The sequence below is a fragment of the Deinococcus planocerae genome (genome assembly GCF_002869765.1).
Classification (GTDB): domain Bacteria; phylum Deinococcota; class Deinococci; order Deinococcales; family Deinococcaceae; genus Deinococcus; species Deinococcus planocerae.
Genome location: NZ_PNOR01000013.1, coordinates 1 through 53,360 on the forward strand (window position 1 = coordinate 1; position 53,360 = coordinate 53,360).

Genomic DNA, 53,360 nt, shown 5'->3' on the forward strand with positions numbered 1-53,360 from the left:
TCAATCGGCTCAAGGATTTTCGGGCCATCGCCACCCGATACGAGAAGCGCGGACACCAGTTTTTAGCCGGTGTCCACGTCGCTTGCATCCTCCTCTGGCTCTGAAATTTCAGCCAGACAGACCCTAGCGCCCCATCTCCCCGCCGGGGTCCGCCGCGTACGCCTCCCGGTACGCCTGCTGGAGGTGCGGCAGCCCCGGCGCGAGGGCCAGGGCCCGCAGCAGGCCGCCCCCGATGCGCATCCGCCCCGACGCCATCGCCGCGACCGGGTTCAGCTCGCCCATCCAGAAGGCGTGCGCGGTGTCGCCGTCCATCTGAAAGGTGAGGTCGGCGGGCCCGGCGGCGTCCTCCCCGAAGGTGACGTGGGCCTCCTGACCGTCGCGGCCATCCACCCGGGCGCGCAGGTCGGGAGCCGTGAGCACAAAGGCCAGGGCGAGGCGCTGGCGCAGGATCAGGCCCGCCTCCGGGGCCGCGTACCCCTGCCTGAGCACCCGGTCGAGGAGGGCCTGGAGGTGCGCGGCGTCGCGGTAGGGGCTCATGGGGGCAGTATCTCCGGGCCCAGGGGGCGGAGCTTTGTGTCCTGCGTCCCAGTGCCCTGCCGCCCCGGGTGAGGATGGTACGCCCCTGTACACATCGGCGCCCCGGGCGGGGGTCTGATGGCCGGGCAAGACCAGTTCAAAGGAGGTAGGGCATGAATCAGCAGCTTCAACAGACCTTGCAGGCTCTTCAGGGCGGAATCACGGACGTGGACCCCAGCGCCGCCGCGAGCGTCGTGACGGACTGGCACCAGACCCTGAGTGGGGTTCCGGGCGCCGAGACCTTGGTGGACCAACTCGCCGAACTGCAAGGCGCCCTGTCCTCGGGTGACCTGGAGCAGGCCGCCAGTCTGCTGCCGGGCCTGGGCCGCGAGACCGAGCGGCTCGTGGACGTCGCCCCCGCCGAGGACCAGGACGGCCTGCGCCAGCTCGCCTCCGCGCTTCAGGGCTGAGCCCTCCTCCCCCCCCGCCCCCGCCCGGTTCACCCCCGGCGGGGGCTTCTCGCTGCCGGGCCGCCCTACCCTGCTGGGCGTGCCTCCCGCCGACCTCACCTTCACCCACGAGCCCATGTCCGTCCTCCTGCCCGCCGTGCGCGCGGCCCTCTCGGAGCGGGGAGAGGTCGCGCTGACCGTGCCCGACCCGGACGCGGGCGTGGGCCGGTACGCGGGGGAGACGACGCCGTACGGTCTGCACCGTCCCTGGCAGGTCTGGGCCGACCTCGCCGATCTCCTCGGCGCGCACCTGCTCACCCCCGACCGGGCGGGGGAGGGGCGGGTCCGGGTGCGGCTGAGGACCTACGCCAGCGTGCCCGCCCCCGACGCGGGGGGCTACGGCGCGGGCGGCGAGTGGGCGCGGGTGGACAAGCTCGAAGACCCCGTGTTCCTCTTCACGCTGGTGGAAGCCCTGCGGCGGGTCAATCCATCGGACGGCGGACGGGTGCTCGCCCTCGGGGTGAACGGGGGGCGGGAGCTGGACGCGCTGCCCCTCGCCTTCCCGGGGCGGAGCCTCGACGTGCTCGGGGTGGACCTCGACGAGACGGCCCTCGCGCTCGCCCGCGTCCTGCATCCTGGCGCGACCTTCCGGACGCTCGACGTGAACACGCTTCCCGACCCCGCCCAGCACCGTCCGGAACTGGGCCGCTTCGACCTCGTGCTGGCGCTGAGTCTGCTCCAGAGTCCGGGGGTGGGACTGGAGAACGTGCTGCGGGCCCTGCGCCGGGAACACCTGACGCCTACCGGGGGCCTGGTCCTCGGCTTCCCGAATGCCCGTTACCGGGACGGCTTCCTCAGCTACGGCGCCCGCACGCGCAACTTCACCCGGCCCGACCTCAGCCTCCTCCTCGCCGATGTGGCCGCCGCCCGGCGCCAGCTTCAGAAACACGGCTTCAAGGTCTTCGTGACCGGGAAGTACGAACTTCTCGTGACGGCGATCCCGGCGGGCATGCCGACGCCGCGCGGGCTGGAACTTTAGGAGGGCAAAGAGAGAAGGGCGGCCCTGGCCCCACCCGGAACCCGTGCCGCCCCGCGACTTTCTGTGCCGCCTACTCGGTGTCGCTCGGCCCCGGCAGGCCGCCCCCGCCCGCTCCCGTGAGGCCCTGGAGGTTCTGCTCGAGCTCTTCGAGCTTCTGCTCGGAGTCCACCCCGCCCTCCAGCCCGTTCGCGTTCATGTCGCCGGAGGCACCCTGCATCCCCTCGTCGATGGTGTCTTGCAGGTCGATGTCGCTGGGGTCGTTGAGCTCCCGGCTCTTGTAGTCGGTCATGCCGTCCATGCTCCCGGCCCTTCGTGAGCCCGGCGGGGGCGGCGGCCCAAGCCGCCTTTACCCAAGGGAAGAGGCCCCCACCGGGAGCCTCGGCGCCGACCGTTTCCCTACCTCCGGCTGCCCACCGCGAGCAGCGCCCCGAAGAGGGCGAGGTTCTTCATGAAGTGGGTCTGCTGGTGAAACCGCTCCGCGCCGCTCTTGTCCCAGAAGGGGTGGCCGATCACGGTGGTGGGAATCAGGCTGGCGGCGAGGGCCGTGCTCGCGGCGCGGGGGGTGATGCCCAGGGCGAGGAGGGCGCCCGCGCCGAGCATGACGGCGCTGTTGGCCTTGACGGCGAGTTCGGGCTGGGGAATCTCGGCGCCCCGGGCCGCGCGCACGATGGGGCCGGGGTTTTGCAAGTGGTCCAGGCCGTTTTTGATGAAGATGCTCGCCAGCAGCGCCCGTCCGATGAATCCAGTCACACCCATGCCCCATCCTCCTTTGGTCTCGCGCGGAGTCTAGCGCACCCCGGTCCCGGGGGCCCGGAACAGCGAACTCACAACTGCCGGTGCAACTCGCGCAGGAGCCCCCCGACCGCCTCCACCCCGGCCCTCAGCAGCCGCACGTACTCCTCGGACGTGATCGGCCCCTCCTCCGCCCCGCCCTGCGCCTCGATCAACAGCCCCGCGTCGGTGGCGACCACGTTCAGGTCGGCGCGGGCCACCTTGTCCTCGGCGTAGTCGAGGTCCACCCGCAACTCCTCCCCGACCAGGCCCACGCTCGCCGCCCCGACGACGTGGGTGAGCGGCCACTCGGACAGCTTGCCGGAGTGGATCAGCCGGTCGGCGAGGTCGTGCAGCGCCGCGTACCCGGCGAGCACGCTGGCGACCCGGGTGCCGCCGTCGGCCACGAGCACGTCGCAGTCCACGTAAAGGGTCTGACCCCGGAAGTGCCGCAGGTCCACCGAGGCGCGCAGGGCCCGCCCGAGCAGCCGCTGAATCTCGTGCCGCCGCCCGTTCTGGAGGTTGCGCTCGCGGGCCTGACGGTCGGTGGTCGCGCGCGGCAGCATGGCGTACTCGGCGGTCAGCCAGCCTTCTTTCTTGCCGCGCATGTGCGGGGCGGGTTTGTCGTCCACGCTGACGGTGGCGAGAATCTCGGTCCGGCCCAGTTTGAGGTGGGCGCTGCCGGGGGCGTGCGGGTTCACCCCGCGCTCGACGCTCAGCGGGCGGGGGGTCAGGGCGTCACGGCCCACGCGGGCGGGAAGGGCCAGGGTCAAGTGCTCACCTGCATCACCCGGCTATTGTGCCCGCCTTCGCCCGTCAGCGTGGTGATCACGGCCCGCGCCCGCTCCGGGTTCCCCGTCACGAGGTAGGTGACGCTCCCGGCCCGCGTCCCCTCCCGCCGCAAGCCGGAGCCGCACAGCACGTTGCGGGTGTGCCGCGCGACCGCCGCCCCGCTGTCCACCAGGGCGAAGGTGTCCCCGAACTCCGCCCGGATGCTGCCCGCCAGAAAGGGGTAATGGGTGCAGCCCAGGACGAGCTGATCGGCCCCGGCGTCCCGCAGCGGGGTCAGGACCTCCCGCAGCACCGCCCGCACCTCGCCGCTCTGCGCCCGACCCGATTCCACCAGCGGCACGAGGTCGGCGCTCACAGCGGTCAGGACCCGCACCCCGGCGGGCTCGGCCCACTGCCGGATCACGCCTTGCAGCAGCGAGCCCCGCAGGGTGCCGGGGGTCGCCAGCACGCCCACCACGCCCGACTGTGTGGCCGCGACCGCGGGCTTGACGGCGGGCACGAGGCCGATCACCGGGAAGGGCCCCTCGCCCGACCCGTACCGCTCCCGCAGGTGCGTCAGGCTGAAGGCCGAGGCCGTGTTGCACGCGACGACGACGCCCTTGGCGCCCCGTTCGTGCAGCGCCGCCACCGCCCGCGCCGTGAGGTCGCGGATGTCCTCGTCCGTCCGCTCGCCGTAGGGCACATGTTCGGTGTCCGCGAGGTACAGGAAGTCCTCGCCCGGCAGCGCCCGCCGCAACTCGGCGAGGACGCTCAGGCCGCCGACGCCGCTGTCGAAGACTCCGAGGGGGGCATCACGGCTCATCGGGGAGGATGATAGTGCGCGGGACGCGGGGAAAGAACGAACCTCCCGCGTCCCGCGCCCCGCTCTGTGCCTCCCCTCAGTCCAGCGCCTCCCGGATCGTCTCCCCCAGTGCTTTCAACCCGGTGTCGATCTGTTGCGGTGTCGCGCTCGAATAGCTCAGGCGCATGGTGTTGTGCCCGCCGCCCAGCGCGAAGAAGGGGTTGCCCGGCACGTAGGCCACCTTGCGCGCCACCGCCCGCGCGAGCATGGGCTGGGTATCGGTCCCCTCCGGCAGCGTGACCCACAGGAACATCCCGCCCTCGGGCGTGGTGTGGTGGATGCCCGCCGGGAGGTGCTCGCCGATCTTCGCCACCATGTTCCGCGCCCGCTCCCCGTAGGCCCGCTTGACGAGCTCGATCTGGCGCGGCATCACGTCGTCCACGAGTTCGGTGACGATCATCTGGTTGAGGGTCGGCGTGTGGAGGTCCGCCCCCTGCTTCGCCTGCACCACCTTGCCGATGATGGGCGTGGCGGCCTGGAGCCAGGCGTCGCGCAGCCCCGGCACGAGCGTCTTGGAAAAGGAACTGGAGTAGATGACATGGCTGCGCTCGGGGTCGCCCGCCAGCTCCAGCGCCAGTTCGTAGAGGCTCGGCAACTCCTCGCCCGTGAAGCGCAGCTTGCCGTAGGGGTCGTCCTCGATCACGAGCACCCCGTACCGCGCCGTCAGCTCGACCAATCGGCGGCGGCGCTCCAGGCTGAGCGTGCGGCCCGTCGGGTTCTGGAAATTGGGGATGGCGTAGAGCAGCTTGGCGGGCTGGGCCCTCAGCACGGCCTCCAGCGCGTCCACGTCGATGCCGTGGTCGTCGGTGGGAAGCTGCACGTAGCGCGGCCCGTACGGCTGGAAGGACTGCAAGGCCCCCAGGTACGTCGGCGACTCGACGAGCACCACGTCCCCCTCGTCGATCAGGACCTTGCCCAGGAGGTCGAGCCCCTGCTGGCTTCCGGTCACGATCTGGACGTTGTGGGGCTGGATTCCGGCCCGGTCCGCGATCCAGCGGCGCAGCGGCGGGTGGCCCTCGGTGGTGGAGTATTGCAGCGCCGCCGCCCCGTAGCGGGTGAGCACGGCGTCCGTCGCCCGGCGCACGTCCTCGATGGGGAAGAGTTCGGGGGCGGGAAGGCCGCCCGCAAAGCTGATGACGTCGGGTTCCTGGGTGATCTTGAGGATCTCGCGGATGGCGCTCGCGTTCATGCGCCGGGCCCGCTCGGCCATCCGCGCCGTGAAGTCGGGCACGGGGAGGGTAGGGGTCGTCATGGCCCCATCCTACCGTCCGGGGGAGCCGGGTTCATTCCGCCTCCCACCCCCGGCGGGTAGAGTGGAACCCGCCAAAGGAGGCCCCACCATGCTCGTGACCGGAAACGACATCCTGGTTCCTGCCCGCGCCGGAAAGTACGGCGTCGGCGCGTTCAACACCAACAACATGGAGATCACCCAGGCGATCATCCACACCGCCGAGAAGTTGCGCTCCCCCGTCATCGTGCAGATGTCGGAAGGCGCGATCAAGTACGGCGGCCAGGACCTCGCCAACATCGTCAAGGACCTCGCCACCCGCGCGACCGTGCCCGTCGCCCTGCACCTCGACCACGGCTCCTCGTACGAGAACGCCCTGAAGGCAATCAAGATGGGCTTCACCTCGGTGATGATCGACGCCTCGCACCACGCCTTCGAGGAGAACGTGCGCGAGACCCGCCGGGTGGTCGAGGCCGCGCACGCGATGGGCATCTCGGTCGAGTCCGAACTCGGGCGGCTCGGCGGCATCGAGGAGCACGTCGTCGTGGACGAGAAAGACGCCTTCCTCACCGACCCCGAGGAGGCCGTGCAGTTCGTGGAGGAGACGGGCACCGACTACCTCGCCATCGCCATCGGCACCTCGCACGGGGCGTACAAGGGCAAGGGCCGCCCCTTCATCGACCAGGCGCGCATCGAGCGGATCGGCGGCCTGCTGGGCATCCCCCTCGTCGCCCACGGGTCGAGCGGGGTGCCCGCCGAGATCGTGGGGCGCTTCCGCGACTCCGGGGGCGAGATCGGCGACGCCGCCGGGATCGCGGACGAAGACCTGCGCCTCGCCTGTCAGCACGGCATTGCCAAGGTGAACGTCGACACCGACCTCCGGCTCGCCATGACGGTCGGCGTGCGCGAGGTGCTGAAGAAAAACCCCAAGGAGTTCGACCCCCGCAAGGTCTTCGGGCCCGCCCGCGAGGTGATGGCGGGGATCGTCGAGCACAAGATGGGCGTGCTCGGGAGTGTCGGCAAGGCGTAAGCTCGCCTCTGCCCGCCCTATCAGATGCCCGCCGCGAAGGTGACGGGCACCTGACGCCCCCGTGAGGTGGAATGAGTCTGGGAGCGCTGAATTCTCACCCGGGCGCCGTATCCTCACCTTCGGCATGGTCGCCCCCCGTCTTCTTCTCCAGCCGCTGCTTGCCCTCGCCGTCACGGTGACGGGCACGCTCGCGCTGGCGGGCACGGCCTCGCTGCCCGCGCCGGGCACGTGGGCGGCCAAACTCGGGGCGCTGTTGCCGCAGCCGGGACAGGCGGTGCAGCTTATGGAGCAGCGGCCCCGGCTGACGCTGGTGGAGTTGCAGCAGCGGGTGACGCGGGTAGGCGGCAGCCCCGACGCCCTGCGCGCGGTGATGATGAGCGCCGCCAAGGGCCAGAAACCCACCTACGACGAGCGCCTGGGCCTGACCCGCGAGGAGTTCGAGCGTTACCTCGTCTTCCAGCCGGTCCTCGCCACCACGGGCAAGGTGCTCAAGCTGCCCCTGACCCGCGAGGGCAACCGGTTGCGCTTCGGGGACGCTCCCGGTCTCGGGGGGGTCCTGCGCGGCCTGGTGCTCGACCTGACCACCGGGGAGCTGCGCACGCCCGAGGGCTTTGCCACCAAGCCCCGCGCCATCCTGGCGAACACCGCCCCCGACCGCATCCTCGACATCCGCGGCGGCTACGAGTGGGTGGTCAAGGGCAACAGCCCGGTCACGCAAAACGGGGTGAACGGGCAACTGCAACTCCTGCAACTCACGGGCGGGCAGGTCATCTTCAGCTACTACCGCCTGAGCATGTTGCACGGCACGATCCAGGAAGGCGGCGTGGTCTTCGGCTACACGCGCTGAGCCTCGCGGCCCGGGCCAAGATGACGCGCCCCTGACCCCACTTCAAGGATTCCTCACCCGGGCTTCAGGGCGCGTCACCGGGCCCCCGCTAGGCTGCCCGGTATGAGGAACAAGAAAGCCATTCTCCTGCTCGGGGCGGCCCTCACCCTGGGGGGCGCGAGCACGGCGGGCGCGGGGTCGCTCTCGCCGACCCTGCTGGAGCGGGCCAAGCGCGGCGACCAGAGCACGGTCGGCGTGATCGTGCGCTTCAAGGTCAGCAACGACGTGCGGGGCCGGGGCCTGTTCAAGAACGCCCGCGCGCAGCTCCAAAACCGCCTCAAGCAGCTCGGGCCCGCCGCCGGGTTCGTCTCGCAGGCCCTGAACTCGGGCCGGGCCACCCAACTGTGGCTCGACGAGAGTGTCTACCTCCCCATGACGCCCGTGCAGGCGCGCGTGCTCGCCACGCTGCCCTTCGTGGACGCCGTGTTCGAGAACTTCCGGGTGCAGGTGCCGCGCGCGGTGGCCCTCAGCCAGGCCTCGGCGCCGAGCGGCACCCCCTGGCACCTCCAGAGTATCGGGGCGCCCCAGGCGTGGGCGGCGGGCCTGCGCGGCCAGAACGTCCGCATCGGGCACCTCGACACCGGCATCGATCCGAATCACCCCGAGCTGGCGGGCAAGCTCGCCGCCTTCGCGGAATTCGACGCCAACGGCGACCGCACGGGCGGCGGCCCGCGCGACTCCAGCAACCACGGCACCCACACGGCGGGCCTCCTCGTCGGCAAGGGCGTGGGCGTGGCCCCCGACGCGCGGCTCATCAGCGCGCTGGTGCTCCCGAACGGGGAAGGCACCTTCGCGCAGGTCATCGCCGGGATGCAGTACGTCCTCGACCCCGACAACAACGCGGACACCGACGACGGCGCCGACGTGGTGAACATGAGCCTGGGCATCCCCGGCACCTACGACGAGTTCATCACCCCCGTCCAGAACATGCTCAAGGCGGGCGTGGTCCCCGTCTTCGCCATCGGCAACTTCGGCCCGGGCAGCTCGACGACCGGCAGCCCCGGCAACCTCCCCGACGCCATCGGCGTGGGCGCGGTGGACCGAAACGGGCAGGTTGCCAGCTTCAGCAGCCGCGGCCCGGTCGCGTGGCAGGGCCAGATCAACGGCGTCTTCGTGAAGCCCGACATCGCCGCCCCGGGGGTGGAGATCACGAGTGCTTTCCCGAATGGGCAATACGGTGCGCTGAGCGGCAGCAGCCAGGCCAGCCCCATCGCGGCGGGTGCGGTGGCCCTGATGCTGGGCGCCAAGCCCGGCACGGGCGTGGACGCGGTGAAGCAGGCGCTCTTCGGCAGCGCGAGCAATGCGGGGAGCAAGAACAACAACGTCGGCTACGGTCTGATCAACGTGCCCGGCGCCCTCGGCAGGCTCGGGGTGAACCTGGAGGGGAACCGGCCCGCGCCGCAACCCCAGCCCCAACCTCAGCCGCAGCCTCAACCCCAGCCGCAGCCCGCGCCCTCGGCGGGGCGGCCCGCGGGTCCGGCGGGCTTCGAGTTCTGCTCAATGGAGTTCGAGGACTGCAAGTTCCAGGGCCAGAGGGAGGCCGCCTTCGGCGCGCAGGGCAAGTTCGCCACCGGCATCGGCACGGACGGCTTCAAGTGCACGGTCGAGGAGTGGGGCGTGGACCCCATCGTCAACGTGAAGAAGGCGTGCTTTATCCGTAACGTGCAACAGGGGGGCTCGGCGCCGGCGCCCGCGCCCACCCCGGCCCCGGCCCCCGCGCCCACGCCCTCCCCGAGCGCGGGCAAGAAGCCCTCGGTCCTCCTCGTCGACGACGACGCGGGGCAGGGCGCGGACGTGACGAGCGCGCTGCGCGAGGCGATCAAGGCGAACGCCGCGTCCGGCGGGGCCTTCGTGTGGAATGTGCAGGCGCAGGGTGCCGTGCCCCTGAGCGAGCTGCGGCAGGCCGACATCGTGGTCTGGGCGACGGGCGAGCAGTACCAGAACACGATCACCGCCCAGGACCAGAACACGCTGCGCCAGTACCTCGCGGGCGGGGGTCGCCTCCTCGTGACCGGGCAGGACATCGGCTACGACATCGGCACGGGCGACTTCTACCAGGGCACGCTGAAGACCCGCTTCGTGGCCGACAGCAGCGGCAATCCCCGGTTCGTCACGCGCCGGGCGTTCGGCACCGCGACCTACACCCTCAACGGGCAGGGCAGCGCCGGAAATCAGTACTACCCGGACGTGATCGCCGACCTCAGCGGCAGCGAGACCGTCGCGGGCTGGGGGAGTGCCGACGCCCGCGCGAGCACGGTCAACGCCCAGAGCATCCGGGTGGACCCCAACCGCAACCGCGCCGCGCAGAAGGTGCAAGACCCGCGCGGCCTCGTCGAGCGCCTCGCCGCCAATGTGGTCGGCAGCATCCTGCGCCAGGTGTTCCAGGGCCAGCAACCTTCGGCGCGCCCCCGCGTCACCGCCCAGAACGCGGGCGAGAACGCCGGAGCCATCGTGGTGAACGACGCGGGCAAATACCGCACGGTGAACATGGGCTTCGGTCTGGAGGGGCTCTCGCCGCAAAACCGCAGCGCCCTGATGAAGACGAGCTTCGACTGGCTGATGAGGTAGGCGGTCAGCCGCCAGCCGAGAGCGGGGGGAGGCGACCACCTGGCGCCTCCCCTTCGCCTTTTCCTGGCCTTCTTTAGCAAGTTCCCACGGCAAGGGGGCCCTGCGGGGATTACGGTTCACCTATGCCGACACTTCGAGACATCATGACGCCCAACCCCGTCACCGTAGACCCGCAGGCGACGCTCAAGGAGGTCGCCACGCTGATGCTGGAGCAAGACATCGGCGCGGTGCTGGTCATGGAGGGCGACCGACCGACGGGCATCATCACCGACCGCGACATCGTGATCCGGGCGGTCGCCTACGGCCACGACTACGGCACGGCGGTCACCGACTACACGACGGGCGACGTGGTGACGATGGACGCCGACACCTCCGTCGAGCAGGCCGCCGGAGAGATGGCCCGGCTGCAACTGCGCCGCCTGCCCGTCACCGAGAATGGCCGCGTGGTGGGCATGGTCAGCCTCGGCGACCTCGCCGTGCGCGCCGAGGGCAACGCCGACGAGCAGGCCCTCCAGGGCGTGAGCGTGCCGAGCGACCAGAACAACAGCTAAGGCGGACCGCAGAACAGGGCCGTCCCCGGGTTTCGGAGGCGGCCCTTTCCACAGGCCCTCAGCGGCGGCGCGGCAGGCTCAGGAGGCCCGGGGATGAGTGCGGCGGGTAAAAGCTCGCGCCGAAGCCCTCTCCATCACCGGGTACCCGACCTGCCGGCTCAGAAAGCTCCACGTCGGGCGCAGGGGGCAGCGTGATCCTCCCCGCCGCGAGCAGGATCAGACCGCCGACCTGCCGGTTCGCTTCCTGACCTGCTCGCGTGGTCTCATTCTTGGGAGCCGCGTGCAGCCTTCGTCTTCCGCGCTCCAGTGCAGAGCGGCGGGTGCCGGGGGAACATCTGGCACGCCAAAGGAGAGAGACCGTCTCCGTAGCCAGGAAACGGTCCCTTTTCGCTCCTCGTTCATTTCCGCAGGTCACCTAACCGGCGGTACAGCTCCCTCTCCTCGTCGCCCAGGTCCCTCGGGACCGTGAGGTTGAGCCGCACATACAGGTCGCCGCGCGTGCCGTCCTTCTTCGGCCAGCCCTGCCCGCGCAGCCGCATCCGGCGCCCGCCGCTGCTGCCCGGCGGCACCTTGAGGTTGCCGCTGCCGCCCAGCGTCTGCACCGTCACCTCGCCGCCCAGCGCCGCCACGGGCGCGGGCACGTCCACCGTGGTGATCAGGTCGTCGCCGTCGAGGTCGTAGCGGGCGTCTTCGAGCACCCGGATGGTGAGCAGCACGTCGCCGCCCCCCGGCGCCTGTCCGGCGAGGCGCAGGCGGCTGCCGTCCCGTGTTCCGGCGGGCACCCGCAGCGAGAGGCGCTTGCCGTCCACGTTGATCACCTCGTCCGAGCCTGTGAAGGCCTCCTCCAGCGTGACCTGGAGTTCACCCTCCACGTTCTGCACGAATCTGCGCCCCTGGGTGCCGCCGATTCCGCCGAGCAAGTCTTCGAGGTTCACCTGCCCGCCCGAGAAGCCGCCCCCGCCACCCTGAAAGCCACCGCCGCGCCGTCCTCCCATGCCGAATAAGCCCTGGAAGAAGTCGCTGAACTGGGAAGGGTCGAAGCCCGCGAAGTCGCCGCCCTGGAAGCCTCCGCCCGCCCCGCCGTAGCCCGGCGGCACCTGCCCGGTGTGGCCGAACTGGTCGTAGACCTTGCGCTTTTCCGGGTCGGAGAGCACCGCGTACGCCTCGCCGACCTCCTTGAAGCGTTCGGCGGCCTTCTCGTCGCCCTGATTCTTGTCGGGGTGGAACGTCTTGGCGAGCTTGCGGTACGCGCTCTTGATGTCCGCGTCCGAGGCGCCGCGCGAGACCCCCAAGACGTCGTAGTAGTCCTTGTAGGCCATCGCTCCTCCTTTGAGGGTTGAGGAGTGAGGGGTCAGGGATGAGGTGCCTGCCTAACTCCTCACCCCTTTGCCCCACCCCCTTATCCTTTCCTGCTCACCACCACCCGCGCGGGCCGCACCAGGCGGTCCCCCATCCGGAAGCCGAGCTGGTAGACCTGCACGATCACGTCGTCCTCGTCGCCGGGCACGACTTGCAGCGCCTCGTGCCACTGCGGGTCGAAGGGCTCGCCTTCCCGGCCCGTCGCCTCCAGCCCGAGGGTGCCGAAAACGCGCAGCACGGTCGCCTGGACGGCCTGCACGCCGGGGATCAGCTTGGAGGCGTCACTGCCCCCCATGCTCACCGCGCGGTCAAGGTCGTCGTAGACAGGCATCAGGGCCCCGGCGGCCTTGGCGACCCCCTGGCTCTGGGCGGCGTCCACGTCCCCCTGGGTGCGGCGGCGGTAGCTCTCGAAGTCGGCGGCGAGGCGGCCCAGGCGACCCCGCAGGTCGGCGTTCTCCTGCTCCAACTCGCCCACGCGCTCCAGCCGCGCCATCATCTCCTGCACCTGCCCGAACATGTTCTCGTCCATGTCGGGAAAGGCCCCCAGTTCGGCGTCCTCGTCCATGTTGTCGGTCTCGGTCTCGGGGAGGTCGGCGTCGATGGTCTTCGTCTCGGCGCGGGCGTCCTGCTTGCCCTGGGTCGTCTGCTCGTTCGTGCTTTTCGTGTCGTCGTTACCGGTCATGGTGGGGCCTCGCCTTCTGAACATGCCTTTGAAGATAGGGGCTAGAGGAGAGGGGAGAGGGGCACGCTGGCCGTCCTCTCCCCCTGAAGTCTGTGTCTGGAGCGGACGTTACTCGGCGGGCTTGAAATCCGCGTCGATCACGTCGTCGTCCTGGGTCCGTCCCGCGCCGCCCTGGGGGCCGTCCTGCCCGCCCCCCTGACCGCCCCCGTTCTGGCCCGCGGTCATGAAGGTGCGGAGCTCTTCCTCCAGCCGCTTCTGGGCCGCTTCGATGCGGGCGTCGTCATCGCTGCGCACGGCTTCCTCGGCCTCGGTGGCGGCGGCTTGCAGGCGGTCTTTGGCCTCTTGCGGGGCGCCCGCCTGCTCCTCAATCTGCCCGAGGGCCTGCACCCGCAGCGAGTCGAGGTTGTTGCGCTTCTCGACCCGTTCGCGGCGCTTGCGGTCGGCCTCGGCGTTCTGCTCGGCCTCGCGCACCATCCGGTCCACGTCGCCCTTGTCGAGGGTGGTCGTGTTCTCGATGCGGATCGAGGCTTCCTTGCCGCTCGTCTTCTCCTTGGCGTTGACGTGCAGGATGCCGTTCGCGTCGATGTCGAAGGTCACCTCGATCTGCGGGCGACCGGCGGGCATGGGCGGGATCCCTTCGAGCTTGAAGCGGCCCAGGCTCTTGTTGTCGGCGGCCATCGGGCGCTCGCCCTGAAGCACCACGACCTCCACGCCGGGCTGGTTGTTCTCGGCGGTGGTGTAGATCTCGGTCTTCTTGGCGGGAATCGTCGTGTTGCGGGTGATCATCGGCGCGACCATGCCGCCCTTGACCTCCACGCCGAGGGTCAGCGGCGTCACGTCCACGAGCACGATATCGCCCAGACTGGAGTCGCCCTGGATGATGCCCGCCTGCACGGCGGCCCCGAGCGCCACGGCCTCGTCGGGATTGACCGACTCGTTGGGCGTCTTGCCCACCAGGTCCTGCACGATGCGCTTGACGGCGGGGATGCGGGTCGAGCCGCCGACCAGGATCACCTCGTCGATCTGGTTCGCGCCCAGCTTGGCGTCACTCAGGGCCTGCTCGACGGGCTGGCGCACGCGCCGCAGGAGGTCGGCGGTCAGCTCCTCGAACCGCGCGCGGGTCAGGTTGCGCTCCAGGTGCTGCGGGGTACGCGTCTCGGGGTCGAAGGTGATGAAGGGGAGGCTGATGGTCGTCTCGGAGGCGTTGCTCAGCTCGATCTTGGCCTTCTCGGCGGCCTCGATCAGGCGCTGGAGGGCCTGGGGGTCCTTGCGCAGGTCGAAGTTGTGCTCCTTCTGGAACTCGCCGGCGAGCCAATTCACGATCCGCTGGTCGAAGTCGGCGCCGCCGAGGTGCGTGTCGCCGGAGGTGGATTTGACCTCGAACACGCCGTCGCCCAGCTCCAGAATCGTCACGTCGAAGGTGCCGCCGCCGAGGTCGAAGACGAGGACCGTCTCGTTGCCCTTGCGCTCCAGCCCGTAGGCGAGCGCGGCGGCGGTGGGCTCGTTGATCACGCGCAGCACGTTCAGGCCCGCGATCTCGCCCGCCTGCTTGGTGGCCTCGCGCTGCGAGTTGTCGAAGTACGCGGGAACGGTGATCACCACGTCGCGGATCTTCTCGCCGAGCTTGGCGGAGGCGTCCTGCACGAGCTTGCGCAGCACTTCGGCGCTGACCTGCTCGGGGGCGTAGTCCTTATCCGCGACCTCGATGCGCACCGAGCCGCCCGGGCCTTCCTTCACCTTGAAAGGAGCGCGGGAGGCTTCTTCCTTCACCTCGTCCCAGCGGCGCCCGATGAAGCGCTTGACCTCGAAGAGGGTGGCCTGCGGGTTGAGCGCGGCCTGGCGGCGGGCGATCTGGCCCACGAGCCTCTCGTCGCCCTTGAAGGCCACGACGGACGGGGTGGTGCGCGCGCCCTCCGCATTCACGATGACTTCGGGGCGCCCGCCCTCCATCACGGCGATGACGCTGTTGGTGGTCCCGAGGTCGATTCCTACGGCTTTCGGCATGTTTGACTCCTTGGCTATGGGGGATGCTGCGCCCTGTGCGGGAACAGTCCTAAACTGACCACAGCATAAGCCCACAGTTACCAAGAGTCAATAGAGTTGAGTGCGGTACGCTCAAGATTCAAGGTTGAGTCAACGGGAGCGGAGTCCGGTCAGGCTGGACCCGACCTTCACACATCGCCATTTCGGTTCCAGAGTTTTTCTTCATCCGCGGCCTACACTGAGGCATGATGCCCGGACAAAGCAGCGAGGGGAGCAGGGCCAGCGGATGAAACGAGCCTCCTGGGGGTGGGGACTGGCCGCCGCCGTGATCGCGCTGCTCCTCCTGATCAGCCTGGTTGCCCCGCGCGGGCGTCCCGGCGAACTGCCACTCGAAGACTTCACCGCCGCCCTGCGCGCCGGGCAGGTGGCGACCGCCAACGTGCAGTACCAGAACAACACCGCCCTGCTCACGGGCCGACTCGAAGACGGCCAGGACTACCGCACCCGCACCCTGGCCGCCGACCCGGCCATCAGCCTCGCCCAGTTGCAGGCCGCCGGGGTCAACGTCTCCCTCGCTTCCAACACCCGCCTGAGCCCCATCGCCGTGCTCAGCGGGCTGCTGACCCTTTTGCTCATCATCGGTCTGGTGGTGCTGCTGTTGCGCGGTCGCCAGAGCGGCGGGACGGACGCCGCGAGCACGTTCGGCAAGTCGAAGGCGGCGGTGATCGCCGAGGGCCAGATCAAGCTGACCTTTGCGGATGTGGCCGGTTGCGACGAGGCCAAGCAGGACTTGCAGGAAGTCGTCGACTTCCTGCGCCAACCCGAACGCTACCACCAGCTCGGCGCCCGCATCCCCCACGGCGTGCTCCTCGTCGGTCCTCCCGGAAGTGGCAAGACCCTCCTTGCGAAAGCCGTCGCAGGTGAGGCCAAGGTGCCGTACTTCTCGATCTCGGGTTCGGACTTCGTGGAGATGTTCGTCGGGGTGGGGGCAGCCCGGGTCCGTGACCTGTTCGAGCAGGCGCGCAAGAGTTCTCCGTGCATCGTCTTCATCGACGAGATCGACGCGGTGGGTCGTAAACGTGGTGTGAACCTGCAAGGCGGGAATGATGAGCGCGAACAGACCCTGAACCAGTTGCTGGTGGAGATGGACGGGTTCGGCAGCGGGCAGGAGGTGATCATCCTGGCGGCGACCAATAGGCCGGATGTGCTGGACGCAGCCCTGCTGCGTCCCGGGAGATTTGACCGTCAGGTCGTCGTCGATGCCCCCGACGTACGCGGCAGGGAACAGATTCTCAGGATTCATGCGCGGACCAAGCCGCTCGATCCCAGCGTCGATCTCGGGGTGGTGGCACGGAGAACGGCGGGAATGGTGGGGGCGGACCTGGAGAACCTGCTCAACGAGGCGGCGTTACAAGCCGCTCGTGCTGGGCGCAGCCGGATTACCGGGCGGGATGTGGACGAGGCCAGGGACCGGGTGCTGATGGGACCCGAACGCCGCAGTCTGGTCGTCAGGGAAGCCGACCGCAAGGTGACGGCGTATCACGAGGTCGGTCACGCTCTCGCCGCCCAGCTTCTGCCCCACGCGGACAAGGCGCACAAGCTGACCATCGTGCCGCGGGGGCGCTCTCTCGGCTCGGCGCTGTATACGCCGGAGGACCGGATGCACCACACCCGGGCGGCGCTGCTCGACCGCATCTGCGTGGCGCTCGCCGGGCACGCGGCGGAGCAGGTCGCTACCGGACAGGTGACGACGGGCGCGGCGAGCGACTTCCAGCAGGCGACGAACCTCGCCCGGCGGATGGTGACCGAGTGGGGGATGTCGGGCGTGGGCCAAATCGCGCTCGCGCAGGAGAGCGAGGGGTATCTCGGGTACGGGCCGCAGCAGGGGGCCTACAGCGACCACACCGCCGAGCGCATCGACGGGGCGCTGAGCGAGATTCTCAACGGGCAGTACGACCGCGCCGTGACCCTGCTGACCGAGCACGCGCACGTCCTCCACCGCCTGACCGACGCGCTGATGGTCCGCGAGTTCCTGACCGGGGACGACGTGCGGACCATCCTCGCGGGGGGCACGCTGCCGGAGGTGAACCCGCCCAGAACGGCGGGCGACCCCGACGGCCCCGCCCCCCACCCCGGCCTGACGCCCGACCCCGCCTGAGCCCGCCTCCCCGACCCCGCCCCGGACCCTCCCTGGTTCGGCGGCGGGCTTCCTTTGTTGGCCGCGTCACGCATTGGTCTTCGGCAAAGACGCGCCCGCTTCCCGGCCCGCCGTCACCGCTATACGCTGGCCTATGGCACGTCTCACGCGCTCGCTGATCGTCGCGGCCCTGCTGCTGGGCGGGGCCAGGGCCCAGGAATCCATCACCACGTCGGCCCAGGAGACGCCCCTACCGCCCGTGCAGGCCGCACCCGTCGCCGCGCCCGGTGTTCCGGTCCGGGTTCAGGTCGCCCAGGGCACGCTCGTGGGCCGCGAGCAGTCGGGCGTGCGGGTCTTCCAGGGGGTGCCCTACGCCGCGCCGCCCGTCGGGGAACTGCGCTGGCGGGCGCCGCAACCCGCCCTGGGCTGGACGGGCGAACGCGACGCCGCGCGCCCCGGCGCGGCCTGCCCGCAGACCCGGCCCCCGCAGATCGGCGGGGGCCTGCGCGGGTCGGAGGACTGCCTCTCTCTCAACGTGGCGGCGCCGAGCGCGGCCCTGCGCGCGCCCGTGATGGTCTGGATCCACGGCGGCTCCTTCGAGAACGGGGCCGGGAGCGACTACGACGCCCGGGTGCTGGCGCGCGAGCAGGGGGTGGTCGTCGTCACCGTGAACTACCGGCTGGGGCCCCTGGGCTTCCTCGCCGCGCCCGCGCTGCTGGAGGGGCGGACGCTGGGCAACTACGGCCTCCTCGACCAGCAGGCGGCGCTGCGCTGGGTGCGGGCGAATGCCGCCGCCTTCGGGGGCGACCCCGCCAACGTCACCGTCTTCGGCGAGTCGGCGGGCGGGATGAGCGTGTGCGCGCAGCTCGCCTCGCCGGGGGCGGCGGGCCTCTTCGACCGGGCGATCCTCCAGAGCGGGCCCTGCACCCCCGAGATCGTCATGGCGCCGGTGACCGCGGCGCTGAACACGGGCCGGGAGTACGCCCGCGCGCTCGGGTGCCCGGAGGGCGACGCCGCCTGCCTGCGGGCCGTGCCGGTGGAGCGGCTGCTCGGTACGCCCGTTCCGGGACAGCGCGCCCCGGGGTCGGTCGACCTGCCGCCCGTGTACGGCGACGGCACGGTGCCCCGCGCCCCGGCGGACGTGTTCGCGGACGGCACGATCAACCGCGTGCCCGTCCTGATCGGCAGCAACCTCGACGAGGGGACCCTCTTCGTGGCGCCGCTGGGAACCCGGGCCGACGTTCCCGTGTGGCAGTACTGGGCCCTCGTCACCCTGCTGGAGGGTTGGAACGCGCCGCGCGTCCTCGCCCAGTACGCCGCCCGCGACTACCCGACGGTGGGGCTGGCCGCCGCCGCCCTCGTCACCGACGGGCTCTTCGCCTGCCCGGTGAACGACATCGCCCGCGCCCTCGCCCGCGTGACGCCCGTGTACGCCTACGAGTTTCGGGACCGCACCGCCCCCATCAACTTCCGGCCCACCGCCGCCGTGCCGAGCTACGGCGCCTACCACGCCTCCGAAATCATCAGCGTCTTCGGCACGCCGCTGACGGGCCTCGCCGACCCCGCCAAATTCACCCCCGTCCAGGCCGACCTCGCCCGATTGATGCGCACCTACTGGGCGAACTTCGCCCGCAGCGGCAACCCGGCCTCTCCCGCCCAGCCCGGCCTCCCCGCGTGGCAGCCCCTCGACCCGGCCCGGAACAATCTCCTCACCTTCGCGCCGGGCCGCGTCACTGAGAACACGATCTTCCGGCAGGAACACCGCTGCGACCTGTGGAGCCGCTGAGGGTGGGAGGGGTGCTGCTGCTGTTCCCTCTGGCCGCTCTACTGGTGCTGGCCTGGGCACAAAGGCAAGACCCGCTCGACCTGTGGGTAGCGGCGGGTCTGATCGGTCTGGGCCTGGGGCTAGGTTTCCTGCCGGGGGGTGGGAGTCGAAGGCGCCTGGGGCTGAGCGTCGTCTTCGGCCAAGTCCTCGCCGTGACCCTGCTGGGGGTGCGGAAGCCGGGGGTGACGTTGGGGTTCGCCGCCGCGCTCGTCGTCACCGAACTCGCCGTCGGGCGGCTGTTCGGCAGGCGCTAACTCAGACTGGCCTCAGCCGCGCGTCACCGCCGCGTCCCGCTCGGGCACCGCGCACTGGCCGTCCTCGCAGGCTTCCGCAGACGTTCCTTCGCCGAGCAGGGTCAGGGGTGCGGGATGCGTCTCCGCCCACACCTGCTCCAGCGCCCCGCGCAGCACCTCGGGCGACTGGGCACCGCTCACCCCGTACTTGCCGCCCAGCACGAAGAAGGGCACGCCGCTGATCCCGAGCGCGTGGGCCTGCGCCTCGTCCTGCCGGACCGCCTCGGCGTACTGGCCGCCCGAGAGCGCCGCGCGCACCTCCGCCGCGTCCAGGCCGACTTCCGTCCCCAGCCGCACGAGCACTTCCCGGTCGCCCAGGAACTCGCCCTCGGTGAAAAAGGCGCGCAGCAGGCGTTCCTTCATGGCGTCCTGCAAGCCTTTCTCCGCGGCGAGGTGGATGAGCCCGTGGGCCTCGAAGGTGTTCGCGGGCTGCAAGTTCTCGAAGTGGTACTCCAGGCCCTCGCCCGCCGCCGTCTGGGTCATGGAGTCGAGCATCTGCTGCGCCCGCGCCTCGCCGCCCCCGTACTTGCCCGCGAGGATGGCCTTCATGGACTGCCCGCGCTGGGGTGGGGCCGAGGGGTCCAGCTCGAAGGAGTGCCACACGACCTCCACCCGGTCACGGTGGGGGAAGTCCGCCAGGGCCGTCTCGAAGCGCCGCTTGCCGACGTAGCACCACGGGCAGGCGATGTCCGACCAGATGTCGACGCGCAGCTTGTCCGGGGAGGAGGGAGTGAAGAGGGTCATGCGGCTATTGTGCCCTACTTTAAAAAGCAAAGCAAGGAATGGGAGCACGATCCGCCGGGGCAGGGAGGGGTCGGTTGGAGCAAAACCGAGGTCCTATTCCCAGCCGCCCTCCCCCTCCTACACTCGCCCCATGACCTCCAACCCCGCCCGGTCTCCCTTCGTCAAGCCCAGCGACGACGAGCTGCGCCAGCGTCTCACGCCCCAGCAGTACCGCGTGACCCAGCAGCAGGGCACCGAGCGGGCCTTCACGGGCGAGTACTGGGACCACACGGAGGACGGCATCTACGTGGACGTGGTGTCCGGCGAGCCCCTCTTCAGTTCGCTCGACAAGTACGACGCCGGGTGCGGCTGGCCGTCCTTCACCCGGCCCCTCTCCTCCGCCCGCCTGAGCGAGAACACCGACTACAAGATCGGCTACGCGCGCACCGAGGTCCGCTCCGGGCAGGCCGACTCGCACCTCGGGCACGTCTTCCCGGACGGCCCGCAGGAGCACGGCGGCCTGCGCTACTGCATCAACTCGGCGGCGTTGAGGTTCGTGCCCGTGGAGCGGCTGGAGGAGGAAGGGTACGGGGAGTCCCTGGGACTTTTCCAGAAGTAAGAGCGAGAAAGGAGGAGGCCGCCCACACGTTCGGGGCGGCCTCCTGACCTTGGGCCGTTACTCGCCGTTCTCGCAGGCCACACCGTTTCCGTTGCGGTCGAGCGCGGTGCGGTAACCGGGCTTGCCCAGCCGCACCGGAGCCGCGTTCGCCGCCCGCATCGCCGCGCAGGAGCGGTAGTACACGGCGCCCGGCCCGGTCAGCCGCGCGCTTCCGGTGACGGGCCGCACGAAGGACCGCGCCACGTACCCCGCCTGCCCCGCGTACGTGGTGCGGCACCACTGACCCTGACAAGCAACCAGCAGCAGCGTGTTGCCCGGAACGACGCCCAGAATTCTTCCCGTCTCGCTCGGCGCCCGGCGCAGGTTGACGGGGGTGGTCGTCAGCGCGGTCGCCGCCTCCGACACCCCGAGCAGCGTGACGGAGAGGGCCAGCAGCAAAGCGAGATGGCGCATTGGCGGAGCATAGCAGGCGGGAACGCGACGCGCGAAAGGCCAGGGCTCGTCTCCCCACCCCGGCTGAACAAGGCGAGCGGGCCGCCCATGCAACCTCCGGTGCGGCCCGCTCTCACGGAGCTGTCTCAGCTTTCCGTCGCCCCGGAGCGTGCGCCGCCGTCGGCCTCGTCGGTCGTCTCCGCACCCGTCTCGTTGTTGCCCGGCGTGCCCGTGCTGCCCGCTCCCCCGGCACTCGTCTTGCCCGTCTCCTGCTCGTGCTCCTGGCGCCGGGCGTAGGCTTCCTGCATCTGTTCGGCCTCGTTCTTGTCGTCCATGTGCCGAGCGTAGGAGGCGGTCCTGGGGGCGAGGTGTGCGCCCTCCCAACCCCGCCTTCACCCATCCCTTCCCGGCGGGAGCACACAATGCGCGGGACATGACGGGAAGACGAAGGAGCGAAGAGGCCAGCCACCTGACCGCGCGCCCTGGCGGGGTGACCCAGATGCCGTCCGAGCGGGGCCTGCAACCGCTGAGCCTGGGAGACCGCCGAGACGGCCTGCTCTACGTGCCCACCACCCACCCGCTCCCCGGTCCGCGCCCGCTGCTGGTGCTGCTCCACGGCGCGGGCGGCGAGGCCAGCCACAGCATCGCCGCCTTCACCGCCGCCGCCGAGGCGCGCGGCCTGCTGCTGCTCGCGCCTGACTCGCGTGGCGGCACCTGGGACGTGATTCTGGGCGGTTACGGTCCCGACGTGGCGTTCATCGACCGCGCCCTCGCCCACATCTTCGCGCGGTATCCGGTGGACCCGGCGCGGGTCGTGCTCGACGGCTTCTCGGACGGCGCCTCCTACGCCCTGTCCCTGGGGCTGGGCAACGGCGACCTGTTCACGCACCTGATGGCCTTTGCCCCCGGCTTCATGGCCCCCGCCGCGCAGGTCGGCGCCCCCCGCATCTTCGTCGCGCACGGCGACGGGGACCGCGTGCTTCCCATCGACCGCTGTAGCCGCGTGATCGTGCCGCAACTCCGGGGGGCCGGGTACGACGTGACCTACCGCGAGTTCCACGGGGGGCACACGGTCCCGCGCGAGGTGGTGGAGGAGGCGCTGGAGTGGCTGGAGGGGAGGGCGCCCGCTCACCCCTCGTAGGATGGGGACATGACGGGCGACAAGGCCAGGCGAGTGACGGTGACCCTCCCCGCCGCGCTCGTCCTTGACCTGGACGAGTACCGGCAGACCCACGGCCTCGCCAGCCGAAGCGAGGCTGTGGCCCACGCTGTCCGGGCACTGCACGAGAAAGAGCTTCTGGAGGGGGCTAACGAGAACGAGCGTCCTGCTGTTGAGCGTGCCCTGCGGCTGCTGGGTGGAAGTCCGCTGGGGTTGAAGGCCAAGGGCTCAGCTAAGCCCGTTCCCGTGAGTGGGCCTCCCATTGAGGACCTTCTGCCGGACTTGCGGGGGCCGTCGCTTGCGGACGAGGAAGAGGACTTGGCCGAGCGCCAAGCCCTTGCGCGTGAGATCACGGAAATGGGGCAAGAGATCGATCCCTACTGATTCCTACGCCCCCACACTGCTTCACCCAGCGACTACGCCCACAGTTCTCCGTGCCAGGACTAAACCTTCACCAACTCCAACGGGATGTGCTCGGCATACCGCTGGAAATCCTTGTCCTTCGTGAGAAGTGGGAGCCCCCAGGTCACGCTACAGGCCGCGATCAGGAAGTCGGTGCTGCTCCCCTGAATGCCCCTGCTCTGGCAGGTGTTGAAGAACTCCGCCGCCAACTCGTATTCAAGGAAGGACGCCTCCCGGTCTGGAAGGGCCCGCAAGTCCTGGCGGATTCGCTCGAAAACCTCCTGCCTCCGTAGACCCTGCAACACCTCTTGCCGGATGCAGCCGAGCATCTGGACGCGACCCTCGCGGATCAGCTCCCTCAGCAGCCGCAATTCCGGGGAGGGGTCGCCCATCTGCTTCCTGAAGGCTTCGGACCAGACATTGCTGTCAACAATGACCCTCACGAACGCTTCCGCTGCGCCCGCATTTCTTCGTCAGTCATCATGTCTGCCGGGTCCACCGTCCCGAACAGGTCCAGAATTTTGAGCTGTTCGCGGCGCTGGATGTACTCGGCCAGCGCCTCGTTGACCGTCTCGCGCTTGGTGCGTCGGCCACCGATCTCCAGCGCGCGCTCCAGCAGGTCGGGGTCGATTTGCAGGTTCGTCGCCATACCGGATAGTTACACAAATGTATGTGTAGGGTCGTGAGGGGAGGTTGGCGGGAGGCGGGCTGTTCTCGACGCCTCAGCCAGCCCAGCCCTACCCCTCCGTCCGTAGCTGCGACCAGCTCTGCTGCGTCTGAGCCAGTATGCATGTTAGTATGAATATATGACACACGGAACTGCGCAACGTGTGACGGTCAGCCTGTCACCGCACCTTGCCCGTTATCTCGATGAGTACCAGAAGATGCACAAGCTCGCCAGCAGAAGCGAGGCCGTTGCCGAGGCCATTCAGGCCCTGCGCGAGAAGCAACTGGCCGAGGAATACGCGCAGATGGCGCGCGACAACGACCCCCTCTACGACGTTGTTCTCGCCGACCTCAGGGACGGGCTGGAGGAGAGCGACGGCAGCGAGTGGCGGTAGGGTTGATTCGCCGGGGTGACATTCTATTGGTGAACTTCGCTCCCGCCCGCGAAGGCGAAGCGAACTACACCCGCCCTGCCGTCGTGGTGACCAACAACGCCGCCAACGCCAATGCCCCGGTGCTGATGGTCGTCCCACTGACGACCAATCTGGAGCGGCTGTACTCCATTCACCTGTTGCTGCCGCATCAACGCACCGGGCTCAACGAGGACAGCAAGGCCCAGCCGGAGGCCATGAGGGCCATCTCGCTGAGCCGCGTTCTTCGCCGCCTCGGTCACGTTCCCGAAGACCTGATGGAGCAATTGAACGAGCGAATCAGACTTCACCTTGCTCTGTAGGCCCGACTGCCCCCACCCCGCACAGCCCAACCCCACCGTCTGGGGCTGCGGCCCGTGCCGGGGCGAGGAAGAAGTAAATAGTTGCAGATTAGTTCCAATTAAATTCAAGAGGAATATTTTTCTCTACATAGATCATTCCCTTCGAGGTCAATTTAGACGAAGAACCTTCCCTATGTGTTAGTGCCTCTTTGGATAGAGGTTCTAAGAAATCTGTTTTGTAGCGAGATGAGTTGGAGTAACCCGTCCATTTCTGTAAATCTCGGTCTTGAACCCATTGCGGATATTTGGAGTATAGAATTAAGAGAGTCTTATCTCTATAACCCAAACTAGTGTCTAGTATTTTAATAAAGCCTTCAATATTTTCTATTATAGGTACATGTTGGTAACTAAGGCTCTTTATTAACATAGAAGCATCATTTATATCCATTTTGGCATAGACTCTAATAAGCTCACACAAAATCCATGTGGAGCTTTGTGTTATTAGGAGGGCATCCTGATAGTTTGGATCAATATTTTTTGCTAGGTGAGCTACGTTTCTTTTATTCCTGACACCCATGATTACGCGACACAGTTTAGCCGCAAAAAATCTAAAAAACTCATCTTGACTACCGTCATTTTCAAATCTATTTATGGTCGTTTCTGTATATTTCAATTGCTGTCCAATTGGTGTATAGGTGCCGGACATAAGGTACTCAAACATTCTTACCAGGACTTCTCCAAATCTGCCGCCACTTAGCTCCGTGGGAGAGAATTGTCCCAACTGAAATGCTCTCTTGAGAGATATAAATTCGTCTACAAGGGCTATTGATAACTGTTCTGTAAGTGTTGTCTTTAAGGAATCGACTATGTTCTGTCGTGAGATGTCCATTACAAGCTTACACCCCTATGAGTTAAAATCTTCTGCGCTGCTGTCTCCCCTGATTTTGTCAGGGAGAGCATTCCATTGCTCTTGAGGTGCAAATAACCCCCATCCCTTCCTCTGACTGCCTCATGGTAATTCTTGAATTCGGCACTAAACCCTTTTAAATTCTTCAGAATAGCATGCAAAACCTTTATATTGATTTCGCTCACTCCCTCTAGCCTTGATATTCCATATATAGCAATGGCCGTTATGTCTTTGTAAGAGGTTTCGCGGGCGTCAATTTGAGATATTTGAGGATACCTATCAAGTATAGAAGACACATAGCTTTTTTCCGCATCACCAAAAGGGATACTCTCTCTTCTCCTTGACTGGCCTCCCTTCTTGCCAGCAGTCATTTTTGCCCCAGTAGTAGAAGGATCGTCCAATTCTGATTGAATTCTCTCTAAATATTGATGGGCTTTATCCTTAGGTTCAAGCAAGCTTCCAGCGGGCACAAAATAATCCCCAACAACTGATGATACGTACTTTTTGAAATTATTTGGATCGTAGAAGCCGCTTTTGCGGGCGGCTGCCACTATTGTTTCCTGTGAGGGCTTCTCTCCGAAAAAAGTTTGATGGTCTAGTATGTATAAAAGGATGAACCTTCTCTGCTGCTCGCTCTGCGGAGTACCCTTAAGGTCGTCAAGGGTAGTGAAAAGACCGCCTTCATCATCCACTTTGAAGAGGATAAGTTCTGTCCCGTTTAGGGCGATTGGATTCTCGCGAGTGGGAATTGAATCAGCGTCATTAATGCCACCCTCTATCTTCTTTGGGGCGTCTAATGTTCTACTGGTTTGTGAAGGATTCTGCCTAAAAGTTCTTGGCCCTGAAAAAGATGTGCCGGGTCTTATAGTGCTACCACCAAGGAAGCCCGCTATTGTGGGTGCTACGCTCTCCAAGGCTTTATCAGAAAAACTAATTTTGATCTTACGTTTAGATTTTCCTACTGATTCGTTGTTTTCCTCGTCGAGTTCGTAGGTGTTCTGAACCGCTTGGCCTGACTGTTGAACGAGATCAGTTACTGACACTCCACAAGCGAGACACATATCTGTGTTCTCTTCCAAAGGTTCCCTACATGCAAGGCATCTAAATTGCCTACGGCAGTTCAGACAAAAGTTATGGTTATCCTTGTTTTGAAATCCACAGTACACACACTCTTGCATGTAGGCCTCCACTTCGCCGGTACTCGACCGCGTACCGCTACATATGGATATCATGAGAGATGGTGGAGAGGTGCTGGTTTTGCGATGCTATACCCCCTCCTACCAAACCCACTCCTGCAAGCTCCGCACCCCCAGTTCCCTCCCCTTCGCCGCCGCTATCGCCCTGGCCGTCCACTCGGCGCCTTCGCGGGTGCTGACGATGGGCTTGCCGCGTTCCAGGGCGGTGCGGAGGAGCGGTGAGGCGGTCACGTCGATAAGGAGGTCGGGCAACGTGTCGCCTTCCTGCTCGCGGATGACCCGCAGCCCCGCGCCCTCCAGCGTGGCGGCCACGTCATCCAGACCGTCCCCCAGGAGGAGCGCCGTGCCCGACAGTGGCAGGTTGCTCTTGGCCCCCAGCGCCGCGCGGTAGAAGGCGAGGTACGGGTCCGCGTCGATGCCCATGCTCTCGCCCGTGCTCTTCATCTCCGGGCCGAGGACGGGCAGCACCCCCTTGAACTTCAGGAAGGGCAGGTGCACCTCCTTGACCGAGTACATGGGGGGCGTGGGCGTCTCGGTGAAACCGATGTGCTCCAGCGTCTGCCCCACGGCGATGCGCGCGGCACTCTTGGCGAGCGGGTGGTTCACGGCCTTGGAGACGAAGGGCACGGTGCGGCTGGCCCGCGGATTGGCCTCCAGGATGTACGCGGTGCCGTCCTTCACCGCCCACTGCACGTTCATCAGGCCCCGCACACCCAGCTCCAGGGCGAGGCGTTCCGTGTCGGCCTTCACGTGGGCCATCAGTTCGGGGGAGAGGTTCACCGGGGGCAGCACGCACGCGGAGTCGCCCGAGTGGACCCCGGCGGCCTCGACGTGTTCCATGATCCCCGCCACGACCGCCCGCTCCCCGTCGCAGAGGGTGTCCACGTCGAGTTCCAGGGCACCTTCCAGAAACTGGTCGAGCAGGATGGACGGCTGCCCCTCGACGGCGGCGTACACCTCGTCCAGATAGGTCGTCAGCTCCTCCATGCTCCGCACCGTCCGCATCGCGCGGCCCCCCAGCACGTAGGAGGGCCGGGCCATGAGGGGGAAACCCAGTTCGGCGGCGAGTTCGCGGGCCTGCGCGGGCGTCTCGGCCACCTTGCCCTTCGGCTGCGGCAGCCCCAGCCGCTCGCACAGGGCGTTGAAGGAGGCGCGGTCCTCCGCCTCGTGGATCGTCGCCGGGGGGGTGCCGATGATGGGGGCGCCCGCGTCCGCCAGCCGCCGCGCGAGCTTGAGGGGCGTCTGCCCGCCGAGCTGCACGATCACGCCGACGGGCTTTTCGTGCTCGACGATGTTCATCACGTCCTCGAAGGTCAGCGGCTCGAAGTACAGGCGGTCGGCGGTGTCGTAGTCGGTGCTGACCGTCTCCGGGTTGGAGTTGACCATGATCGTCTCATAGCCTGCCTCCTGTAGCGCCCAGACGGCGTGGACGGTCGCGTAGTCGAACTCCACCCCCTGCCCGATGCGGTTGGGGCCGCTGCCCAGAATCACCACCTTGGGCTTGTCGGTCGGCGTCACCTCGTCCTCCCACTCGTAGGTCGAGTAGTGGTAGGGCGTGTACGCCTCGAACTCGGCGGCGCAGGTGTCCACCGTCTTGTAGACCGGTGTGGCCTTGGCGGCCTTGCGAAGCCCGCGCACCTCCAGCTCGCTCAGCCCCACGAGTTCGCCCAGCCGCGCGTCGGAGAAGCCCAGCCGCTTGACCTCACGCCAGATTTCGTACTTCCAGCCCCCGATGGGGCCTAGGTCCGCGATCTCCTTCTCGGCGTCCACGATCTCCTGAAGCTGCCCCAGGAACCAGCGGTCGATCTTCGTCGCGTCGTGGAGGGCCGCCACGCCCTCGCCCCGCCGCAGCAGTTCGAGCACGGCCTCGATACGCCTCGGGTTGCCGTACAGCAGGCCACGCAACTCGTCGTCGCTCATGGCCGCGAACGCCCCGCGCACATCCGACTCGATGCTCCGCAGCGCCTTCTGCACGCTCTCCTTGAAGGTGCGGCCAATCGCCATGACCTCGCCCACCGAGCGCATCTGGGTGCCCAGCGCGTCGGGCGTGCCGGGGAACTTCTCGAAGGCGAAGCGCGGAATCTTCGTCACCACGTAATCGATGCTCGGCTCGAAGGAGGCGGGCGTGGAGCGGGTGATGTCGTTCGGCAACTCGTCGAGGTGGTAGCCCACCGCGAGCAGGGCGGCGATCTTGGCGATGGGGAAGCCGGTCGCCTTGCTCGCCAGCGCACTGGAGCGGCTGACACGCGGGTTCATCTCGATCACGATGACGCGCCCGTTGCTGGGATCGACCGCGAACTGGATGTTGGAGCCGCCCGTGTCCACCCCGATCTCGCGGATGATGGCGAGGCTCTGGTCCCGCAGCCGCTGGTACTCCACGTCGCTGAGGGTCTGCGCCGGGGCCACCGTGATCGAGTCCCCGGTGTGCACGCCCATCGGGTCGAAGTTCTCGATGGAGGTGATGATGACCACCGTGTCGGCGTGGTCGCGCATGACCTCCAGCTCGTACTCCTTCCAGCCCAGGATGGATTCTTCGAGCAGCACCGAATGAACGGGCGAGTCGCGCAGTCCGCCCTCGGTAATCTTCAGGAAGTCCTCGTAGGTGTGCGCGATGCCGCCGCCCGTGCCGCCCAGCGTGAAGGAGGGCCGGATGACGATGGGGAGGCCGATTTCCTTCTGGTACTCCACGGCCTCCTCCATCGAATGCACCATCTTCCCCCGCGCCGTCTCCACGCCGATCTTCTTCATGGCGGCCTGGAACGCCTCGCGGTCCTCGCCCTTGTGGATGGCCTCGGCATTGGCGCCGATGAGTTCCACGCCGAACTCGGCGAGGGTCCCGTTGGCGTTGAGGTCCATCGCCAGGTTGAGGGCCGTCTGCCCGCCCAGGGTGGGGAGCAGGGCGTCGGGGCGCTCCTTCTCGATCACCTTGCGGACGAACTCGGGCGTCAGCGGCTCCAGGTAGGTGGCGTCGGCGAGGTCGGGGTCGGTCATGATCGTCGCCGGGTTGGAGTTCACCAGCACCAGCCGGTAGCCTTCTTTTTTCAGCGCCTTGAGCGCCTGCGTGCCCGAATAGTCGAACTCGGCGGCCTGCCCTATCTGGATGGGGCCGCTGCCGAGAATCAGGATGGTCTGGAGGTCAGTGCGCTTGGGCATTCCAGAAAGGGAGTATGGCACGGGGAGGGGAGAGGGGGGGTGAGCGGTGTGTATGAGTATGCAAGTGATGGTCTCTTACGCGCCGTTGAAGTATCCCCATTTGGCAAGAGCGACGGTTTGGAAGCTCCAGCCCTCCCGCCTGCGAGCAGACGAAACCTGGGATCGCCAGAGCGATAGCTCAAGGTCGGGAAAGGTGTAGGTGTGGCCGCCTTCTGTCTCTGGCGCTGGCGTGGCGTCTTGACCAATCCACTTCACGGCTTCTGCGGCGGCTAGCTCGAAAAGGTTGGAGCCCTTGTAAACGGCAGCTACCGTACCCCCTGCCGAAAGCTCAATGAACTCCACTGTGTCAGTAGAGTCGAAAGCTACCCGAAAATTTCGGCTCAAATAGTCCTCCTCTTGAGAGTTGCGGCCCTGCTGCATTTCCCCGAAGCCTGCCATAGCTTGCCGAGCCTCCTGGCGAGACATACCAAGTTTCACGGGGCCAACGCCTACGTGTGGAACCACTTGAAAAGCGTGAACTTGCATGTTCCCCATGCTACTGGTCATGCCCCCGCATCTACCCCAGCGGACGCCCCTGCATTCGCGGGATGCGGATTCGGGTGAGTGATGTGCTGGAGTTGCTGGGGGTAGGGGTGGACGAGATTCTGGGGGACTACCCGGATTTGGAGCGGGAGGATATTGAGGCGGTGCTGCTCTGGGACGCTGAGAGTAGCAAGTCTCCCTCTTAACTCTGGCTATACTGGTGTCCATTTCCTGGGAGGTCTGGTATGGCCGTGAAGCGGGTGGGGATCAAGGAGTTCAAGGACAGGGCGACGCAGCTTCTCGCCAGCGGGGAGCCGCTGGTGGTGGAGCGGCATGGGAAAACGATTGGCTATTACACACCGATCAAAGCCCCAGATCCCGTGGCCCTGCGGGAAGCGCAGAACGCCTTTAACGAGAAGATGGAGGAAGTCGCCCGGAAACTCGGCATCAGCGTTGAAGCTCTGGAAGACGAGTTGTTTGGTGCCCCCCCTCAGGAGGTGGCTGAGGAGAACACCAACGCTTCTCTCTCGGCAGGTCGGCTCTGAGACTTGTTCTCGATGCAAATATCGTCGTGGGAGAACTGCTGCGGCGGCGTGGTCAGGTGAGGTTCGAGGTCCTGGACGCCGAGTTGCTCATGACGCCCCGGGCCTCCAGAGAGGCGACCTACGAGCTGGAGCGGCGACTGGAGATCATGGCGACCCGAGCTGGTCTGAGTGAGGGCGGGCGGCAAGCCTGGCTCCTCACCGCGCTGAAGCTCCTCAGGAGGCGCGTGACGGTGATCCCGGAGGCCACCTTTGCCCCCTTCGAGTCCCAGGCCCGCCTCCGCATCCCCCGGGACCCCGACGACTGGCCCACCGTTGCCCTCGCGCTCGCCCTGAATGCAGAGGTTTGGACGGAGGATGGGGATTTCTTCGGCTGTGGGCTGGCAGTGTGGCGTACTGATGTGCTCTACGCGCACCTTGACGACTCGGCGGCCTCAGCCTCCTGAGAACACGCCCCGAATCAGACCCGCCGCAATCGTCCACATCACCACCCCGATCAGCACGTCCAGCACCTGCCACGCCCGGGGCGAGCGCATCAGCGGCGCGAGGCGGCCCGCGAGCAGGGCGAGGGCGAAAAACCACGTCCACGAGGCGAGGACCGTGCCGAGGAGGAAGGCGGTGCGCCCTGCACTCCCCAGCCCCGCGCTCGCCCCACCGATCAGGACCACCGTGTCGAGGATCGCGTGGGGATTGAGGAGGCTGAAGGCGGCAGCCGTGACGAGGATCGTGCCTGGGGTCTGCGCGGCCTGCCCCTCAGTCTGGAGTGTGCCCGGGTGCCGGGCCGACCGGAAGGACCGCCACCCGTACCACAGCAGAAAGCTCGCGCCCGCCAGCGTCCCGAGGGTCACCAGCGCCGGGGACCGCGCGAGGAGCGCCCCGACGCCGAGCACCCCGAAGGTGATCAACGCCGTATCCGCCAGCGAGCACGCGAGCGCCGCCAGCAAGCCATACCGCCGCGTCAACCCCTGCCGCAGCACGAAGGCGTTTTGCGGCCCGATGGCGACGATCAGCGAGAGGCCCAGCGTCAGGCCGCGCAGGAAGGGGGGCACGGGGGAGAGGATAGGCGGGTGACCCGCCGCGTGTGGAGTGTGGAGCGGACGTGCGGTGTTGTGTTTTCTGCTGTTCCTGCAAGCTACCGGCCCCCCTGTCTGACCCACTCCCCACGCCGCCGTCCGTGAGCGCCCAGACTGCCCCCATGCCAGAACTCCTGCCGCGTGCCCGGTCGTCTTCGGAGAGCGTGTTCGCGCATATGAGCCGCCTCGCGCTCAAGCACGGGGCCGTCAACTTGGGGCAGGGCTTTCCCTCCGACCCGCCGCCCGCCTTCCTGCTCGACGCGGCACGGCGGGCGGTGGGCACGGCGGACCAGTACTCCCCCCCGATTGGCCTGCCTGTCCTCCGGGACGCCATCGGCACCGACCTGGGGGTGGACGGCGCGGACGTGGTGGTGACCTCGGGGGCGACCGAGGCGCTCAGCGTCCTGGCGCTGGCCCTCTACGGCCCCGGCGACGAGGTGCTCATGCTGGAGCCCGTGTTCGACGTGTACGTGCCTCAGGCCCGCCTCGCGGGCGCCGTGCCCGTCACCGTGCCCATGCGCCTGACGGACGCGGAGGGCTGGACGCTCGACCTGGACGCCGTGAGAAGGGCCATCACCCCCCGCACCCGGGCGCTCCTTCTCAACAGCCCCTACAACCCCACCGGCACCGTCTTCTCACGGACCGAACTGGAAGTTCTCGTCGCCCTCGCGCGGGAGCACGACCTGTGGATCGTCAGCGACGAGGTGTACGACGAGCTTTATTTCGGAGAGCGGCCCACGGCCCTGCGTGACCTCGCCCCCGAGCGCACCTTCACGGTGGGGAGCGCGGGCAAGCGGCTGGAGGCGACGGGTTGGCGGGTGGGGTGGATCGCGTGCCCGCCGGGGCTGGCGCCCAACGTCGCGGCGATCCGGCAGGTGGGCTCCTTCTGCGCGCCCACGCCCCTTCAGGTGGCGGTGGCGGTGGCCCTGCCCGTCGCGCGGCGCACAGGGTTCTACGAGACCCTACGGGCCGAGTACGGGGAGCGGATGAGGCTCCTGGCGGAGGGCCTGCGGAGCCTGGGGGCCACCGTGTTCACCCCGAGCGGCACCTACTTTCTCACCCTGCGCCGTCCGGGCTGGAGCGCCGAGGCGCTGGTGGAGGAGGCGGGGGTGGCCGTGATTCCCGGGGACGCCTTCTTCGTGAACCACCCGGCGCCGGGTGGCCTGTTCCGGCTCGCCTTCTGCAAGTCGCGGGGGGAACTGGGGCGGGCGCTGGAGCGGCTGGAGCGGGCGGCGCGTGTGGGGGCCTAGATACTTTGTTTAGGCAGGACCACCCGGCGCGGCGGAAGTCGTACGCTTTTTCCATGAAAAAGGCCCTGTTCGGACTCCTGGCCCTCTCCGCCGTCTCGACCGCCGCCGCAGACTCGGTGGGCGGGTTCCTGGGTACCAGCTCCGGGCTGTACTACCGCCAGGACCTCACGGTCAACTCCAGCGTGCGCTACGCGCTGAACCTCGACGCCGTGAACCTCTTCCGCGGCGGATCGCTGGGTATTGGCGGCGACGTGGCCTACCTGGGCACGATTCGGAGTGGTGCGAACCTGGCGGGCTTCAACCCGTACTACGGCCTGGGCCTCGGGGCGAGCGTCTCGCTGGGCAGCAACAACGCCGTCGCCGTCTACCCCCACGGCCTGCTCGGCCTGGAGTACCAGGTCACCACGCCCCTGAGCGTCTTCGTCGAGGGCTCGCTGGGTCCCAGCCTCGCCATCGGCGACGGCGGCCTCGGCTTCAACTTCCTGGGCTTCGGCGCCCGCGTGGGCCTCAACTACAACTTCCGCTAGAACATGCCCGCCCTGCACCGCCCCCGGCCCGATGGCTGTGGGGCGGTTTTCGTCGGGCGGCCCCGTCCCGCCTGTCCAGACCCCGCCTTGACCCCCTCCCCCCCGGCTGCTACCCTCCCTGCATAGAGATACGCCTCAGCGTATATCCATACAGCCATGCAGACCCCCTCCCCCCGACGCTGACGCCCCGGCCCTTCCCCTGACGGAAGAGGCCGGGCGAGTCGCGCCGGGGGGACTCGTGCTGTCTTTTCAGCCACGCCCCGACTCCCTGGGAGACACTAAGACATGAGCAACCCCAAGATCGTCCTCGCGTACTCCGGCGGCCTCGACACCTCGATCATCCTCAAGTGGCTCCAGACCGAGCGCGGCTACGACGTGGTGGCCTTCACCGCCGACCTCGGGCAGGGCGACGAGGTGGAGGAGGCGCGCGTCAAGGCGCTGAACACGGGCGCGGTCGCCGCCTACGCGCTGGACCTGCGCGAGGAGTTCGTGCGCGACTACGTGTTCCCGATGTTCCGCTCCGCCGCCCTGTACGAGGGTTACTACCTCCTGGGCACCTCCATCGCCCGGCCCCTGATCGCCAAGAAGATGGTCGATATCGCGCAAAAGGAAGGGGCGGTCGCCGTCTCGCACGGGGCGACGGGCAAGGGCAACGATCAGGTGCGTTTCGAGATGACGGCTTACGCGCTCAAGCCCGACGTGGTGACGGTCGCCCCGTGGCGAGAGTGGGAGTTCCAGGGCCGCGCCGACCTCGAAGCCTTCGCCCGCGAACACGGCATCCCGGTGCCCACCACCCAGAAGGACCCCTGGAGCACCGACGCCAACCTCCTGCACATCTCCTACGAGGGCGGCATCCTGGAAGACCCCTGGGCCGAGCCGCCCGCCCACATGTTCAAGCTGACGGTGAGCCCCGAGGAGGCGCCCCTTGAACCCGAGTACGTCGAGGTCGAGTTCGAGAACGGCGACCCGGTGGCGATTGGTGGGGAACGGCTGACTCCTGCCGCCCTGCTGCAACGGGCGAACGAGATCGGCGGACGGCACGGGGTCGGGCGGGTGGACCTCGTGGAGAACCGCTTTGTCGGGATGAAGTCGCGCGGGGTGTACGAAACGCCGGGCGGCACGCTGCTCTACCACGCCCGCCGCGCGGTGGAGAGCCTAACCCTGGACCGCGAGGTGCTGCATCAGCGCGACGCCCTGGCCCCCAAGTACGCTGAACTCGTCTACAACGGCTTCTGGTTCGCCCCCGAGCGCGAGGCGCTTCAGGTCTACATCGATCACGTCGCCTCCAGCGTCACCGGCACCGCCCGGCTCAAGCTCTACAAGGGCAACTGCATCGTCGTGGGCCGCAAGGCCGAGCGCAGCCTGTACGACAAGGACCTCGTGTCCTTCGAGGCGGGCGGCGACTACAACCAGCACGACGCGGGGGCCTTCATCAAGCTGAACGCCCTCAGAATGCGGGTGCAGGCGCGGGTGGAGGCGAAGGCGGACAAGAGGGAAGTCGAGAAGGTCTGAGATGACGCCCGCCGTCAAGCCTCAGCGTGTCCCCGTTTTGGTGAAGTGGAGGGGGCGTCCCAGCCGTCACGTCTGCTTTGAATGCCGCAAGCAGTTTCGCAAGCCCCTGACTTTCCAGGCCGCCCGTTCGCCCTCCGGCAACCTGTTCAATGTGCATGGCCTTGGCATGGGCGCGGCAACTTATCCCTGTCCACAGTGCGGCCAACCTATGACTGTGATGGGGAAAAACTTCCGCGCTCCAGCTCAAGCCGATGCCGAGGGCTGGGAAGTCGCGCGGCGGCTGGCGGCAGCGGGATTTCGTCATGGGCACACGACGGGGCGGAAATATCCGACGCGCTTGAAGGATGTCAACGCATTTCTGGAAGAGAACATGCAACGCACGGACGGTGAAGAGTTACTGCGGAAGTGGGGGAAGAAATGACCCTCGCCCTCCGACCCGCCCTCCCCGCCGATGTGGAAATCATCCAGGCCCAGCGGGACGCGATGTTTCTCGACATGGGGTCTCCTGCCGAGCGGGTGGCCCAGGCTCACGCCGCCAGCCTGAAGTGGTTCCGGGAAGCTCTGGCGGGCGGCTCTTTCAGCGGCGTGCTGGCCGAGCAGGGCGGGCAGGTCGTGGGGGGCGCGGGCGTGATCTGGCAGAGCCTGCCGCCCAGCCCCCGCAGCCTGCCCGTGACGCGCGCCTACCTGCTGAACGTGTACGTGCAGCCGTCTGCCCGCGGGCAGGGGTTGGCGCGCCGGATGCTGCAACACCTGCTGGCCGAATGCGCCCGGCGCGGCGTGGAAACGGTCTCTCTGCACGCCTCCGAGGCGGGGCGGTCCGTTTACGAGGGGCTGGGCTTCACCCCCACGAACGAGCTGCGCCTGACCCTGGGGGAGACGCCGTGACCTTCACCCTGCGCCCCGCTCTCCCCGCCGACGCCCCCGTCTTCCACCCCGTGATGATGGCGGCGGGCATGGACCCGCGCTCCAGTTGGAGCCGCACCACCGTGGACGACGTGCGCTGGAGCCTGGGGCAGGGGGGCGGCTTCCTCGCCTTCATCGGGGAGGAAGCCGTGGGCTGCGTCGGCTGGAGACCGGACGGGCGGGAGACCCTGACCCTCAACAAGCTCTCCACCCGCCCCGAAGCCCGGGGGCGAGGCATCGGCGCCGCCCTCGTGCGTGCGGTGGAGGAGGTCGCCGCGCGGGACGGGTACGCCCGCGTCCTCCTCGCCGTCAGTCAGTACAACCTCGCCGTCTTGCCCTTCTACGAGCACCTGGGCTACCGGGTGGACGGGGGGGCGGTGTACGCGCACGCCAACCCGCACAGCCCGCCGCCGGTGGTGCTGGTGAAGGAAGTGGGGGGATGAGGGGCGTCAGCCTGACCCTGCTGCTTGGCCTCTTCGTTCTGGCCGCTCTGGGCCTGGCCGGTGTGCGGCTGAGGTGGCCGCCGCGCGCCCTGTGGCGTGGAGTGCTTGCCGCCGGTTCGGTGATGACGGTGCTGTACCTCGTTTGGGCGGTGTGGAAGACCTTCAGCTTGATCTAACTACCCTCCTCGTGGAGACCGAATGACCCACTCAACCCAAGACAAGAAACTCTGGGGCGGACGCTTCGCCGAAGCCACCGACGGCCTGGTGGAACTGTTCAACGCCTCCGTCCCCTTCGACCAGCGCCTCGCCGAGCAGGACATTCGCGGCTCGCTCGCCCACGTGGCGATGCTGGGGCAGGCCAGCATCCTGACGCCCGAAGAGGTAGCGCAGATTCAGGACGGGCTGAACGCCGTCCTTGCCGACATCCGCGCCGGGACCTTCGAGTGGAGGCTCGACCGCGAGGACGTGCACATGAATGTCGAGGCCGCCTTGCGCGACCGCATCGGCCCGGTGGCGGGCAAGCTCCACACGGCGCGCAGCCGCAACGATCAGGTGGCGGTGGACTTCCGGCTCTTCACCAAGGAGGCCGCACTCGATCTGGCCGGGAAGACCCGGGCGCTGCGGGCCGTCATGGTGGCGGAGGCGGACAGACACCTCACGTCGGCTGGGGGAGGGCCCGTCATCCTGCCCGGCTACACGCACCTTCAGGTCGCCCAGCCCATCCTCCTCTCGCACTGGTTCATGGCCTACGCCGCCATGCTGGAGCGCGACGAGGGCCGCTTCGAGGGCGCCGCCGAGCGGATGGACGAGTCGCCGCTGGGGTCCTCGGCGTTGGCCGGGACGCCGTGGCCCATCGACCGCCACGCCACCGCCGCCGCCCTCGGCTTCACGCGCCCCACCGCCAACAGCCTCGACGGGGTGGGGAGCCGGGACTTCGCGCTGGAGTTCCTCTCGGCCTGCGCGATTCTCGCCGCGCACCTCTCGCGCCTCTCCGAAGAACTGATCTTGTATTCGACCTTCGAGTTCGGCTTCCTGAGCCTGCCCGACTCGCACACCACCGGCTCCTCGATCATGCCCCAGAAGAAAAACCCCGACGTGGCCGAACTCGCGCGCGGCAAGGCGGGGCGCGTCTTCGGGAACCTGATGGGCCTGCTGACGGTGGTGAAGGGCACGCCGCTGGCCTACAACAAGGACCTTCAGGAGGACAAGGAAGGCGTTTTCGACTCCTACGACACCCTGAGCATCGTCCTGCGGCTGTACGCCGACATGCTGCCCAGGTCGGTGTGGCACGCGGACGTGACGAAAGCGGCGGCGGCACGCGGCTTCTCGACAGCGACGGATGTGGCCGACTTCCTGGCCCGGGAGGGCGTCCCCTTTCGCGAGGCGCACGAGGTCGTGGGCGGTCTGGTCGGCCTCGCCAGCCGTTCCGGGCGGCAACTGTGGGACCTGACCGATGAAGAACTGCGGGCGGCCCACCCCCTCCTGAGCGCTGAGGTCGCCCGCCGCCTCACCGTCGAGGAGAGCGTGCGGGGTCGGCGGAGCTACGGCGGCACGGCGCCCGAACGGGTGCGCGAGGCCGTGGACGCGGCGAAGGCGGCGCTGGAATGAGGGTCGTCGTGGACCTCGACGGCACCCTGCTCGCCAAGCGGGAGGCGGAGTGGGCGCACTGGCTCGCGCACCCGGGGGACAATCCGCAGATCACTCGCGCGGATTTTGGAGAGGGTGAGGTTCTTCTAGAAAACGACCTCTGTGTCTATACGCAAAGCTCGCGGTACTTCGAGGGCCTGCCCCACTCCGGCCTGATCGTCACCAAGCGGCCCTGCGCCACCGTCTTCGACCTCACCCCCGAGGAGGCCGCCGCCACCCACGCCCTGCTCGCCGAGGTCAAGGCGCACCTCGACGCCACCGTGAAGCCCGACGGGTACACGGTGGGCTGGAACGTCTTCCCGGCGGGGGGCCAGCACCTCCCCCACGTCCACCTGCACGTCATCCCCCGCTGGCATACGGACGCCTCGGCGGGGGCGGGCGTTCGTTACTTCCTCAAGGAGGCCGCGCGTCAGGCCCGGCCTCTTTCCCCGGGAGGGCACCCATGACCCTGGACCAAGGCACCCACGTCAAGCTCCGGCAGGCGGGGGGCGAGGCCGACCTCGACACCCTGCGCGACCTCATCCTGGCGGTGGGCCTGAGCAGCGAACGCGGCGCGATCACGGCGACCTTCCAGGGCTCGACGTACTGGATCGCCGACCTCGACGGGCGGCCCGCCGGGTGCATCGGCCTGGAACATGGGGAGGGGGCTTCTCTCATCCGCTCGGCCACCGTGCTGCCCCACGCGCGGCGGCAGGGGCTGGGGCGGGCGCTGGCGACGAGCGCGCTGACCCAGGCGACCCTGCGCGGCGACCGGGCGGTGTACCTGTTTTCGAGTGACGCGGGGCCCTTCTGGGAGCAGTTCGGCTTCACGCGGGTGGCGCCCGAGACGGTGGCCGCCGCCCTGCCGCAGACGCCCCAGGTTCGCAGCGGCGAGTGCCGGGGGTGGTTGAAAGACGAGGTGGGCTGGATGCGGGCCCTGGGTGCGCCGTCCTGGCCGGGGGGAGCCTGAAGTCATGGTGACCGAGCTGCGCTATGCTTCCTCCACGCACAATTCCGCCTCCCCGCAGGCCCGCGTGGGTCTTCGGAGGGGCGCCCCCCACGGAGGACTTTCCCATGACCGACCCCAATGTGAAGATCCGACTCGCTGGCCCCCAGGACAAGGAGACCGTCACCCGCGTGATGCAGGAGGCCGGGCTGGAGACGGAGGCGGCCCTCGCCGAGGGCACGACCTACTGGATCGCCACGCGCGGCGAACAACCCGTGGGCGCCATCGGCCTGGAACACGGGGACGGGGCCTCGCTGCTGCGCGGCGCGGCGGTGCTGCCGAATGTGCGCGGAACTGGGCTGGGCCGCCGCCTCGTGATGGGGGCCGTGCAGTACGCCCAGGGGCGGGGCGACCGGGCGATCTACATGTTCAGCAAGGGGGGCGACTGGAGCAACTTCGGCTTCCAGCAAGTCCCCCTCGCCGTGGTGATGGGCGAGCTGCCCGACACGCCCCAGATTCGTGCCTACCGCGCCCGCAGCGAGCGCCCCGGCGGCACGACCTGGATGCGTCCGCTCGACCGGGCGGCGAGCAAGGCGTAGGGGGGGAGGGAGACCGTGGACCGTGGATCGTAGGAAGGGCTGAACCTTTTCCCACGGTCCACCCTCCACGGTCCACGTTCCAGCCGAGCCTCGCGGGGCGGCGTGGCGGAGGGCGACCATGACCCTCCTCTCCCTCGACTCCATCGCCGTTCCCGACCTGCACCCGCAGGCGCCGCTGAGCACCCGCAAGGCCCGGCTGTCCGACATCGACGCCATCCACGAGCTGATCGGCTACTGGGCGGCGCGGGGCCTGATGCTGGTGCGCTCCAAGGCCCTGCTCGCCGAGACGATCCGCGACTTCCACCTCGTGCTCGCCGAGCCTCACGGGGGCAGGCCGGGCGGGCTGGCGGGGGTCTGCGGCCTGCACATGCTCGCGCCCGATCTGGCGGAGGTGCGCGGCCTCGCCATTCACCCCAACATGCAGGGGCGGGGGCTGGGCAAACAGCTCGTGGAGGCCTGCGAGGCCGAGGCGCGTGACATCGCCCTGCCCGCCCTCTTCGCGTGGACGTACCAGCAGGGCTTTTTCGAGAAGTGCGGCTTTACCCGGATCGAGAAGACGAACCTGCACCCGAAGGTGTGGAGCGAATGCCAGCGGTGCGCGTTCTTCGAGAACTGCAATGAGATAGCGATGTATAAGGAGCTGGGGTAAAGGAGGCTATACATGTGGCAACCAGAAACAGTTTTTCTTGTTGATTTTCAAGGCAAAGAGGAAGTTTGGACTCTAGGGTCGGGCTTCGAGTTAAAGGAAATCGGCAAAACCTTCGGCCCGGATAGTATAGTTGGACAACTTTTAGAGTATTCCAGTGAGGGTCAGAAGCTGGAGTGGGAGGGACCGGGTGGCAAAAAATTCTTTGCAGTCGTCAAAAGCATTGTTGGGGAGGAGTATCAGAAGACAACAGCCGAAATTGAAGGCGATTATCCGTTTGGACCTTTAGGAAATTACTCAAACTACGGGGCGACTAAAGCAGAAGGTCGTTCTAGGGATTTAATAATTAAGCAGGCAGAAGATTTTGAGGAAAACTACAGGAGGTTTGGAGACCCTTTTACTTGTCTAGAATCAGTCAAAAAGTTTCGTATAGCAAATATGCTTTTTAAAGCGCATTCTTTGGTTGACGAAATCTCGGGAGAAGGTAGGGTAAGTAAATATGCCAAAGCCTTGAAAGCAGCTCTGTTACTTGATGAAAATAAGAAAGAGGAGGCGAGTATTTTGCTTGGTGTGTTGCCCGAAGAGCCTGTAGTCCTAAGAATTAAAGCAAGGCACGCGAGTATGACTGGTAATTTCATTGCAGCTCAAGAGTACTGGCGTAGGGCTGAAAGTATGGGCAGTATAAATAGGAAATAGCAGAGCTGTCTATACTCATACAACCGTAGTGTTAGAACACTTGTATTCTGTCTTTTTTGTTACTCTCTATGGCCGAAGTCGATGGCTGAGAGCTGACAGCTCCCCCACCATGAAGCCCGGCCCGTGAGCCGGTATGGAGGCCCCCTATGATCCGAAAAGAACGCGCCATCCTCGCCCTCGAAGACGGCACCGTGTACCGGGGCTACGCCTTCGGGCACCGGGGCGAGACGGTCGGCGAGGTGGTGTTCAACACCTCCATGACGGGGTACCAGGAGATCATGACCGACCCCTCGTACAACGGGCAGATCGTGACCATCACCTACCCCCACGTCGGGAACTACGGGGTGGCGATCTACGACATGGAGAGCAACAAGCCCTACGTGCGCGGCTTCATCTCCCGCGAGTTCTCGGGTGACTACTCCAACCACCGCGCCCAGCAGTCGCTGGAGAGCTTCATGCAGCAGTACGGCGTGGTGAGCATCCAGGGCATCGACACCCGGGCGCTCGTGCGGCGGCTGCGGACGGGCGGCGTGGTCAAGGGCGTGATCGCGCACCGCTCGTACACCCACCCGGAGGACCCCTACGGCGAGTTCTCGCCCGCCGAGGAGCAGGTCTACGTGGGGCGCGCCCGTGACCACCAGGACATCGACGGGCACGACATGACGAGGGAAGTCACGACCTCCCTGCCCTACGCCTTCCCCACCCTGCGGCACGGCAAGCGCGTGGTGCTGATGGACTTCGGCATCAAGCACACCATCATCGAGCGGCTGGCGGAGGTCGGCATCGAGCCCATCGTCGTGCCCGCGCACACCACCCCGGCCCAGATCATGGCGCTCCAGCCGCACGGCCTCTTCCTGTCGAACGGCCCCGGTGACCCCGCGCCCCTAGAGTACGCGCACAAGACCGCCTGGGAGCTGATGGGCCTGCTGCCCACCTTCGGCATCTGCCTGGGGCACCAGATTCTGGGCCTCGCGGCGGGAGGGCGCACCTTCAAGATGAAGTTCGGGCACCGGGGCGGAAACCAGCCCGTCAAGAATCTGCTTACCGGGAACGTGGAGATCACCTCGCAAAACCACGGGTACGCGGTGGACATCGAGTCGATTCCGAACGGTGCCTTCGTCGCCACGCACGTCAACCTCAACGATCAGACGCTGGAGGGGATGGCGCACTCGCGCTACCCGGTCTTCTCGGTGCAGTACCACCCGGAGGCGAGCCCGGGGCCGCACGACAGCCGCTACCTCTTCGACCGCTTCATCGAGGAGATCGACGCCTTCGACGGGACGAGCGGCACGCCGGTGGAGAAGGCGACCGCGGGGCGGCTGGGCATCTGAGCGACCCCGTTTCTTGCCCATGAAGTGGATGACCGACGGCTGGAGAATCTCTCCGGTCGTCGGTTTTTGTTCAAGGCTCGGGACCTCGGATCGGCTGCACTCTGGGGAGGGCCGCTTTACCTTTCCTTGAAGTCAAGAGGGTTCGTACCGTCCGCCCCGGGAGGGTAGGCAAGACTGCGGGGCGAGTTGTGCCCCGGCGTGAGCCGCCCCCAGGAAAGGACACCATGACGGACCAACCCAGCCTGTTCGACCTGCCGCCTCAATCGGATACCAAGGACGCCCCCCCCGCCGTCCACCTCCCCGGCGGTTGGGACGAGGTGCTCGCCGGGGAGACATCTAAGCCCTATTTCCGCGACCTCCTCGCCTTCGTGGCCCGCGAGCGCGAGGCGGGCCCCGTGTACCCGGCCCAGGAGGACGTGTTCAACGCGCTCGCCTACACCCCCTACGATGGGGTCAAGGTCTTCATCCTCGGCCAGGACCCCTACCACGGGGCGGGGCAGGCGCACGGCCTGAGCTTCAGCGTGCGGCCCGGCGTACGTCCGCCGCCCAGCCTCGGGAACATCTACAAGGAGTTGCGCGACGACGTGGGCTTCAAGCCCCCCAAGCACGGCTACCTGGTGCCCTGGGCGCGGCAGGGCGTGTTGCTCCTCAACGCCGTCCTCACCGTGCGGCAGGCTGAACCCAACAGCCACGCGGGGAAGGGGTGGGAGACCTTCACCGACGCCGTGATCCGCGCCGTCAACGCCAAGCCGACCCGGGTCGTCTTCGTGCTGTGGGGCGCCTACGCCCGCAAGAAGGCGAAGCTCATTACGGGGGGGCAGCACGTGATCATCGAGTCCGCGCACCCCAGCCCCCTGAGCGTGGCGAAGTTCCTGGGCACGAAACCCTTTTCCAAGGTGAACGCCGCGCTGGAGGAGGCGGGGGAGACGCCGATTGACTGGCAGCTTCCCGAGAAGGCGGAGGAGCAGTAGGGATGCCCAGCCGCACCGAACTCCTCCAGGATGAGTACCTGCGCCGCGAGGGGAACGATCCCAAAGCCTTCCGCTACTTCTGGCCCGACGGGGAGGAGTACACGGACGAGGAGGGCATCCTTCGCATTGCCGCCCTCGCCGTGCCCCCCGCATACGAGGGCGTGTACGTCTCCCCCGACCCCGACGCCGAGTTGCAGGCGTTCGGGCGGGACGCTGCCGGGCGGCTCCAGTACCGCTACCACCCAGACTTCATGCAGGCGGGCGCGCTGAAGAAGTGGCAACGCCTTACGCGTTTCGCGGACGCGTTGCCGACCCTGCGGATGGTGACGGCCTCGGACCTGCGCCTCTCTGGCCTGCCCCGGCGCAAGGTACTCGCGCTGATGACCCGGCTCCTGCACGTCGCCCACTTCCGGGTGGGGAGCGACGCCTACGCGCGGGCGCACAAGACCTACGGCCTCTCGACCCTGCGCCAGCGCCACGTCAAGGTGGAGGGCGGGACCGTGACCTTCACCTTCCGGGGCAAGCACGGGGTTCACCAGCACCGGGTCATCCGCGACCGCACCCTCGCCAATAACATCGCGCGGCTCCTCGAACTGCCCGGCCCCTGGCTCTTCCAGAGCGTGGAGGAGGACGGCACCCGTCTGCGGGTGCGCGCTCCCGACCTCAACGCCTACCTGCGCGAAGTGGTCGGCCCCTTCACCGCCAAGGACTTCCGCACCTGGGGCGGCACCCTCGTCGCCGCCGAGTTCCTGGCCGAGGCGGGAGCGCCGGGGAGCGAGCGGCAGGCCCGCAAGACCCTGGTGGAGTGCGTCAAGTACGTCGCCGAGGATCTGGGGAACACGCCCGCCGTCACGCGCGGCAGCTACATCTGCCCCGTCATCTTCGACCGTTACCAGGAGGGCAAGGTCCTCGACGACTACGAGCCGCGGGCGGGCCGCGCTGAGCCCGACCTGGAGGGCCTGACCCGCGCCGAGGCCGCCCTCAAACGGATGCTGGAGAGCGAGAAGACCCTCAGGACGCCCAGGACGAGGCGGAAAGAGAAGGTCGCGGCCTGAAGAACATGCTGCCCCCAACCTCCCGGGCCCGCACGGTGGCCCGCATCCTGCTGGGGGCGGCGCTGACTCTGGCTGGTGTCGGCCACCTCACGACGCTGCGGCGGGAGTTCCAGGCGCAGGTGCCGGGGTGGCTGCCGCTCGATCCCGACTTCGTGGTGCTGGCGTCCGGGGTCGTGGAGATCGTGCTGGGCGCGGCTCTGCTCGCCCTGCCGCGCCAGCGGGTGACGGTGGGGTGGGTGGTGGCCGCCTTTTTCGTCGCCGTCTTCCCCGGCAACGTGTCGCAGTACCTCACCCGCACGGACGCCTTCGGGCTGAACACCGACGGGGCGCGGCTGACCCGGCTGTTCTTCCAGCCCTTGCTGGTGCTGTGGGCGCTGTGGTCTACCGGGGCGTGGCCGAGGCGGCGTTAGGATCGGGGCAAGCCGGGTGCCATCGCCTGCTGCTGACCTTTCCTTCTGGTGGGGGGTTGGGCCTTGCGAGGCTGTGGAGCGGCAGGGGGAACACAACGGGCAGCCCAGCGAAGCTTGTCTCTATCAGGAAGGCTCGCTCTCCTCATTCATCTCAGCCTGAGCAGCGTCCAAGTCGGCTACCAACTGGTCGTAAAATTCGTTCAATTCCGGCTTGGCTTGAAACAGGATTTCTTTCGCTTCCTTGACGGTCAAACCGCATACACCACGCACGACGTACATAATTTCCATCGAACTCAAACCCCGCCGCTTCGCCTCCTCCGCCACCGCCAGCGGCCCCGCCTCAGCCAGCACCCGGTAGGGCTCCAAATCCAGCCCGTTCACAACCGCACCAAATCCCGCCCCACCTGCCCGATGTTCTGCTTGCCGCATAGGGCCAGGGCCAACCGCAACTCGTCTTGCAGGAGGTCGAGGGTGCGCCGCACGCCCGCCTCCCCGCCCGCCGCAAGGCCCCACAGCGCCGCCCGGCCCAGAAACACGCAGCGGGCGCCGAGGGCCACGGCCCCCAGCACGTCCGTCCCGCGTGTCACGCCGCCGTCGAGGTAGACCTCCACGCGCCCCGCGACGGCCTCCACGACCTCGGGCAGGGCCTCGATGGAGCTGACGGCGGTGTCGAGCTGCCTTCCCCCGTGGTTGCTGACCCAGACGTGGGCTCCGTGCTCGGCGGCGAGCCGGGCGTCCTCGGCGGTGAGGATGCCCTTGAGGACGACCGGCAGCGCTGTGACCGACCGCAGCCAGGCGAGGTCGGCCCAGGTGAAGGCCTTGTCCACCAGCCCCTGAAAGTAGTTCACGAGCTGCGACCCGCTGCCCGATTCCATCCGGGCGAGGTGCTCGCGGCTGCCCGCGTTCGGCACACTCAGATGCGGCGGCAGGGCGAAGCGGTGGCGTTCGTTCGGCTCGCGGCGACCCACGAACGGCGCGTCCACGGTCACCACGAGGGCCCGCGTCCCCGCCGCCTCGGCCCGGCGCACGAGGTCGGCGCTCGCCTCCCGGTCGGTGGAGGGGTAAAGCTGGAACCACAGGCGGCCCGCCGCGTCCTGTGCCACGTCCTCGATGGGCGTGTTGCTGAAGGTGCTCAGGGTCATCAGGCTTCCTGCCGAGGCCGCCGCGCGGGCCGTGCCCCTCTCCGCCGTCTCGTGCGCGAGACCGTGGAAGGCACTCGGGGCGATGCCCACGGGACAGGCAAGCGGCAGCCCCAGCACCTCACTGCGGGTGTCCACGTTCGACACGTCCACGAGCACGCGGGGCCGCAGACGAATGGCGCGGAAGCCCTCGCGGTTCGCCCGCAGCGTCACCTCGTCGTTCGCGCCGCTTGCGTAATACTCCAGCGCGTTGCGGTCGAGGCGGGACCGTCCCAGGGCTTCGAGGTCCGCGAGGTTCACCGTGCCGCTCAGCTCGGGCACGTCGGCGTCCGGCAGGTTGATGGTGGTCACATGGCCAGCCTACCCGGGTCGGGCGGCAGGAGGTAGGTATCAGGGGATGCCGTTTTCCAGGTCCATCTCGGCGTGAAGGGCGTCCAGATCAGCGAGCAATCGGGTGTGAAAGGTGTGCATCTCCGACCAAACTTGGTGGAGGACCCCCTTTGCATCTTCGGTACTTATGCCACACACTTCGCGCAGGACATAGATGACTTCCATCGGGCTTAAGCCTCGCCGTGCCGCTTCCTGTGCAAGGACGAGCGGTTCAGTGTCAGGAAGCGTACAGAAGGGTTCCAAATCGGGCTTATTCCAAGCCATAACCCAGCCTACCCGGACGGGGTGAACGCTGACGGCCCTCCTCCCCTCCATCCCTCACACTCTTGCTATGCCCCGCCCCCACCCCACCCCGCCCGGCCCCGGTCAGGAAAGCGTCTGGGACTACCCCCGCCCGCCCCGGTTGGAGCGCACGCCCGCGCGGCTCGAAATCTGGTTCGGTGGGGTGAAGATCGCGGAGACGACGGGGGGCTTCCGCGTGCTGGAGACGAGCCACCCGCCCACCTACTACCTGCCCTCTGACGCTTTCCTGCCCGGCGTGCTCGTTCCGGCGGGCGGCGGCAGCGTCTGCGAGTGGAAGGGCGAGGCGACGTACTGGACGCTGCGGGTGGGTGGCAAGACGGCGGAGGGGGTGGCGTGGAGCTACGAGCGGCCCACCCCCGCCTTCGCGCCCATCGCCGGGTATGTGGCCGTCTACGCGGGCCGGGTGGACGAGTGCCGGGTGGACGGCGAGCGGGTGACGCCGCAGCCGGGCGGCTTCTACGGCGGGTGGGTCACGTCGAACGTGGTGGGGCCCTTTAAAGGCGAGCCGGGGACACTGGGCTGGTAACCTCCTCCCCATGCTCCACCCCGAGACCCTGCCCCTTGTCCGGGCCTTCGCCGAGGAGGGCGTGACCTGCTGGCTCATCGGCGGCCAGGAGTTCGACCGCCTGGCCGCCGCACCCGTCCGCGACCACGACGACATCGACTTCCTGGTGCGTGAGGAAGACGGAAAGCGGGCCGTGACGGTGCTGGAGGGGTTGGGGTTCACCCACGCGCACGGCTTACTGGAGTCGGGGGACGTGTTCTACCGCCGGGGTGACCTGCTCGTGGACCTCGTGCCGATCCGGGGTGACGTGACCCCGCCGCGCACCCTCGGGGAACTGTCGAGGATCGCCTGGCCCGCTGACCTCCTCGCGCCGCATCTCGTCGAGCGGGAGGGGGTACGGGTCCGAACCCTCACGCCCGCGATGCACCGCGCCATGAAGGGCGTGGTGTCCGCCTTCTACGGGGTGAACTTGCGGGGGAAAGACCGGGCGGACCTCGCCGCTCTTGCTACCCTGCCGCTATGACGGGTTCAGGGCCTTCCTCAGACTCTCGCGTGCGCTCACGGCTCACCGCCCTGGCGCAGGGCTTGCGGCACTTCCACTCGGCACTTCTCGACTTCGCCAAGGGCGAGTACGAGTTCCTGCACGGGCCGGTGAAGGGTCCCTTTGCCCTCTACTCGCTCGTGATGAACGACCCCTCCTTCCAGTGGCTGCGCCCCCTCTCCGGCCTGATGGCGACCCTCGACGAGGTGCTGGACGCCAAGGACACCACCCTCACCGAGCGCAACGTGCAGGACGTGCGTCAGGCCCTCGGGCTCCTGTTCGCCGAATCCGACACCCGCTTCGCCGACTTCCGCGCCGGGTACGTCCGCGCCCGTGGGGAGGCCCGTGTCCGCGAGACCGAGGCCCGCTGGCGTGAGGCCCTGAACAGCCTGGAGGCTTGACATGCGCCTCGTCGTGGGCCTGGGCAATCCGGGGCCGAACTACGCCCGCACCCGCCACAACGTCGGCTGGCTCGTCGTGGACGAGGTGGCCCGCCGCTGGGGAGCGGTGTGGCGCAAGGAAAAGGACGCCGAGGTCGCCGAGATTCGCGTCGGCCCGGCCCCCGGTGCGCGGGTCCTGCTGATCAAGCCCATGACCTTCATGAACGCGGCGGGCAAGGCGGTCGGGCCGCTCGTCTCCTTCTACAAGTTGGAGCCGGACGCGATGCTCGTCGTGCAGGACGATTTGGATAGCCCCTTCGGCCTGCTGAAGTTCCGGCTGGGCGGGAGGCACGGCGGGCAAAACGGGGTGCGGGACATCATCCGGGTGCTGGGCACCGACGCCTTCCCGCGCCTGAAGGTCGGCATCTCGCGCCCCCCGGCGGGCTGGGACCCGGCGGACTGGGTGCTGAGCCGCTGGCGGGAGGAGGAGGCGGGCACCCTCGCCGAACTCGTGCGGCTGGGGGCGGACGCGGTGGAAGCCTGGGCTCAGCACGGGCTGGCGGAGGCGCAGGGCCGCTTCAACGGCACCGACCTGCGCCCGAAACCCGCCGTTCCGTCTCAGGAGACGCCCCAGCCCGAGCCCGGCGTATCCTGACCGCCATGACCACAACCGAACTGCGGCTGGATGTCCTTCATCAGCTCTCGAACCTCAACGGCGTGCCGGGCTACGAGGACGCCGTGCGCGACTTCGTGCTGCGCGAGCTGGAGGGCCTGGCCGACGAGGTGCGGGTGGACCCGCTGGGCAACGTGATCGCCGTGCGCCGGGGCCGGGAGGACGCCGCCGAGGGCCGCGAGCGCGTGATGCTCAGCGCCCACATGGACGAGATCGGCTTTCTGGTGCGCTTCATCGACGACCGCGGCTTCCTGCGCGTGCAACCGCTCGGCGGCTTCGACCCGCGCAACCTCTTCGCCCGCAACGTGACGGTGCAGACGCGCGGCGGGGCCCTGCCCGGCATCATGACGCCCGGCGGCAAACCCATCCACATCTCCTCCCCGGAGGACCGCAAGAAGGTGCCCGAGCTCAGCGAGTTCTTCGTGGACCTGGGCCTCGACGTGGACGAGGTGCGGCGCCGGGTGCGCGTGGGCGACATGGTGACGCTCGACCAGACCGCCCGGCAGATCGGCAAGCTCACCGTGGGCAAGGCGCTGGACGACCGGGCCTGCGTCTTCCTGCAACTCGAACTCCTGCGCGCCTTCCAGGGCACCCGCCCCCGGCACGACGTGGTGGCCGTCTTCAGCGTGCAGGAGGAGGTGGGCCTGCGCGGCGCGGGCGTGGCGGCCTACGGGGTGGAGCCGACGCTGGGCATCGGCCTGGACGTGACGCTCGCGGTGGACACCCCCGGCGCGGGTCCCGAGGCGGCGGTCACCCGGCTCGGCGAGGGCATCGGCATCAAGGTCTTCGACTCCTCCATGATCTCGACGCGGCGACTGGTGGACGAGTTCACGGATCTCGCCGAGCGCGAGGGCATCCGGCACCAGCTCGAAGTGCTGCCGCTGGGGGGCACGGACGGCGCCGCCATCCAGCTCTCACGCTTGGGCGTGCCCAGCATCACCCTCAGCGTGCCCACCCGCTACATCCACACGGTTGTCGAGGCCGTCCACGAGGACGATCTGCGCGCGGGCCTCGCCCTGCTCGTCGCCTACCTGAGCTGACTCCACTTCCCTCCCAGTCCCCGCCCGCCTCCCTGCGTGACGGGGTCAACTTTTTGGACGTTTTGCCAGCGTATGACTCTCCACGGCGCCTTCCTCCCCGCTCAAGTGCAAACTGTCGCGGAAAATCTGGACATCTGTTCGAGTTTTTGTTGACACCTCGCATGACTATCCCTACGCTGACCCCATGCAGGGATGCGGACACTGCAAATCGAGCGGCAAAAAGGAGACGCCATGCGGCTGATCACGGCGGTCGTGCGCCCGGAGCGGGTGCAACAGGTCAAGGAGGCCCTCTTCCAGGCGGGCATCAGCGGGATCACCCTCAGCCGCGTGTCGGGGCACGGCGGCGAGCAGGAGATCGTCGAGCACTACCGGGGCACGCGGGTGATGGTGGAGTTCCGGGAGAAGGTCGAGTTCCGCATGGCCGTGTCCGAACCCTTCGTGGACGTGGCGATTCGCGCGATCTGCCAGGGCGCGCGCACGGGCGAGGTGGGCGACGGCAAGATCTTCGTGCAGCCCCTGGAGCGCGTGGTCCGCATCCGCACCGGCGAGGAGGACAACGCCGCCCTGACCCCCGTCACCGAGAAGAAGCTCACGCCGGGCGTCCCGGTCTAAGGAGTCGTGCCCATGCTGCAAAAAACCCTGCCCCTGCTCGCGCTCCTCGGCGGCGCCGCCCTCGCCCAGGCCGACACGCCCACGCTGAACTCCGGCGACACCGCCTGGATGCTCGTCTCGGCGGCCCTCGTGCTCCTGATGACCCCGGGGCTCGCCTTCTTCTACGGCGGCCTGACCCGCGCCCAGAGCGTCCTGAACACCATGATGATGAGCGTCGTGTCCATCGGGCTCGTCGGCGTGCTGTGGATGCTCGCCGGGTACACCCTCGCCTTCGGGGAGGGCGGCAACGCCCTGATCGGCGGCCTGGGCAACCTGGGGCTGGAGGGCCTGGCGGGCGGCCTGACGGGCACCGTCCCCACCTACGTCTTCGCGGCCTTCCAGGCGATGTTCGCCATCATCGCGCTCGCCCTGATCAGCGGCGCGGTCGTCGAGCGGATGCGCTTCGGCGCGTTCCTGCTCTTCGGCGGGCTGTGGAGCCTCTTGATCTACGCGCCCCTGGCCCATTGGGTGTGGAGTGCGGACGGCTGGCTCTTCAGGCTCGGGGCGCTCGATTTCGCGGGCGGCACCGTCATCCACATCGCGGCGGGCGTCTCGGCGCTCGTCGCGGCGTTCGTGCTCGGGCCGCGCATCGGGTACCCCCGCACGGCGCACGTGCCGCACAACGTGCCCTTCGTCCTGTTGGGAGCGGGGCTGCTGTGGTTCGGCTGGATGGGTTTCAACGCCGGGAGTGCCCTGAGCGCCGGGCAGACCGCCGGGCTCGCCTTCATCACCACATTGATCGCCCCCGCCGCCGCGATGCTGACGTGGCTCGCGTGGGAAAGCCGCCGCAACGGCAAGCCCACCGCCGTCGGCGCCGCCACCGGGCTCGTCGTCGGGCTGGTCGCCATCACCCCCGCCTGCGCCTTCGTGAGCCCGTGGGCCGCCCTCGTCGTGGGCGCGCTGGGCGCCACCGCGAGCTTCTGGGCCGTGCAGTACAAGCAGTCGCTGCGTGCCGACGACTCGCTCGACGTGTTCGCCTGCCACGGGGTCGCCGGGATCGTGGGCGCCCTGCTGACCGGGGCTCTGGCCTGGACCACCGGTAGCGGCAAGCCCGTCTTTGAGCAGCTCCTGATCCAGCTCGTCGGCGTGCTCGCCAGCGTGGCCTTCACAGGGCTCGGGTCCCTGATCCTGCTCCGGCTCGTCGGCCTGTTCACCCCCCTGCGCGTGCCCACCAGCCAGGAGGTCGCCGGAATCGACATCAGCGCCCACAGCGAGCAGGGCTACTCCGAAAACGAGACCGGCCTCGGCGCCCCCGTCTTCCTCGGCGGCGATTGAGGCCCACCTGAGCCTCACCCCACGACCCTGAACCTCCACGTCCTGCCCGCCTCCGACCGCATCCCCGGGGGCGGGCCGTCTCCTGTTCCGGGGCGGTGTCGCCCGTGCGGTGACGAGTCCCGCGCGCGGTCTCCGGGACGCTTGGCCCTCCGGGACGGGAAAGGAGGCTGTGTTAGGATGCTTCACGAGTCTGACGCCATTTCAAAGGTCGGGCCAACGCACTACTTGCCGTATCCCCCACGCTCCCTGTCTCCGGACGGGGATTTTGGGGCGGGGTGCGGCTGAGTCACGAACGGACGATGTTGCAGGAAAGAAAGGAGGAGGGATTTGGACGTCTCCAGTCGAGTCTTGAGTGAGCTGGCGAGCCGAGAGGCGGCGCTGGACGCGCAGATCGAGGCGGCCCGCGAGGAAGCGAGGCGGGAGGTGGAAGCCGCCGAGGCCGAGGCGGCCCGCATCCTCCGTGACGCGCAGACGCGCGCGCAGGCGATGCAGGCCGAGAGCGAGGCCCAGCTTGGGGCCGAGACCGCGCGCATCCGCGAGGAGGCCCGCCTGAGGGCCGAGCAGGAGGCCCAGGCCACCCGCGAGCGGTCGTCGGCGCGGGTGCAGCAGGCCGCCGAGCAGATTCTGAGGGCGGTGCTGCCGTGATCAACCCCATGCAGCAGGTCGTGATCGCCACCCGCAGACGCGACAGCGAGGCGGTTATCGCGGCGCTGCAAGACGCGGGTGTGCTGCACCTCAAGCCCATCACGGGCGGGCCCCTGAACACCGGGACCCTCGCCGGGCAAGACGCCCAGAGCCGCCGCGAGGACGAACGCCTCCTCGCCCGCGCGGAGAGCACCATCGCCGAACTCGGCGCCTACCGCCCCGCCCCCGCGCCCCTGCCCCCTCAAGGCGAGTGGGAGAGCGTGGTCGAGGGCGCGGCGGGCCCCGTCTCGGCCCTCGCCCGCAGCCGCCAGGACCTCCAGGCGGACCTCGACGCGGAGGCGTCCTACGGGGACGCGGTGCGGGCCCTCGCCCGGCTGGCCGGGGGGCTCGACCGCAGCCGCCGCCTCAGCCTCGTGCCCTTCCTCCTCCAGCCCAGCGACAACCTCGGCGAACTCGACGCGGCGCTTCGCGCGGGCCTTCCCGACCGGTACGCGCTGGCGACGGAGACGGTCGGGCAAAACCGCGTCGGCTTGATCGCCACCCTGCGCGCCGACCGCGACGCCGCCCGGGGCGCCCTGGGCCGGGTGCGCCTGGGCGAACTGAGACTGCCGGGCCGCTTCGACGGGATGCCCCTTTCGGAGGCCGCCGCCGAGATGGAGCGTATCCGGGAGGGTGGGGCCGAACGCCAGCGCCGCCTCACCGAGGACCGCGACCGCCTCGCGGGGGCGCACGGCCCGGCCCTGTTCGCGGTGCGCGACGCCCTCAAGGACCGGGTGGCGATCCACGACGTGCGCGCGGTGTCGGCCCGGGGCAAGTACAGCCTCGCCATGCAGGGTTACGTGCCCGCCGACCGGGTGCCCGCGCTGACGGCGGCCCTGGGCCGGTTCGGCGACGCGGTGAGCTTTGAAGTGCACCCCGTCGACGAGCACCACGACGCCGGGGTGCCCGTGCAGCTCAAGAACAACTCCTACGTCCGGCCCTTCCAGGTCGTGATGGGGCTGATGAGCCTGCCGAAGTACGGGACCTTCGATCCGACCTGGGTGATCGCCATCTTCTTCCCGCTGTTTTTCGGCATCATCATCGCGGACATCGGGTACGGGCTGCTCTTCCTCCTGTTCGGGATGTGGCTGCTGGGCAAGGCCCGCCGGAACGAGGGCTGGGACCTGAGCTTCTTCGGGGCCTACGTGCCGCCCTCGACCCTGCGTGACCTGGGCTTCGTCACCAACGTGATGGCGGCCTGGAGCATCGTGTGGGGCTTTCTGACGGGCGAGTTCTTCGGCACGCTGCTCGAACACCTCCACTTCTTCTACATCAACCCCGGCCTGCTGGACCGGCTGTGGGGCTGGACCGGCCTGAGATTCCCGGTCGAGGCCGAGAAGCTCCGGGAAGGCTATTACAGCGGCCTGATCCCGATCGTCTTCCCACGGCTGGAGACGAGCTACTTCTCTAACGTGGCGCTGGTGTTCGCGCTGCTCTTCGGCATACTCCAGGTGCTGTGGGGTTGGGGCATCCGCGTTCGGCAGGGGATCAAGCACCGCGACGCGACCCACACCTGGGAGGGCATCGCCCTGTTCGGCGGGGTGGGCGCCCTGATCTGCATGGCCTTCGCCACCCGCGCCGGGCAGGACTTCGGCCAGTTCACGAACTTCGCCAGCCCCCTGGTGTGGCTGATGTACCTGGGCTTCGTCCTGTTCATCGTGGGCTACCTGCGGGTGCTCAGGCACTACCCGCTGCTGCCCATCGAGCTGCTGTCGCAGGGCGGCGCGGTCGTGAGCTACGCCCGTATCTTCGCCGTGGGCCTGGTCTCCGCGATTTTGGCCCGCCTGTGCACCGACGTGGGCTGGAGC

At 68.0% G+C, this 53,360-nt stretch carries 64 protein-coding genes and 1 pseudogene (1 of these 65 running past the window's edge); 44 read left to right on the plus strand and 21 right to left on the minus strand.

From position 1 onward, the window contains the following. Positions 1 to 104 (plus strand): annotated as a pseudogene (locus A7B18_RS08985) (IS5-like element ISDge16 family transposase); the annotation flags it as partial. A gap of 19 nt (positions 105 to 123) precedes the next feature. Here the strand turns inward: A7B18_RS08985 and A7B18_RS08990 are convergent. Then, complete coding sequence (locus A7B18_RS08990; RefSeq protein WP_102126360.1) at positions 124 to 537, minus strand: SCP2 sterol-binding domain-containing protein; 414 nt, start codon at positions 535 to 537, stop codon at positions 124 to 126. A 152-nt stretch (positions 538 to 689) separates the two neighbouring features. On the opposite strand from A7B18_RS08990, the gene A7B18_RS08995 reads away from it, so the two are divergent. Next, positions 690 to 986: a hypothetical protein gene (locus tag A7B18_RS08995; RefSeq protein WP_102126361.1), complete on the plus strand. Its 297-nt coding sequence runs from the start codon at positions 690 to 692 to the stop codon at positions 984 to 986. A 115-nt stretch (positions 987 to 1,101) separates the two neighbouring features. After that, positions 1,102 to 2,004, plus strand: coding sequence for a class I SAM-dependent methyltransferase (locus A7B18_RS09000; RefSeq protein ID WP_102126468.1), 903 nt, complete (start codon positions 1,102 to 1,104; stop codon positions 2,002 to 2,004). Between the two features lie 70 nt (positions 2,005 to 2,074). Here the strand turns inward: A7B18_RS09000 and A7B18_RS09005 are convergent, their stop codons facing one another. From A7B18_RS09005 to A7B18_RS09025, 5 genes are all read right to left on the minus strand, one after another. Next, a complete protein-coding gene (locus tag A7B18_RS09005) occupies positions 2,075 to 2,293 on the minus strand; it encodes a hypothetical protein (protein WP_146009494.1) in 219 nt (72 codons plus the stop codon). Positions 2,294 to 2,400: 107 nt separating this feature from the next. Next, entirely contained in the window at positions 2,401 to 2,760 is a 360-nt protein-coding gene (locus A7B18_RS09010) for a DoxX family membrane protein (protein WP_102126363.1), read from the minus strand. A gap of 68 nt (positions 2,761 to 2,828) precedes the next feature. Further along, a complete protein-coding gene (rph, locus tag A7B18_RS09015; protein ID WP_180970087.1) occupies positions 2,829 to 3,542 on the minus strand; it encodes a ribonuclease PH in 714 nt (237 codons plus the stop codon). Positions 3,543 to 3,544: 2 nt separating this feature from the next. Next, complete coding sequence (murI, locus tag A7B18_RS09020; protein ID WP_102126365.1) at positions 3,545 to 4,369, minus strand: glutamate racemase; 825 nt, start codon at positions 4,367 to 4,369, stop codon at positions 3,545 to 3,547. 76 nt (positions 4,370 to 4,445) lie between these two features. Beyond that, entirely contained in the window at positions 4,446 to 5,660 is a 1,215-nt protein-coding gene (locus A7B18_RS09025) for an aminotransferase-like domain-containing protein (RefSeq protein ID WP_102126366.1), read from the minus strand. Between the two features lie 88 nt (positions 5,661 to 5,748). Here A7B18_RS09025 and fba point away from each other — a divergent pair, with 88 nt between their 5' ends. The 4 genes from fba (at position 5,749) to A7B18_RS09045 (ending at position 10,671) form a co-directional block, all read left to right on the plus strand. Then, the gene (fba, locus tag A7B18_RS09030) at positions 5,749 to 6,666 is read left to right on the plus strand and encodes a class II fructose-1,6-bisphosphate aldolase (protein WP_102126367.1); all 918 of its coding nucleotides are present in this window, start codon (positions 5,749 to 5,751) and stop codon (positions 6,664 to 6,666) included. Between the two features lie 124 nt (positions 6,667 to 6,790). Continuing rightward, complete coding sequence (locus tag A7B18_RS09035) at positions 6,791 to 7,513, plus strand: hypothetical protein (protein ID WP_245872806.1); 723 nt, start codon at positions 6,791 to 6,793, stop codon at positions 7,511 to 7,513. A gap of 102 nt (positions 7,514 to 7,615) precedes the next feature. Beyond that, positions 7,616 to 10,120 carry a S8 family peptidase gene (locus tag A7B18_RS09040; protein ID WP_102126368.1) on the plus strand — a complete coding sequence of 835 codons (2,505 nt, stop codon included), beginning with the start codon at positions 7,616 to 7,618 and terminating at the stop codon, positions 10,118 to 10,120. A gap of 122 nt (positions 10,121 to 10,242) precedes the next feature. Further along, complete coding sequence (locus A7B18_RS09045; protein ID WP_102126369.1) at positions 10,243 to 10,671, plus strand: CBS domain-containing protein; 429 nt, start codon at positions 10,243 to 10,245, stop codon at positions 10,669 to 10,671. Between the two features lie 398 nt (positions 10,672 to 11,069). Here A7B18_RS09045 and A7B18_RS09050 read toward each other — a convergent pair whose 3' ends face one another. The 3 genes from A7B18_RS09050 to dnaK all read right to left on the minus strand — a co-directional run bounded on the left by A7B18_RS09050 (position 11,070) and on the right by dnaK (position 14,716). Further along, the gene (locus A7B18_RS09050) at positions 11,070 to 11,990 is read right to left on the minus strand and encodes a DnaJ C-terminal domain-containing protein (protein ID WP_102126370.1); all 921 of its coding nucleotides are present in this window, start codon (positions 11,988 to 11,990) and stop codon (positions 11,070 to 11,072) included. Positions 11,991 to 12,070: 80 nt separating this feature from the next. After that, the gene (locus A7B18_RS09055) at positions 12,071 to 12,712 is read right to left on the minus strand and encodes a nucleotide exchange factor GrpE (RefSeq protein WP_180970082.1); all 642 of its coding nucleotides are present in this window, start codon (positions 12,710 to 12,712) and stop codon (positions 12,071 to 12,073) included. Positions 12,713 to 12,820: 108 nt separating this feature from the next. Beyond that, a complete protein-coding gene (gene dnaK / locus A7B18_RS09060; RefSeq protein ID WP_102126372.1) occupies positions 12,821 to 14,716 on the minus strand; it encodes a molecular chaperone DnaK in 1,896 nt (631 codons plus the stop codon). A gap of 265 nt (positions 14,717 to 14,981) precedes the next feature. On the opposite strand from dnaK, the gene ftsH reads away from it, so the two are divergent. The 3 genes from ftsH to A7B18_RS09075 all read left to right on the plus strand — a co-directional run bounded on the left by ftsH (position 14,982) and on the right by A7B18_RS09075 (position 18,911). Continuing rightward, positions 14,982 to 16,853 (plus strand): ATP-dependent zinc metalloprotease FtsH, encoded by a 1,872-nt coding sequence (ftsH, locus tag A7B18_RS09065; protein ID WP_102126373.1) that lies wholly within the window; start codon positions 14,982 to 14,984, stop codon positions 16,851 to 16,853. A 133-nt stretch (positions 16,854 to 16,986) separates the two neighbouring features. Continuing rightward, positions 16,987 to 18,618 (plus strand): carboxylesterase/lipase family protein, encoded by a 1,632-nt coding sequence (locus tag A7B18_RS09070; protein WP_102126374.1) that lies wholly within the window; start codon positions 16,987 to 16,989, stop codon positions 18,616 to 18,618. 11 nt (positions 18,619 to 18,629) lie between these two features. Further along, a complete protein-coding gene (locus A7B18_RS09075) occupies positions 18,630 to 18,911 on the plus strand; it encodes a hypothetical protein (protein WP_146009495.1) in 282 nt (93 codons plus the stop codon). Between the two features lie 12 nt (positions 18,912 to 18,923). Here A7B18_RS09075 and A7B18_RS09080 read toward each other — a convergent pair whose 3' ends face one another. Further along, positions 18,924 to 19,694 (minus strand): DsbA family oxidoreductase, encoded by a 771-nt coding sequence (locus A7B18_RS09080; protein ID WP_102126376.1) that lies wholly within the window; start codon positions 19,692 to 19,694, stop codon positions 18,924 to 18,926. 130 nt (positions 19,695 to 19,824) lie between these two features. On the opposite strand from A7B18_RS09080, the gene msrB reads away from it, so the two are divergent. Beyond that, positions 19,825 to 20,292, plus strand: a complete 468-nt coding sequence (msrB, locus tag A7B18_RS09085) for a peptide-methionine (R)-S-oxide reductase MsrB (RefSeq protein WP_102126377.1) — start codon at positions 19,825 to 19,827, stop codon at positions 20,290 to 20,292. Positions 20,293 to 20,349: 57 nt separating this feature from the next. Here msrB and A7B18_RS09090 read toward each other — a convergent pair whose 3' ends face one another. Next, on the minus strand, positions 20,350 to 20,745 hold the full coding sequence (locus A7B18_RS09090) for an excalibur calcium-binding domain-containing protein (protein WP_102126378.1): 396 nt from the start codon (positions 20,743 to 20,745) through the stop codon (positions 20,350 to 20,352). Positions 20,746 to 20,870: 125 nt separating this feature from the next. Then, complete coding sequence (locus tag A7B18_RS09095; protein WP_102126379.1) at positions 20,871 to 21,059, minus strand: hypothetical protein; 189 nt, start codon at positions 21,057 to 21,059, stop codon at positions 20,871 to 20,873. Between the two features lie 98 nt (positions 21,060 to 21,157). On the opposite strand from A7B18_RS09095, the gene A7B18_RS09100 reads away from it, so the two are divergent. After that, positions 21,158 to 21,865 (plus strand): alpha/beta hydrolase, encoded by a 708-nt coding sequence (locus tag A7B18_RS09100; protein WP_245872807.1) that lies wholly within the window; start codon positions 21,158 to 21,160, stop codon positions 21,863 to 21,865. A gap of 9 nt (positions 21,866 to 21,874) precedes the next feature. Then, positions 21,875 to 22,267 carry a CopG family ribbon-helix-helix protein gene (locus tag A7B18_RS21925; RefSeq protein ID WP_180970083.1) on the plus strand — a complete coding sequence of 131 codons (393 nt, stop codon included), beginning with the start codon at positions 21,875 to 21,877 and terminating at the stop codon, positions 22,265 to 22,267. 59 nt (positions 22,268 to 22,326) lie between these two features. Here the strand turns inward: A7B18_RS21925 and vapC are convergent, their stop codons facing one another. Together vapC and A7B18_RS09115 are read right to left on the minus strand one after the other, a co-directional pair. Then, positions 22,327 to 22,728, minus strand: a complete 402-nt coding sequence (gene vapC, locus A7B18_RS09110) for a type II toxin-antitoxin system VapC family toxin (protein ID WP_102126380.1) — start codon at positions 22,726 to 22,728, stop codon at positions 22,327 to 22,329. Continuing rightward, the gene (locus tag A7B18_RS09115; RefSeq protein ID WP_102126381.1) at positions 22,725 to 22,934 is read right to left on the minus strand and encodes a type II toxin-antitoxin system VapB family antitoxin; all 210 of its coding nucleotides are present in this window, start codon (positions 22,932 to 22,934) and stop codon (positions 22,725 to 22,727) included. Before A7B18_RS09115 ends, vapC begins: the two co-directional genes overlap by 4 nt. Positions 22,935 to 23,091: 157 nt before the next feature. Here A7B18_RS09115 and A7B18_RS09120 point away from each other — a divergent pair, with 157 nt between their 5' ends. Both A7B18_RS09120 and A7B18_RS09125 read left to right on the plus strand, forming a co-directional pair. Next, positions 23,092 to 23,346, plus strand: coding sequence for a ribbon-helix-helix domain-containing protein (locus A7B18_RS09120; RefSeq protein ID WP_102126382.1), 255 nt, complete (start codon positions 23,092 to 23,094; stop codon positions 23,344 to 23,346). Further along, positions 23,337 to 23,684: a type II toxin-antitoxin system PemK/MazF family toxin gene (locus tag A7B18_RS09125; protein WP_102126383.1), complete on the plus strand. Its 348-nt coding sequence runs from the start codon at positions 23,337 to 23,339 to the stop codon at positions 23,682 to 23,684. The genes A7B18_RS09120 and A7B18_RS09125 overlap by 10 nt, the downstream gene beginning before the upstream one ends. Before the next feature lie 88 nt (positions 23,685 to 23,772). On the opposite strand, the gene A7B18_RS21345 is transcribed toward A7B18_RS09125, so the two are convergent. From A7B18_RS21345 to A7B18_RS21355, 4 genes are all read right to left on the minus strand, one after another. After that, entirely contained in the window at positions 23,773 to 24,552 is a 780-nt protein-coding gene (locus A7B18_RS21345; RefSeq protein WP_146009496.1) for a hypothetical protein, read from the minus strand. Then, positions 24,552 to 25,649, minus strand: coding sequence for a hypothetical protein (locus tag A7B18_RS21350; RefSeq protein ID WP_146009497.1), 1,098 nt, complete (start codon positions 25,647 to 25,649; stop codon positions 24,552 to 24,554). The genes A7B18_RS21345 and A7B18_RS21350 overlap by 1 nt, the downstream gene beginning before the upstream one ends. Positions 25,650 to 25,847: 198 nt before the next feature. Continuing rightward, positions 25,848 to 28,919, minus strand: coding sequence for a carbamoyl-phosphate synthase large subunit (gene carB / locus A7B18_RS09130; protein ID WP_102126384.1), 3,072 nt, complete (start codon positions 28,917 to 28,919; stop codon positions 25,848 to 25,850). 75 nt (positions 28,920 to 28,994) lie between these two features. Next, positions 28,995 to 29,444, minus strand: a complete 450-nt coding sequence (locus tag A7B18_RS21355) for a hypothetical protein (protein ID WP_146009498.1) — start codon at positions 29,442 to 29,444, stop codon at positions 28,995 to 28,997. Here A7B18_RS21355 and A7B18_RS22865 point away from each other — a divergent pair. The 3 genes from A7B18_RS22865 to A7B18_RS09145 are packed head-to-tail and all read left to right on the plus strand — an operon-like array spanning position 29,414 to position 30,429. Beyond that, on the plus strand, positions 29,414 to 29,647 hold the full coding sequence (locus A7B18_RS22865) for a DUF433 domain-containing protein (protein WP_281260157.1): 234 nt from the start codon (positions 29,414 to 29,416) through the stop codon (positions 29,645 to 29,647). The two genes, A7B18_RS21355 and A7B18_RS22865, sit on opposite strands and share 31 nt — an antisense overlap. A 39-nt stretch (positions 29,648 to 29,686) precedes the next feature. Beyond that, complete coding sequence (locus A7B18_RS09140) at positions 29,687 to 29,986, plus strand: hypothetical protein (protein ID WP_102126386.1); 300 nt, start codon at positions 29,687 to 29,689, stop codon at positions 29,984 to 29,986. Continuing rightward, positions 29,983 to 30,429 carry a PIN domain-containing protein gene (locus A7B18_RS09145; RefSeq protein WP_102126387.1) on the plus strand — a complete coding sequence of 149 codons (447 nt, stop codon included), beginning with the start codon at positions 29,983 to 29,985 and terminating at the stop codon, positions 30,427 to 30,429. Before A7B18_RS09140 ends, A7B18_RS09145 begins: the two co-directional genes overlap by 4 nt. Here the strand turns inward: A7B18_RS09145 and A7B18_RS09150 are convergent. Further along, a complete protein-coding gene (locus tag A7B18_RS09150; protein ID WP_102126388.1) occupies positions 30,418 to 31,032 on the minus strand; it encodes a LysE/ArgO family amino acid transporter in 615 nt (204 codons plus the stop codon). The genes A7B18_RS09145 and A7B18_RS09150 overlap by 12 nt on opposite strands. Before the next feature lie 146 nt (positions 31,033 to 31,178). Between A7B18_RS09150 and A7B18_RS09155 the strand changes: the two genes are divergently transcribed. The 17 genes from A7B18_RS09155 (at position 31,179) to A7B18_RS09225 (ending at position 43,971) form a co-directional block, all read left to right on the plus strand. After that, entirely contained in the window at positions 31,179 to 32,306 is a 1,128-nt protein-coding gene (locus A7B18_RS09155) for a pyridoxal phosphate-dependent aminotransferase (protein WP_102126389.1), read from the plus strand. 53 nt (positions 32,307 to 32,359) lie between these two features. Next, the gene (locus A7B18_RS09160; protein WP_102126390.1) at positions 32,360 to 32,833 is read left to right on the plus strand and encodes a hypothetical protein; all 474 of its coding nucleotides are present in this window, start codon (positions 32,360 to 32,362) and stop codon (positions 32,831 to 32,833) included. A gap of 285 nt (positions 32,834 to 33,118) precedes the next feature. Beyond that, complete coding sequence (locus A7B18_RS09165) at positions 33,119 to 34,345, plus strand: argininosuccinate synthase (protein ID WP_102126391.1); 1,227 nt, start codon at positions 33,119 to 33,121, stop codon at positions 34,343 to 34,345. 1 nt (position 34,346) lies between these two features. Continuing rightward, positions 34,347 to 34,766 (plus strand): hypothetical protein, encoded by a 420-nt coding sequence (locus tag A7B18_RS21360; RefSeq protein ID WP_146009499.1) that lies wholly within the window; start codon positions 34,347 to 34,349, stop codon positions 34,764 to 34,766. Continuing rightward, positions 34,763 to 35,230, plus strand: coding sequence for a GNAT family N-acetyltransferase (locus A7B18_RS09170; RefSeq protein WP_102126392.1), 468 nt, complete (start codon positions 34,763 to 34,765; stop codon positions 35,228 to 35,230). The genes A7B18_RS21360 and A7B18_RS09170 overlap by 4 nt, the downstream gene beginning before the upstream one ends. Continuing rightward, positions 35,227 to 35,691: a GNAT family N-acetyltransferase gene (locus A7B18_RS09175; protein ID WP_102126393.1), complete on the plus strand. Its 465-nt coding sequence runs from the start codon at positions 35,227 to 35,229 to the stop codon at positions 35,689 to 35,691. Before A7B18_RS09170 ends, A7B18_RS09175 begins: the two co-directional genes overlap by 4 nt. After that, entirely contained in the window at positions 35,688 to 35,867 is a 180-nt protein-coding gene (locus tag A7B18_RS09180; RefSeq protein ID WP_102126394.1) for a hypothetical protein, read from the plus strand. The genes A7B18_RS09175 and A7B18_RS09180 overlap by 4 nt, the downstream gene beginning before the upstream one ends. Before the next feature lie 22 nt (positions 35,868 to 35,889). Continuing rightward, positions 35,890 to 37,299 (plus strand): argininosuccinate lyase, encoded by a 1,410-nt coding sequence (gene argH, locus A7B18_RS09185; protein ID WP_102126395.1) that lies wholly within the window; start codon positions 35,890 to 35,892, stop codon positions 37,297 to 37,299. Next, entirely contained in the window at positions 37,296 to 37,784 is a 489-nt protein-coding gene (locus A7B18_RS09190; protein ID WP_102126396.1) for an HIT family protein, read from the plus strand. The genes argH and A7B18_RS09190 overlap by 4 nt, the downstream gene beginning before the upstream one ends. Next, complete coding sequence (locus tag A7B18_RS09195) at positions 37,781 to 38,287, plus strand: GNAT family N-acetyltransferase (RefSeq protein WP_102126397.1); 507 nt, start codon at positions 37,781 to 37,783, stop codon at positions 38,285 to 38,287. Before A7B18_RS09190 ends, A7B18_RS09195 begins: the two co-directional genes overlap by 4 nt. Before the next feature lie 104 nt (positions 38,288 to 38,391). Continuing rightward, positions 38,392 to 38,862, plus strand: coding sequence for a GNAT family N-acetyltransferase (locus A7B18_RS09200; protein WP_102126398.1), 471 nt, complete (start codon positions 38,392 to 38,394; stop codon positions 38,860 to 38,862). Positions 38,863 to 38,980: 118 nt separating this feature from the next. Continuing rightward, entirely contained in the window at positions 38,981 to 39,511 is a 531-nt protein-coding gene (locus A7B18_RS09205; protein WP_102126399.1) for an N-acetyltransferase, read from the plus strand. A 12-nt stretch (positions 39,512 to 39,523) separates the two neighbouring features. Further along, on the plus strand, positions 39,524 to 40,204 hold the full coding sequence (locus tag A7B18_RS21365) for a hypothetical protein (RefSeq protein ID WP_146009500.1): 681 nt from the start codon (positions 39,524 to 39,526) through the stop codon (positions 40,202 to 40,204). 146 nt (positions 40,205 to 40,350) lie between these two features. After that, positions 40,351 to 41,535 carry a glutamine-hydrolyzing carbamoyl-phosphate synthase small subunit gene (gene carA / locus A7B18_RS09210; RefSeq protein ID WP_102126400.1) on the plus strand — a complete coding sequence of 395 codons (1,185 nt, stop codon included), beginning with the start codon at positions 40,351 to 40,353 and terminating at the stop codon, positions 41,533 to 41,535. Positions 41,536 to 41,759: 224 nt separating this feature from the next. Continuing rightward, positions 41,760 to 42,506, plus strand: coding sequence for a uracil-DNA glycosylase (gene ung, locus A7B18_RS09215; protein WP_102126401.1), 747 nt, complete (start codon positions 41,760 to 41,762; stop codon positions 42,504 to 42,506). Positions 42,507 to 42,508: 2 nt separating this feature from the next. Further along, the gene (locus A7B18_RS09220) at positions 42,509 to 43,561 is read left to right on the plus strand and encodes a DNA topoisomerase IB (protein ID WP_102126402.1); all 1,053 of its coding nucleotides are present in this window, start codon (positions 42,509 to 42,511) and stop codon (positions 43,559 to 43,561) included. Positions 43,562 to 43,566: 5 nt separating this feature from the next. Then, positions 43,567 to 43,971 (plus strand): DoxX family protein, encoded by a 405-nt coding sequence (locus tag A7B18_RS09225; protein ID WP_102126403.1) that lies wholly within the window; start codon positions 43,567 to 43,569, stop codon positions 43,969 to 43,971. Positions 43,972 to 44,094: 123 nt separating this feature from the next. Here A7B18_RS09225 and A7B18_RS09230 read toward each other — a convergent pair whose 3' ends face one another. Beyond that, on the minus strand, positions 44,095 to 44,352 hold the full coding sequence (locus A7B18_RS09230; RefSeq protein ID WP_102126404.1) for a hypothetical protein: 258 nt from the start codon (positions 44,350 to 44,352) through the stop codon (positions 44,095 to 44,097). Then, on the minus strand, positions 44,349 to 45,461 hold the full coding sequence (locus A7B18_RS09235; protein ID WP_102126405.1) for an alpha-hydroxy acid oxidase: 1,113 nt from the start codon (positions 45,459 to 45,461) through the stop codon (positions 44,349 to 44,351). The genes A7B18_RS09230 and A7B18_RS09235 overlap by 4 nt, the downstream gene beginning before the upstream one ends. A 370-nt stretch (positions 45,462 to 45,831) precedes the next feature. Here A7B18_RS09235 and A7B18_RS09240 point away from each other — a divergent pair, with 370 nt between their 5' ends. From A7B18_RS09240 to A7B18_RS09280, 9 genes are all read left to right on the plus strand, one after another. After that, entirely contained in the window at positions 45,832 to 46,329 is a 498-nt protein-coding gene (locus A7B18_RS09240) for a DUF427 domain-containing protein (protein WP_102126406.1), read from the plus strand. A 10-nt stretch (positions 46,330 to 46,339) separates the two neighbouring features. After that, positions 46,340 to 46,831 carry a nucleotidyltransferase family protein gene (locus tag A7B18_RS09245; RefSeq protein ID WP_102126407.1) on the plus strand — a complete coding sequence of 164 codons (492 nt, stop codon included), beginning with the start codon at positions 46,340 to 46,342 and terminating at the stop codon, positions 46,829 to 46,831. After that, positions 46,828 to 47,250: a hypothetical protein gene (locus A7B18_RS09250; RefSeq protein ID WP_102126408.1), complete on the plus strand. Its 423-nt coding sequence runs from the start codon at positions 46,828 to 46,830 to the stop codon at positions 47,248 to 47,250. The genes A7B18_RS09245 and A7B18_RS09250 overlap by 4 nt, the downstream gene beginning before the upstream one ends. A 1-nt stretch (position 47,251) precedes the next feature. Continuing rightward, positions 47,252 to 47,884 carry an aminoacyl-tRNA hydrolase gene (pth, locus tag A7B18_RS09255; RefSeq protein WP_102126409.1) on the plus strand — a complete coding sequence of 211 codons (633 nt, stop codon included), beginning with the start codon at positions 47,252 to 47,254 and terminating at the stop codon, positions 47,882 to 47,884. Positions 47,885 to 47,889: 5 nt separating this feature from the next. Then, positions 47,890 to 48,942 carry a M42 family metallopeptidase gene (locus A7B18_RS09260; protein WP_102126410.1) on the plus strand — a complete coding sequence of 351 codons (1,053 nt, stop codon included), beginning with the start codon at positions 47,890 to 47,892 and terminating at the stop codon, positions 48,940 to 48,942. 231 nt (positions 48,943 to 49,173) lie between these two features. Next, on the plus strand, positions 49,174 to 49,554 hold the full coding sequence (locus A7B18_RS09265) for a P-II family nitrogen regulator (RefSeq protein WP_180970088.1): 381 nt from the start codon (positions 49,174 to 49,176) through the stop codon (positions 49,552 to 49,554). Between the two features lie 12 nt (positions 49,555 to 49,566). Beyond that, positions 49,567 to 50,868, plus strand: coding sequence for an ammonium transporter (locus A7B18_RS09270; protein ID WP_102126411.1), 1,302 nt, complete (start codon positions 49,567 to 49,569; stop codon positions 50,866 to 50,868). A gap of 327 nt (positions 50,869 to 51,195) precedes the next feature. Next, entirely contained in the window at positions 51,196 to 51,513 is a 318-nt protein-coding gene (locus A7B18_RS09275) for a V-type ATPase subunit subunit G family protein (RefSeq protein WP_102126412.1), read from the plus strand. Beyond that, a protein-coding gene (locus tag A7B18_RS09280; protein WP_102126413.1) for a V-type ATP synthase subunit I crosses the window boundary here: on the plus strand, positions 51,510 to 53,360 show its 5' portion. The gene runs 231 nt beyond the window's last position; only the first 1,851 of its 2,082 coding nucleotides appear in the window; its start codon is at positions 51,510 to 51,512; its stop codon lies beyond the right edge, outside the window. Before A7B18_RS09275 ends, A7B18_RS09280 begins: the two co-directional genes overlap by 4 nt.

Coding starts and splice junctions, on each gene's coding strand:
- A7B18_RS09035 (WP_245872806.1), top strand. CDS start 6,791: ATGGTCGCCCCCCGTCTTCTTCTCCAGCCGCTGCTTGCCCTCGCCGTC.
- A7B18_RS09090 (WP_102126378.1), bottom strand. CDS start 20,745: ATGCGCCATCTCGCTTTGCTGCTGGCCCTCTCCGTCACGCTGCTCGGG.
- A7B18_RS09095 (WP_102126379.1), bottom strand. CDS start 21,059: ATGGACGACAAGAACGAGGCCGAACAGATGCAGGAAGCCTACGCCCGG.
- A7B18_RS09180 (WP_102126394.1), top strand. CDS start 35,688: ATGAGGGGCGTCAGCCTGACCCTGCTGCTTGGCCTCTTCGTTCTGGCC.
- ftsH (WP_102126373.1), top strand. CDS start 14,982: ATGAAACGAGCCTCCTGGGGGTGGGGACTGGCCGCCGCCGTGATCGCG.
- msrB (WP_102126377.1), top strand. CDS start 19,825: ATGACCTCCAACCCCGCCCGGTCTCCCTTCGTCAAGCCCAGCGACGAC.
- A7B18_RS09170 (WP_102126392.1), top strand. CDS start 34,763: ATGACCCTCGCCCTCCGACCCGCCCTCCCCGCCGATGTGGAAATCATC.
- A7B18_RS08995 (WP_102126361.1), top strand. CDS start 690: ATGAATCAGCAGCTTCAACAGACCTTGCAGGCTCTTCAGGGCGGAATC.
- A7B18_RS09240 (WP_102126406.1), top strand. CDS start 45,832: ATGCCCCGCCCCCACCCCACCCCGCCCGGCCCCGGTCAGGAAAGCGTC.
- A7B18_RS09025 (WP_102126366.1), bottom strand. CDS start 5,660: ATGACGACCCCTACCCTCCCCGTGCCCGACTTCACGGCGCGGATGGCC.
- argH (WP_102126395.1), top strand. CDS start 35,890: ATGACCCACTCAACCCAAGACAAGAAACTCTGGGGCGGACGCTTCGCC.
- A7B18_RS21345 (WP_146009496.1), bottom strand. CDS start 24,552: ATGGACATCTCACGACAGAACATAGTCGATTCCTTAAAGACAACACTT.
- A7B18_RS09245 (WP_102126407.1), top strand. CDS start 46,340: ATGCTCCACCCCGAGACCCTGCCCCTTGTCCGGGCCTTCGCCGAGGAG.
- A7B18_RS09040 (WP_102126368.1), top strand. CDS start 7,616: ATGAGGAACAAGAAAGCCATTCTCCTGCTCGGGGCGGCCCTCACCCTG.
- A7B18_RS09070 (WP_102126374.1), top strand. CDS start 16,987: ATGGCACGTCTCACGCGCTCGCTGATCGTCGCGGCCCTGCTGCTGGGC.
- A7B18_RS09010 (WP_102126363.1), bottom strand. CDS start 2,760: ATGGGTGTGACTGGATTCATCGGACGGGCGCTGCTGGCGAGCATCTTC.
- A7B18_RS09045 (WP_102126369.1), top strand. CDS start 10,243: ATGCCGACACTTCGAGACATCATGACGCCCAACCCCGTCACCGTAGAC.
- A7B18_RS09055 (WP_180970082.1), bottom strand. CDS start 12,712: ATGACCGGTAACGACGACACGAAAAGCACGAACGAGCAGACGACCCAG.
- A7B18_RS09250 (WP_102126408.1), top strand. CDS start 46,828: ATGACGGGTTCAGGGCCTTCCTCAGACTCTCGCGTGCGCTCACGGCTC.
- A7B18_RS09265 (WP_180970088.1), top strand. CDS start 49,174: ATGCGGCTGATCACGGCGGTCGTGCGCCCGGAGCGGGTGCAACAGGTC.
- A7B18_RS21365 (WP_146009500.1), top strand. CDS start 39,524: ATGTGGCAACCAGAAACAGTTTTTCTTGTTGATTTTCAAGGCAAAGAG.
- A7B18_RS09225 (WP_102126403.1), top strand. CDS start 43,567: ATGCTGCCCCCAACCTCCCGGGCCCGCACGGTGGCCCGCATCCTGCTG.
- A7B18_RS09115 (WP_102126381.1), bottom strand. CDS start 22,934: ATGGCGACGAACCTGCAAATCGACCCCGACCTGCTGGAGCGCGCGCTG.
- A7B18_RS21360 (WP_146009499.1), top strand. CDS start 34,347: ATGACGCCCGCCGTCAAGCCTCAGCGTGTCCCCGTTTTGGTGAAGTGG.
- carA (WP_102126400.1), top strand. CDS start 40,351: ATGATCCGAAAAGAACGCGCCATCCTCGCCCTCGAAGACGGCACCGTG.
- A7B18_RS09080 (WP_102126376.1), bottom strand. CDS start 19,694: ATGACCCTCTTCACTCCCTCCTCCCCGGACAAGCTGCGCGTCGACATC.
- A7B18_RS09120 (WP_102126382.1), top strand. CDS start 23,092: ATGACACACGGAACTGCGCAACGTGTGACGGTCAGCCTGTCACCGCAC.
- A7B18_RS09220 (WP_102126402.1), top strand. CDS start 42,509: ATGCCCAGCCGCACCGAACTCCTCCAGGATGAGTACCTGCGCCGCGAG.
- A7B18_RS21925 (WP_180970083.1), top strand. CDS start 21,875: ATGACGGGCGACAAGGCCAGGCGAGTGACGGTGACCCTCCCCGCCGCG.
- ung (WP_102126401.1), top strand. CDS start 41,760: ATGACGGACCAACCCAGCCTGTTCGACCTGCCGCCTCAATCGGATACC.
- A7B18_RS09270 (WP_102126411.1), top strand. CDS start 49,567: ATGCTGCAAAAAACCCTGCCCCTGCTCGCGCTCCTCGGCGGCGCCGCC.
- A7B18_RS09005 (WP_146009494.1), bottom strand. CDS start 2,293: ATGACCGACTACAAGAGCCGGGAGCTCAACGACCCCAGCGACATCGAC.
- fba (WP_102126367.1), top strand. CDS start 5,749: ATGCTCGTGACCGGAAACGACATCCTGGTTCCTGCCCGCGCCGGAAAG.
- A7B18_RS09200 (WP_102126398.1), top strand. CDS start 38,392: ATGACCGACCCCAATGTGAAGATCCGACTCGCTGGCCCCCAGGACAAG.
- carB (WP_102126384.1), bottom strand. CDS start 28,919: ATGCCCAAGCGCACTGACCTCCAGACCATCCTGATTCTCGGCAGCGGC.
- A7B18_RS09205 (WP_102126399.1), top strand. CDS start 38,981: ATGACCCTCCTCTCCCTCGACTCCATCGCCGTTCCCGACCTGCACCCG.
- dnaK (WP_102126372.1), bottom strand. CDS start 14,716: ATGCCGAAAGCCGTAGGAATCGACCTCGGGACCACCAACAGCGTCATC.
- A7B18_RS09260 (WP_102126410.1), top strand. CDS start 47,890: ATGACCACAACCGAACTGCGGCTGGATGTCCTTCATCAGCTCTCGAAC.
- A7B18_RS09050 (WP_102126370.1), bottom strand. CDS start 11,990: ATGGCCTACAAGGACTACTACGACGTCTTGGGGGTCTCGCGCGGCGCC.
- A7B18_RS09160 (WP_102126390.1), top strand. CDS start 32,360: ATGAAAAAGGCCCTGTTCGGACTCCTGGCCCTCTCCGCCGTCTCGACC.
- murI (WP_102126365.1), bottom strand. CDS start 4,369: ATGAGCCGTGATGCCCCCCTCGGAGTCTTCGACAGCGGCGTCGGCGGC.
- A7B18_RS08990 (WP_102126360.1), bottom strand. CDS start 537: ATGAGCCCCTACCGCGACGCCGCGCACCTCCAGGCCCTCCTCGACCGG.
- A7B18_RS21355 (WP_146009498.1), bottom strand. CDS start 29,444: ATGCAAGTTCACGCTTTTCAAGTGGTTCCACACGTAGGCGTTGGCCCC.
- pth (WP_102126409.1), top strand. CDS start 47,252: ATGCGCCTCGTCGTGGGCCTGGGCAATCCGGGGCCGAACTACGCCCGC.
- A7B18_RS09190 (WP_102126396.1), top strand. CDS start 37,296: ATGAGGGTCGTCGTGGACCTCGACGGCACCCTGCTCGCCAAGCGGGAG.
- A7B18_RS09165 (WP_102126391.1), top strand. CDS start 33,119: ATGAGCAACCCCAAGATCGTCCTCGCGTACTCCGGCGGCCTCGACACC.
- A7B18_RS09100 (WP_245872807.1), top strand. CDS start 21,158: ATGACGGGAAGACGAAGGAGCGAAGAGGCCAGCCACCTGACCGCGCGC.
- A7B18_RS09195 (WP_102126397.1), top strand. CDS start 37,781: ATGACCCTGGACCAAGGCACCCACGTCAAGCTCCGGCAGGCGGGGGGC.
- A7B18_RS09140 (WP_102126386.1), top strand. CDS start 29,687: ATGGCCGTGAAGCGGGTGGGGATCAAGGAGTTCAAGGACAGGGCGACG.
- A7B18_RS09000 (WP_102126468.1), top strand. CDS start 1,102: ATGTCCGTCCTCCTGCCCGCCGTGCGCGCGGCCCTCTCGGAGCGGGGA.
- A7B18_RS09155 (WP_102126389.1), top strand. CDS start 31,179: ATGCCAGAACTCCTGCCGCGTGCCCGGTCGTCTTCGGAGAGCGTGTTC.